Genomic DNA, 52,534 nt, shown 5'->3' with positions numbered 1-52,534 from the left:
AAAAGTACAAAAATATCGGCGGCCACTAATTTATATACACCCCAGGGTATGTCAATTGCCCATGATACAGCAATTTTTTAATAAAAAAATGCCGGTATCTGCATCTTTCAATACATACGGGGGTATGACAGTGTCCCTTTAAAATACCAGTTTTCCTCTACTACTTCTTTGTAAAAGGAAAAATCGGCGAATTTGGAAAAGAAACAAGCGGTAATCATTAAATATCAGCGAAAAGTGCAAAAAATCAGCGGCCGCATCTTTGCATCTGCTGTTCCGGGAAGGTTCACGAATTGATAATACATTCCTTCGCTAATAAAAAAGCTGCAAGGATGCAAGTCTTTCCCGCCCCCTATCCTAGACAAACACACACCGGTTAAAACAGCATACGATACAATATATCCAGTGCCGTTCGATTTTAAACATTTTCAAAAGTCTGTTTGATTGTGAATAGATGGTAAAAAATATGGCAAATATAGTGGAACAGGGGGTGGGGAATTTGAAAACAAAAACCGAACCGGAAATGTGCATAATTTGCGAACAAATGAAACCAAGCGGTATTCATCTTTATACATCTTTCATCTGCAGCGATTGCGAAAATGAAATTGTCCATACGGAGACAGGGGATCCGCGGTATTTGTACTTTATCCGGCAGTTAAAAGCAATAGGAAAACCGCAAATGTATATATAACCAAGCGACAAAAGGGGCTTGGTTATATTTTTGCCATCTATTTTGCTGTTGTCTCCTCTTGTTTCGTTTATAGTAAAATAGAGAAGTCAAAGCTGAAGGGCCGGGATTTGCCGCGGTCCCTGATAAAGACTGGGGTAATGTGCATGGACCAAACAAGAATGCCTTTATATGAAGCGCTCTGCCGGCATCACAGCAGCAGACCCATCTCATTCCATGTGCCGGGGCATAAAAATGGATTGCTGATGGAGCCGCTGTTAAAGGGCAGTGCGGTTTTTTTACAATATGATGCAACGGAATTATCCGGATTGGATGATCTGCACCATGCCGAAGGGGCAATCAAAGAGGCGCAGGATCTGCTTTCAGCGTATTATGGCAGCACAAAAAGTTATTTTCTAGTAAACGGGAGCACGGTTGGCAATTTGGCGATGATTCTTGCCATTTGCCGGCCGGGGGACCGGGTGTTGGTTGACCGGAACTGCCATAAATCCATTTTGCATGCGCTGCGTCTTGCTAACGTACAACCGGTTTTTCTTTTCCCTGAAATCGATGGAGAGCTCGAAATTGCAGCCGGATTTTCCGAAAAACTGTTTGCGCATGCTTTTCAACAGTGCCCGGAAATCAGGGCGTGCATCTTTACTTATCCGACGTACTACGGTATGACATTTGATATACAATCGATGGTCAGGATTGCCCGCAGGCATGGCGCTTATGTACTGGTGGATGAAGCGCACGGGGCCCATTTTTGTATCGGCGGCCCGTTCCCGAAATCGGCACTCGATTTGGGGGCTGATGCCGTTGTCCAGTCCGCCCATAAAATGCTGCCGGCCATGACGATGGGTTCTTTTTTGCATATCGGCAATCCCCGCTTTCCAATCGAAAAGCTCGAATATTACTTATCTGTCTTGCAATCGAGCAGCCCGTCCTATCCGATCATGATGTCGCTCGACTATGCACGGTGGTATGCGGCAAATTTTAACGATGAAGATATCCGTTATACGATGTCGGAAAGGGAACGGTTTATCCACCGACTGCGTAAAGTGTTAAAAGTACAGGAAAAAGAAGGGCAGGATCCTTTGAAATTGTTGGTGTCATTGCCGGGCGTATCCGGATTTGTACTTCAGTCCGCTTTTGAAAAGAAGAGTGTGTATCCGGAAATGGCCGATCTTGATAGGGTAGTGCTTGTGCTGCCGCTATTAAAAAAAGGAATGCCTTTTCCTTTTGAAGATGCCGCCGGGCGGATTGATAAAGCTTTGACCTGTGTAACAGCGCATGCCAAAAAAGAAAAAGCAACATTAGAATTTCCGGCTGGTTTAACGGTACTTCAAATGACCTATGCAGAAATGGAAGAAAGACAGGTGGAATGGGTGTCTTTTAAAGATGCCGCCGGCAGGATTGCAGCGAAAATGGTGGTGCCGTATCCGCCGGGCGTACCGCTCCTTATGCCGGGTGAGCGCATTACGCAGGCGCATATCGCACATATTCAACAATTGCGTTCGTATGGAGCCAAATTCCATGCGGATCCCCCATTTAACGAAAACAAACTGGCAGTTTATTGATAAAGAGAGGTAGATTCAATGAAAGGGATTTTTATAACCGCAGAAGGGCCCGAGGGTGCGGGGAAAACAACCATTATTGGGAAAATTGCAGCATATTTGCGGGAGGCCGGTTTTCCAGTTGTATTGACGAGAGAACCGGGGGGCATTAGAATTGCCGAGCAGATCCGCAGCATTATTCTGAGCCCGGAAAATACCGAAATGGACGCGAGGACGGAAGCTTTGCTTTATGCGGCAAGCCGCCGGCAGCATCTTGCGGAAAAAGTCATACCGGCCCTTGAGCGCGGTGCTATTGTTTTGTGCGACAGGTTTATCGACAGTTCGCTCGCGTACCAGGGATATGCAAGGGGGATCGGGATTGAAGAAGTTTACCGCATCAATCAGTTTGCAACAAACGGCCTGCTGCCGGATTTGACGTTATATTTTGATGTTGAAGTGGAAACGGGGCTCGGCCGGATCGCCAAAAATCAAAACCGCGAAGTAAACCGCCTTGACCTCGAGGCATTGGAATTCCACAAGAAAGTAAAAGAAGGATTCCAAATATTGTTACGGCGGTTCCCGGAGAGAATGTATGCTATTGATGCGAATAAAGATGTAGAATATATTTATGAAACAGCTTTGCAAAAAGTGTTGGATGCCGTCCGCGACCACTTTGGGAAAAATTTTTCCGGGTAAAAGGATAATCACCTCATCGGACAGAATTTCATATATAACAATGATATAATGAATGATAAATATACGTTTGGAATTTCAGGAGGGGAAGAAATTGAAACTGATTGTAGCAGTCGTGCAGGACCAGGACAGCAACCGCTTAATGAAAGCGATGATCGACCATAATTTCCGCGTGACAAAACTTGCGTCGACGGGAGGATTTTTAAAATCCGGCAACACGACTTTTCTGATCGGAACCGAAGAAATCCGCGTTAATAAAGCGCTGCAGGTCATTAAGGAAAATTGTAAATCAAGGGAACAGTTTATTACCCCTGTTTCACCGATGGGGGGCAATGCCGATTCCTACATTCCGTATCCGGTTGAGATTGAAGTGGGCGGCGCAACGGTATTTGTGCTGCCGGTAGATGAGTTTCACCAGTTTTAATGGAGGGAATTGCCCTTGAAGATCAACCAGGATTTAAGTGTAAGTTTGAACAATGTGGCCCGAGGGACGAAAAGTGCTGCTGCGGATACGTCAAATTTTGCGGAAATGGTCAAATCAAGCGGGGAAAAACTGCAAATGGACGAGCTCAACCAATTGTTGTCACAACTCGACGAGGCCGGCAGCAAACTGGCCCGTACCCGCAATTTTAAAGATTTGTTGAGATTTAAGGCGCTAGTAAAGCAGTTTGTAAAACAGGCTGTCGATTACAGCATGAAAATGAAACAGTCCCAGGACTGGAACCAGTTCGGGGAAAGCCGCAAAATGCAGATTGTCGAAACGATTGACCAAAAACTGGCGGACTTAACCGAAGAATATATTAGGAAGGAACAGCCCGCGCTGGATATTCTCGGGAAAATCGGTGAGATCAAAGGTTTATTGATCAATTTATATACCTAAGAGAGTGAAGGAAGCCATGACATGGAAAGAATTTGAAAAGGTGCAGCCCGTTGCGGCAACTTTGCTGAAAAACAGCATCAGGCGCAAGCGGATGGCGCATGCCTATTTATTCGAAGGCGGCCGCGGTACGGGGAAAAAAGAGGCCGCGCAATTATTGGCAAAAACATTATTCTGCCTGCAGCCGGCGGATGGTTTTTTTCCATGTGAACATTGCTCAAACTGCATGAGAATCAACCATGGTTCCCATCCCGATGTCCATTTGATTGAACCGGACGGGCTTTCCATCAAGAAGGAACAGATCAAACAGCTGCAGCAGGAGTTTTCGAAACGCGCGGTTGAATCCAAGCGGAAACTGTATATGATCGTTGATGCCGAAAAAATGTCCATCGGCGCTGCCAACAGCCTGTTGAAATTTTTGGAAGAGCCAAACGCCGATACAACGGCGATTTTAATGACGACTCAATTGCACCGGATCCTGCCCACCATTTTATCGCGTTGCCAAATTGTTTCATTCAAGCCGATCTCTCCTAATTTATTGAAAAAACAATTGATCGAAAACGGGGTCAGCCGCGATTTGGCCCCGCTGCTTTCCCATATGACCAACCATTTGGAAGAGGCGCTTTCCTTAAGCAAGGATGAGTGGTTTGCACAAGCCCGAAAAATAGTGTTAAAATTATATACAACCCTTACGAAATCACCTTCTTACGCAATGGTCTTTTTGCAGGAAGGATGGTTTCAGCATTTTAAAGAAAAAAATCAACTGGATCTCGGATTGGATCTGTTGATATGGATTTATAAAGATCTTCTTTCCATCCATCTGGGAAAACAGGAGGATTTGGTTTATCCCGATCAGCAAGCCCGTTTTTCTTCGGATATTCTTTCTTACTCCCCGCGTTCTCTGGCTGAAAAAATGGTAGCAATTTTAGATGCAAAAAAGAAATTGAATGCCAATGTCAATCAGCAATTGCTCATGGAACAGCTTGTTTTAAATTTGCAGGGGGGAACAGCCTTTGTTTAATGTAGTAGGGATCCGATTTAAAAAGGCCGGTAAAGTATATTACTTCGACCCGGGTGATCTTCCCGTCCAAAAAGACGACACGGTGATTGTTGAGACCGCCCGCGGCATCGAATACGGCCTTGTTGTCACAAACCGCAAAGTTGTCGGGGAACATGATGTAGTGCTGCCGCTCAAAAAAGTTATCCGCATTGCCGACCAAAAGGATCATATGGCAGTAAATGAAAATAAAACCGCGGCAAAAGAGGCATACAAGATTTGCATGAAAAAAATCGCGGAACACCAGCTGGAGATGAAGCTGGTTGATGTTGAATATACATTTGACCGGAATAAAATCATTTTTTATTTTACCGCTGACGGGCGTGTTGATTTCAGGGAGCTTGTAAAGGATTTGGCTTCCATTTTCCGGACAAGGATTGAGCTCAGGCAAATCGGGGTGCGCGATGAGGCGAAAATGCTCGGCGGTATCGGCCCGTGCGGAAGAATGCTGTGCTGCTCCACCTTCCTGGGCGATTTTGAACCGGTATCGATCAAAATGGCGAAAGACCAGAATCTTTCTTTAAATCCGACGAAAATTTCCGGGCTTTGCGGACGATTGATGTGCTGCCTGAAATATGAAAATGATGAATATGAAGCGGTGAAAGAAGCACTTCCGGATATCGGTGAAACCGTTAAAACGCCCCACGGGATTGGAAAGGTCACCGGTTTGAATATTTTGGAAAGGATATTGCAGATCGAATTGCAGGGCCAGGGACGGGTCATAGAGTATACGATGGAAGAGTTTTTAAATGAGGATGTTGTTCCAATTCAATCCACGGATTAATGAGGTGGAGAACTGATGGATAGGAAAGAAATATTCGAGGCGATACAGCAGATGGAAGTGCAGATCGGGACACTCCATGAAAAGTTAGGGGAACTGAAACAGTATTTAACGGAAGTCATCGAAGAAAACAACGTTCTGAAAATCCAAAATGAGTATTTCAGGAGGCAATTGCGGCAGGAACCCGGCGAAGAGGATGAAAATCAGCAGGAAGAACCGGCTGAAATTGTCCGCAAGATCCAGGAAAAAGGCGTTCCGCAAACGCTTTTGGATATTGGGGAAGGTTATGACAATCTTGCCCGCCTTTACCAGGAAGGCTTCCATATTTGCAATATCCATTTCGGAAGCCCGCGCAACGGGGAAGATTGTTTATTTTGCCTTTCTTTTCTCAATAAAAAGTAACCTTATGGGCGGTTCATCATAAATTTAGCCTTCCTTCTTCCGGGGAAGGCTATTTTTTAAAGAGAGCCGATTTTGCTATGCGGTTTGATGCGCTTCATGCGGCAAAAGTTTTGGAGGATACGGAATCAATGGTGAAATTATTAGGAGATGAACGATTGGATTATTTACTGGCGGAAAATTTGCGGATTGTGCAGAGCCCTTCCGTTTTTGCTTTTTCATTGGATGCGGTGCTGCTGTCAAAATTCGCTTATTTGCCGATCCAAAAAGGGAAAGTGCTCGACCTTTGCACGGGAAACGGCGTGATTCCCCTTTTGCTGAGTACGCGGACAAAAGCGGAAATTACGGGTGTTGAAATACAGGAAAGGCTGTATGATATGGCGACAAGGAGTATTGCCTATAACGGGCTGGAGGGGCAAATTAGGCTTATTCACGGCGACCTGAAAGATATGCCCGCAGTTTTGGGGTATGGCAAGTTTGATGTTGTGACGTGCAATCCGCCATATTTCCCATCGCAGACAAAGACAATCCAAAACGAAAACGAACATTTGGCGATCGCAAGGCATGAGATCTACTGCACATTGGAGGATGTTGTAAGGGTCAGCAGCCAAATGCTCAAGCAGGGGGGGAAAGCGGCATTTGTCCACCGCCCGGGCAGGCTTGTCGATTTGATTACGCTTATGAAAAAATACCGACTCGAACCAAAGCGACTCCGGCTTGTGTATCCGAAAGCGGGAAAAGAAGCAAACACAATCCTGATGGAAGGCATAAAAGACGGGAAACCGGATTTAAAAATTCTCCCCCCTTTGGTTGTGTACAAGGAGAACAACGAATATACGGAAGAAGTGGAAGAAATCCTGTATGGAAAGAAAAACTAAACCATATTTTTATGTTCTTTTGTGCTGCGACGGCAGTTTTTACGGAGGGTACACCGTGGACCTTAAAAGGCGGCTCCGTGAACATAATGAAGGGAGAGGCGCCAAATATACGAGGACGAGAACGCCGGTCCGCCTGCTGTATTACCGCGAATATGAAACAAAAAGCGATGCTATGAAAGCGGAATATGCATTTAAACAGTTGACGCGGCGGGAAAAAGAACGATTTTTGGAAAAGGCAGGTGTTGATCTTGCAGCAGCAGGCAAGTTTTCGGGATGAAGAAAAGAAAGGAATTCTCTATCTCGTCCCAACCCCGATCGGAAATTTGGAAGATATGACATTCCGGGCCGTGCGCATTTTAAAAAGCGCCGATCTCATTGCCGCGGAAGATACACGGAACAGCAAAAAACTTTGCGCCCATTTTGATATCCATACCCCGCTTGTCAGCCACCATGAACATAATAAGGAAATAAGCACGCGCGATATTCTCGTAAGGCTTTCACGCGGCGAAAAAGTCGCATTAATCAGCGATGCGGGCATGCCTTGCATTTCAGATCCCGGATATGAGCTTGTTGCCGCCTGCATCCGCGAAAATATTACCGTCGTTCCGCTTCCGGGGGCAAATGCGGCGTTGACGGCACTGATCGCTTCCGGCATTGCGCCGCAGCCGTTTTATTTTTACGGTTTTCTGCCGCGCGATAAACAGGAAAAAAGGGCGGAATTGGAGAAGCTGGGCAAGATTGCTTCGACGTTTATTATATACGAAGCGCCCCACAGGCTGAAAAGAACGCTGGAAATGATGCTGGATGTTTTAGGGGATAGAAAAATTGCGATCAGCCGCGAGCTGACAAAAAAATTCGAGGAATTTATCAGGGGGACAATTGAAGAAGCTGTTGAATGGGTACAGAATAATGAAATCCGGGGCGAGTTCTGCCTGATTGTGGAAGGCAGCCCGGAAACGCAGGAAGAAAACAGGGGGCTCTGGTGGTCCGCTTTATCCGTCAAGGAACATGTGGATGCATATATCAGCCAAAAACAGCTTCCGCCAAAAGAAGCCATTAAATTGGCGGCAAAGGACCGGAAGCTGCCAAAAAGGGAAGTTTACCAAATTTATCACGAAATATAAAGAAAAAGGGGCTGTCCCAAAAGCCCCTTCTTAAACATGAAAAATCGTTGAGAAAATAATTTTCTCGACGGTTTTTCTTATTGTCAGGATATCATCGCTGATTTGATTTACCATACATTGACAACGCGGGCTACATGGCCTTCTGGAATCATGTCACTGAAATCCATTGGAAGAATGAGTTTTCCCATGTTATAATCAATAAAGGTAGCTGAATAGTTACTCAAAAAAACCGCCTCCATTCAATGTTTGTTCGACACCTACATTATAATGGAAAAGGCGGTTTTTTTTTTGCACTTACTTCGTCTATTGCACGTTGATGATCGCGAAATTTACGAGACTCCTGCGGGAACAAGCGAGGAGGCTCGCGACGCGTGCGGAAAGCGAGTGAATTTCGCGATCATCAACAACCAACGATAATAATTTTTTCACAAAGAAAGGGGCGCCCCTTCAGCCAGATTACCGCCTTTTGGGACAGCCCCACTTGCCTATCTTGCAAGATGGAAGTTTTCTTCTATTTCTTTCATTAACAGTTCTGCGCCTTCCCGGCTTAACACGATTTTCCCGCCGGCCAGCTGGAGATTGTCGTCGGACACTTCGCCGGTGACAAGGCAGGTCATGTTCGGTTTATACTTTTTCAAAATGATTTTGTCATCGTCTACATAAATTTCGAGTGCGTCTTTTTCGGCAATCCCAAGATTACGGCGCAATTCGATCGGAATGACAACGCGGCCCAATTCATCAACTTTCCGCACAATGCCTGTAGATTTCATAACGACTCTCCTCCCTAAAAGAATATTTTTGACCCATTACATAACCCTTACAACCAACTGCTTTTTATAACTTTGCACTTCTTTATCTATCAAAAATTGACGAATACCCCTTTTTTAACATATCCTGTCTAATTGTATTATAGGAGATAAATTGGAATAAAAAAACAAATTTGTTTAAAATATTTTTCGACAAATTCCAAAAAAGATGCTGCTGCCCCCCACGCGGGTCCGGTTAAAACCGATGCGTGCGGGCTATAATGGTTATTGCCGCTTTGAATATTTTTAAAAGCCGCGCCGCGATGGAACGGAATACGGAAGATGCGCTATACTAAATATACAGTGCATTTTTGCCGGATCCTGCCTGGCCGGCTTACGGATTTTGCTTATTTTCAGGAAAAGTTTTATACTTATTCTTTAAGGAGTTCATCAATAGAGCGATGAAGCTGCAACAGGATGTCTAATCTGATCGAAAGGTGGAGGCTGCTTTGGAAGAAAAATTGAAAACTTTTTATATTACAACGCCGATCTACTACCCGAGCGGAAATTTACATATTGGCCATGCGTATACAACCGTTGCAGGGGATGCGATGGCCCGCTATAAGAGAATGCGTGGATATGATGTCATGTTTCTGACCGGAACGGATGAGCACGGGCAAAAAATCCAGCGGAAAGCGAAAGAAAAAGGCGTCACGCCGCAGCAATACGTGGATGAAATTGTGGCAGGTATCCAAGAGTTATGGAAAAAATTAGATATCTCCAACGATGATTTTATCCGCACCACCCAGGAAAGGCATAAAAAATCGGTCGAGAAAATTTTTAAAAAATTGCTCGACAAAGGGGATATTTATTTAGGGGAATATGAGGGCTGGTACTGTACGCCATGTGAATCGTTTTTCACGGAACGCCAGCTGGTGGATGGGAAATGCCCGGATTGCGGCAGGCCGGTTGAAAAAGTAAAAGAAGAATCCTATTTTTTCAGAATGGGGAAATATGTCGACAGGCTTTTGCAATATTATGAAGAAAATCCGGATTTCATCCAGCCGGAAAGCCGGAAAAATGAAATGATCAATAACTTCATTAAACCGGGGCTTGAGGATCTGGCTGTATCGCGGACGACTTTTGACTGGGGCATTAAAGTGCCGGGCGACCCGAAGCATGTCATCTATGTCTGGATTGACGCGCTGAGCAATTATATCACAGCACTCGGCTATGGCAGCGATGATGATTCGAAATACCTCAAATATTGGCCGGCGGATGTCCATCTTGTCGGAAAAGAAATCGTGCGGTTCCATACGATTTACTGGCCGATTATGCTGATGGCGCTCGATTTGCCGCTGCCGAAAAAAGTATTTGCGCACGGCTGGCTGTTGATGAAAGATGGAAAAATGTCGAAATCAAAAGGGAATGTCATTGATCCGGTGACGCTAATCGACAGGTACGGATTGGATGCGCTCCGTTATTATTTACTGCGGGAAGTGCCGTTCGGGGCGGACGGAATTTTTACGCCTGAAGGGTTTGTCGAACGGATCAACTTTGATCTCGCCAATGACCTCGGCAATCTTTTAAACCGGACCGTGGCCATGATGAACCAATATTTCGGCGGGGTGATCCCAACCTTCTCCGGATCGCATAATCCGTTTTCCATCCAGCTTGTGACGGCATATAAAGAAGCGTTGAAAAAATACGAAGAAGCCATGGAAAACATGCAGTTTTCTGTTGCATTGTCTTCTTTATGGGAATTCGTCAGCCAGACAAACAAATATATCGATGAAACGACGCCTTGGGTCCTTGCCAAAGATGAATCGAAACGCGCGGAACTCGCCGAGGTAATGGTGCATCTGGCGGAATCGCTGCGGCATATCGCCATTCTTTTACAGCCATTCTTAACGTCGGCGCCGAAGAAAATTTTCGGCCAATTGAATTTAACGGATGAAAGCTTGCATACTTGGGAAAGCCTTTCTTCATTCGGCAGCATTCCGGAAGGCACAAAAGTCGTCGAAAAAGGGGAACCGATCTTCCCACGTCTCGATATGGAAAAAGAAATTCAATTCATCAAGTCGCAAATGCAAGGCACTGCACCGAAAAAAGAAGAACCGAAGCAGGAAAAAGCAAAAGTGGACGACTCAAAAGATGAAATCACGATCGATGATTTTGCAAAAGTAGAATTGCGGGTGGCAAAAGTTACAGCCTGTGAACCGGTGAAAAAGGCAGATAAACTGTTAAAACTGAAGCTCGACCTCGGCTATGAACAACGCCAGGTTGTTTCTGGGATTGCGCAATATTATAAACCGGAAGAACTCGTCGGCCGCAAAGTCATTGTTGTTGCCAACCTGAAGCCTGTTAAACTGCGCGGTGAATTATCGCAAGGCATGATTTTGGTAGGCGAAAAAGATGGCGTATTGTCGCTGGCAACTGTTGATGAAGGCCTTCCGGTAGGTGCTGTTGTCAGATAAGGTCAAAACATCAGGATGAAAAACATAGAGATGTTTCACGTGGAACAAATTTCGACGGATCTCTCTATGTTTTTCTTATGTATGACAAGAACAATAATGGACATGTTGAGAAACAGAGGTGCAAAGTTATGTTATTTGATACGCACGTGCATTTAAATGATGAAGCGTTCCAGGATGACTTTGAAGCAGTTATCAGGCGGGCAAAGGAAGCCGGTGTTGAAAAAATGGTAGTCGTCGGCTTTGACAGGCCGACCATCCAAAAAGCCATCGAGTTGATCGGCCAATATGCATTTATGTATGCTGCGCTCGGCTGGCACCCTGTCGATGCCATCGATATGAAAGATGAGGATCTCGAGTGGATTGAATCATTGGCCGCCCATCCAAAAGTGGTGGCGATCGGGGAAATCGGGCTCGATTACCATTGGGACAAATCCCCGAAAGAGGTGCAACACGATGTGTTCAGAAGGCAGATCCGCCTCGCCAAAAAACTGTCTTTGCCGATCATTATCCATAACCGAGAAGCAACAGAAGACTGCGTGAATATTTTAAAAGAAGAAAACGCACAGGAAGTGGGCGGCATTATGCATTGCTTCAGCGGCAGCCCGGAAACGGCGAAAGAATGCATCAAGATGAATTTTTACATTTCACTTGGCGGCCCGGTCACGTTTAAAAATGCGAAAAAGCCGAAAGAAGTGGCTGCCGCGGTTCCGCTCGATAAACTGTTGATCGAGACGGACTGCCCTTATCTTGCCCCGCACCCTTACCGCGGGAAAAGGAATGAGCCGGCTTATGTGAAGCTTGTCGCGGAGCAGATTGCAGAAATAAAAGGTGTTCCTTATGAGAAAGTTGCCGAACAAACGATGTTAAACGCACAAAAATTGTTTAAAATAAAGGATAATGATTAGAAAGTGAGTTTTTCCGCATGGCAAAACTAAAAGAAATTATCGTCGTCGAGGGAAAGGACGACACGGCCGCCATCAAAAGGGCTTTAGATGCTGATACGATCGAAACAAACGGGTCGGCCATTTCCAAAAGCACGATTGAGAAAATTCGCCTTGCCCAGGAAAAAAGGGGTGTCATTATTTTTACGGATCCCGATTTTCCGGGTGAAAAGATCCGGAAAACGATCGCTGAGAAAGTGCCCGGCTGCAAACATGCTTTTCTTGCCAAACATGAGGCGCGCCCGTTATCGGATAAAGGGATCGGTGTGGAACATGCGCGGCCCGAGTCGATCCGGAAAGCATTGCGGGAAGCGCATCAAATGGAAGAGGATGTGCCGGAAATCATTACAAAAGAAGCGTTAATGGAAGCCGGCTTGGTTGCTGGCCCGATGGCGAGAAGAAGAAGGGAACGGCTGGGGGAACTGCTGAAAATCGGATATACAAACGGCAAGCAGCTCCACAAAAGGCTGATGGCTTTTCAAATCGACAAGGATACATTTCAGGAAGCACTCATGAAAGTTTTACAGGAGGAATAAATTTGCAAAAAGATATTGCCACCCCCATCCGGACAAGGGCGATCTTAAACCGTTACGGATTTTCCTTTAAGAAAAGTTTGGGACAGAATTTTTTAATCGATCCGAACGTGCTCCGGAATATTACGGAACAGGCGGAGTTGTCGGAAGAAAGCGGGGTCATTGAAATCGGCCCGGGAATAGGCGCGCTCACCGAACATCTTGCACGCCGAAGCAAGAAAGTTGTTGCCTTTGAAATTGACAGAAGGCTCGCGCCGATTCTGGAAGATACTTTATCGCCGTATCCGAATGTAAAAGTGATTTATGAAGACGTCTTAAAAGCCGATGTCCGGAAAGTGATGAAAGAGGAATTTGCCAGCATAAAAGATTTGATGGTCGTCGCAAACCTTCCGTATTATGTCACAACGCCGATTATTTTAAAATTTGTAACCGGGCATTTTCCGATCCGCGGCATGGTTGTCATGCTGCAAAAGGAAGTGGCCGACCGGGTTTCAGCGCAGCCGGGCACGAAAAACTACGGGTCGCTGTCGATTGCGATCCAGTATTATATGACGGCGGAAGTCGCAATGATTGTTCCGAAAACAGTGTTCATGCCCCAGCCGAATGTGGATTCTGCCGTGGTCAAACTGGTGAAAAGGGAAAAACCGAAAGTGGATGTAACGGATGAAGATTTCTTCTTCCAAATGACAAAAGCATCATTCGCGCAGCGGCGGAAAACATTAATGAATAATTTAACAAGCGGGATGCCGGGCGGAAAAGAAAAGAAAGAAGCCATGCTGGAGGTATTGGGGCAGCTGAGTATTGATCCGTCAAGACGGGGGGAAACGTTAAGCCTGGAAGAATTTGCGGCGTTAAGCAATGCGCTTTATCCGATTTTTCATCCGTAATGGCCAACTTATAGCGTTCGAGGGTCTCGTGATTTTTAAAACCATTACAGATTTTTCCATGAAGCCTGGAGAAAGGAAGGCATCCTTTTCTTCCGGCTTTTTCACCATTTTTGAGGCAAAGCATAGGCTATAGTGTCATGCGCTAAAGCGTGAGATGGAATGTAATGGAGTTGACAACGATGGATGTGCAAATCAATTCGATAGTTGGCAGGAAATCCTACCATTGTGATATTTTATTCCGGGTGATTGATATACAGCAGCAGGGTGGGAAAAAAGTGGCCATTCTGCACGGGGAGGATTACCGGTTGATTGCCGATGCCCCGTTTGAGGACCTCGTCCAGCCGGATCCTGCGGAAAGGTCGAAAAGGACAGCTGAGTCCCGCTCGCTGGAAGAACAGTCATATGAACTGTTTAAGCAGGATATCCAATTGCTGAAAGAAAAACGGGAATATGAATCGACCAACGGCTATAAGGAAGAACTGAGTTATTTTCAGCTGCCGGGCAGGGTGCTGCACTTAGACGGGGATCCGAACTATTTGAAAAAGTGCTTGAATTTGTACGAAAAAATCGGGGTAACGGTTTATGGCATCCATTGTTATGAAAAGGAAATGCCGTATAAAATCGGGTCGCTGCTCGACCAATACCGGCCGAATGTTCTGGTGATCACAGGGCATGATGCGTATTCAAAATCAAAAGGTAAAAAAACGGATTTAAACGCTTACCGCCATTCAAAATCTTTTGTCAGGACCGTCATTGAAGCAAGAAAAAAAGTGCCGAATCTCGACCAGCTTGTTATTTTTGCAGGGGCGTGCCAATCGCATTTTGAATCGCTGATCCAAGCGGGCGCGAATTTTGCCAGTTCGCCGCTCCGTGTCAATATCCATGCGCTGGATCCGGTCTATATTGTGGCAAAAATCTGTTACACCTCATTTATGGAACAGGTTAATGTGTGGGATGTGCTCCGCAATACATTGACGGGGCAAAAAGGATTGGGCGGCATTGAAACAAAAGGAGTGCTGAGGACCGGCATGCCTTATAAACCAATTGAAGATGAATAGAACGCGGCCCGGTCCCTGGTTTCGTGAACTGCTACCACTTAGCCAACGCTAGAAATGGTGGCTTCTCAGCTCCACGACGAAAGTAATCTTTCACCTCCCTGAGTGTTACTTCCCGCCGTTTAGCGGCAGATGTCCGGTAACTTGGAGATTTTTTTCACCTGGGATGTTTTACGCATGGAAGGAATGAGCTTGGTTTTCGCATTTGATTTCTCCATAACCCCATATATCCAGTGATCAAAGAACATGTTCTATTTTAACAATGATTTGGAAATTCCAACCAAAATCCATCTCCCCCTTATCGTTGGGTTCGTCCTGCACACGATTGAAGAGGGAGACTTCTTTCAGGAAAGGTTAAAGTTGGTCCGGCTGTACCATTTTACATAATTCGATCGCATTCGGCATATACTATGTACAGCGAAAAATTGACCCGCATTTAATTAGGAAAAATGTTGACAGATCGACTTGTTCATTGATAAAATATATGTTTTATTTGACCTAATCCACATATTGTGTTACACTAGAACTTAGTGAGGTGGAGCGAAATGCCAAAAACGTTGACTGACATTAAAAAATCCTTGGATTCAAACTTGGGAAAAAGATTAATGTTGAGGGCCAATGGCGGAAGAAGAAAAACGATTGAACGTTCTGGTGTTTTGGCAGAAACTTATCCATCAGTTTTTGTCATTGAATTAGACAAAGAGGAAAATGCATTTGAGCGGGTTTCATACAGCTATGCAGATGTATTGACAGAAACAGTGCAGTTGGTTTTTATGGATAAACAGCAGGAAGGATGAATGAAACGGCAGCAGACATATGTTTGCTGTTTTCAGTTTTTATTGAAAAAAGCGGCGGCGGGCACTAGGCCTGCCGCCGCTTTCGGTTCGCCTGGCATGGCTGCACGCTATAGGGTGAAAGTCCCGAATCGCGAAGGCAGTAGTAGCGATAGTCTAACGCAAGGGTGTCCGTAGTGATGCGGAATCTGAAGGAAGCGAGCGGCAAACCTCCGATTCTTGAGGAACACGAACCTCATACAAGGCTAGGTATCATTGGATGAGCTTGCCGAACAGAGTAAAGTCCATACTGCCAAAGGTGATACAGAGTAAATGAGGCAGATAGGTGGAGGAAAGAGTGCAGTCTTACCCAGGGAGGTCTGACTGGTACGCCGACTAAGTTGGTAACTAGCCTAGTGATAGGTTATTGAACAGTCAGAAGTCAGCAGAGGTCATAGTACAATACGGGTCGCTCCCGTTTTGGAAGGACTGAACAATCAAAGAGAAGTTTTCGTCTGGAAATTCTGTATGGCAATGACACAGACAATCCGTAGTGGACCTACTTGAGGAAAGTAGTGGTGAATTCCATGAGAGACCTCAAGAGGGTGGAGCCAGAACAGGTTTATTGAAAGAGGATACAAATGGGTCATTGAGGGGAAACTCAAGGAAAGCATATTGGCGAATTTCTAAAAGTCCAATATTACACAAAACCCTTGGTAACTCCTACTGGAATCACCAAGGACTGAAAAGCCTGTATGAAAAGTATTGTGACAAGCGTCATTTATTTGATTGAACCGCCGTATACGGAACCGTACGTACGGTGGTGTGAGAGGACGGGGGCTAGTCACCTCCTCCTACTCGATTCATATTTTGGACCGGTTCCACACATACTACAGGCAGGCATGCAGGGATTGTTTTTGAACCAAAATAAAAATGGAGAGGCGGGCTTTTTGACCCTGCTTTTTCACCAAAGGGGGAAATGTTCATCTTATGAACCGAAGAAGAGGGATTATGTCTGAACGTTTTAAAGAAGAGTTGGCGAAAGATTTGGGCTTTTATGATGTTGTCCAAAAAGAAGGATGGGGTGGCATTAAAGCCCGTGATGCCGGGAATATGGTCAAACGGGCCATTGAACTGGCGGAAGCGCATCTGGCTTCGGAAAAACAATCAGGCATTTGACCTGTCGGTACCTTTTGGACTGTTGCATGCCGGAGGGGGCTGTCCCTAAAGTCAGTAATTGACCTGGGGCGCCCCTTTTTAAATGCACAGTTCTATCGTTGGAATTTGTTAATGATCGCGAAATTACCCGCTTTCTGCAGGCAGTCCGCGAGCCTCTTCGCACGACTCCATGCTGCGGGGTCCCTTCTTGTCCTCCTTTTCCTGCAGGAGTCTCGTGAATTTCGCGATCATCAACAAAATACGTGAAACAAGAACCCTGTTTAGAAAAATTATTTTTCCGGCAGATTGATTAAGAGATTTTTGGGAAAGCCCCTCCTTGCGCCCTTCGTCCCAGCCATGGCGTCCGTTGAAGAAAACGGTAAATTTTACGCCTGTCCACAATTTCTTCTGCTTTATGATGAAATTTATTCTTTGATGTAAATATTTGTCGGGCATTATGTTAGAATAAGAAAAATGAAGCATAGGAAAGCTGCGGCTGGATTTTGGAAGTAGGTGAACGATTTGAAATTGTTGGTCAAAGCGCCGGCAAAGATTAATTTATCGCTCGATGTGCTTGGCAAGCGCGAAGATGGCTACCATGAGGTTGAAATGATTATGACAACCATTGATTTGTCCGACCATCTTGAACTCTCGGAACTCCGCGAAAATGAGATTAAAATCGTTTCGCAAAACCGCTTTGTGCCGGATGACCAAAGAAATTTGGCATATCAGGCTGCCCGGTTATTGAAAGAACGGTACGGGATTCGGCAAGGCGTAGAAATTGCAATCGACAAGGTGATTCCGGTAGCTGCCGGGCTGGCGGGCGGAAGCAGCGATGCAGCCGCGACACTCAGAGGGTTGAATAAGCTGTGGAATCTCGGCCTCTCCCTCGATGAATTGGCCGAACTCGGCGCTGAGATTGGCTCCGATGTGTCCTTTTGTGTCTATGGCGGTACCGCGCTTGCTAAAGGGAGGGGCGAAAAAATCACCAAACTGCCTGCCCCGCCGAATTGCTGGGTGATCTTGGCGAAACCGCCCATCGGGGTGTCGACGGCCGAAATTTACAAGCAGTTGGACTTGAATCAATTCGTACATCCGGATATCAACGGGATGATTGAGGCAATACGCGGACAGGATTTTCAAAAAATTTGCCGCCTTGCCGGCAATGTGCTGGAAAGCGTCACTTTAAAGGCGTATCCGCAAGTGGCGCACATTAAAACGCAGATGAAACGTTTCGGGGCGGACCTTGCTTTAATGAGCGGAAGCGGGCCTACCGTTTTCGGCCTTGTCCAGTACGATTCGAGGCTCCAGCGGATTTATAACGGCCTGAGGGGATTTTGCGGACAGGTATTTACTGTAAGGTTGATCGGGGAACGCGAACAATCATAAAATAAAATACACTATTGTACGGAATTTGATTTGCAAAAACAAAAAAATGATGTATATTTATGTTATCATATCCAGTTTTTCCGGCGCCTACACCTGCCTGAGTTTATGTGCGCCCGTTTTTGGCGTAAAGGATGCGGCGGGGCGGGCACCGCGCTTTTAATGAGATCGGATGTAACGGGGGTTTGTAGAGTGAAGTTTCGGCGAAGTGAACGACTTGTGGACATGACGCATTATTTATTGCAAAAACCGAGGATTCTCGTACCCCTCAGTTTTTTTGCCGATCGTTACAATTCCGCGAAATCTTCTATCAGCGAGGATTTAACGATTATCAAAGAAACGTTTGAAAAAAGGGGGATTGGAACGCTACAAACCGTGCCCGGCGCGGCGGGCGGCGTAAAATTTATTTCGCGCGCGGGCAGGGCGGAAGCGGATGAAGCAATCAGCGAACTTTGCACGCTCATGGAAAATCCGGACCGTCTGCTGCCGGGCGGGTACTTATATATGACGGATTTGATCGGCAACCCCCAATTGATCAGCAAGGTCGGCAAATTATTGGCTGCCGCTTTTTCCGACCGAGAGATTGACACGATTATGACCGTGGCAACAAAAGGGATCCCGATTGCGCTTGCTGCTGCCATGTATTTAAACGTTCCGGTTGTTATCGTCAGAAACGACAGCAAAGTGACGGAAGGGCCGACTGTCAGCATCAATTATGTCTCCGGCTCGCAAAAACGAATTCAGACGATGGTCCTGTCCAAAAGAAGCCTGCGGGAAGGGGCAAAAGTTTTAATTGTCGATGATTTTATGAAAGCCGGCGGGACGATTAACGGGATGATCAATTTGTTAAAAGAGTTCAATGCATCTGTGGCGGGTATCGGTGTACTGGTGGAATCCGAAGACACGAAAGAACGCCTTGTGGATGATTATGTGTCCCTCGTCAAATTGAAGGATGTGGATGTGCGCAGCCAGCAAATCAAAGTGGTGGAAGGAAACTATTTTTCGAAAGTCAGCACTTTTTTAGAGGAGGATGCAAAATGAAGACCGTATCAACAAAACAGGCGCCGCAGGCAATTGGACCATACGCGCAGGGCATCATTGCGGGCAATTTATTTTTCAGTTCAGGCCAGATCCCGCTGAAGCTGGATGGGACGCTTGTAGAAGGAGATATTGAAGCGCAAACCCATCAGGTGATGCAAAATTTAAAAGCGATTTTGGAAGAGGCAGGCGCTTCATTGGAAACAGTCATCAAAACAACGGTTTTTATTAAAGACATGAATGACTTTGCCAAAGTGAACGAAGTATACGGTTCCTATTTTACAAGCCATAAACCGGCCCGCTCCTGTGTGGAAGTGGCACGGCTCCCGAAAAATGCGGGTGTTGAAATAGAAGCGGTTGCGCTTATTCCTTAATGACCTGTTCCCTGCTTCCATTCTTTCAATCTATGAAAAATTTTAGGGTTTTTTTCTGAAAAAGAAGGAAATTTTTAAAGTACGTTGAATACTAAAAATGATCCTAAATTTTTTAAGGTGGTGAAAGAATGGAAGTAACAGATGTAAGGCTGCGCCGTGTGCACACGGAAGGCAGGATGAGAGCGATTGCATCTATTACCATGGACAACGAGTTTGTTATCCACGATATTCGCGTGATCGACGGCAACAATGGCTTGTTTGTTGCAATGCCGAGCAAAAGGACTCCGGACGGCGAGTTTAGAGATATCGCCCATCCAATCAACTCGAGTACGCGCAGTAAGATCCACGACGCGGTTTTGTCGGAATATCACCGTTTAGGGGAATTGGAACAAGTGGAATTTGAGGAAGCCGGCGCTTCCTGATAGAATATTTGCAACAAGAGCCTACTTCAACAGTAAGGCTCTTCTTTTTTGCATATTTTTACGCCGCCCGTACCGGAACAAGCACCTCCTGCATTTGTCGGACGCCGTACCCTGAACCGGCCTGTCCCCCTTTTTACAGCAAATTCTTCTATTGTAACTAAATCATCCGCAACTTTGCCACAAAAATGGTTTTCCAATAATTGTATTTCCCCGGGTTTCCTTGAAATAAACGATTATTTAAGATATATTTTTTATGGATAAAAAGGTTTATTGGGGGATCATAAATGGCAAATAGATTCGCTGTACTCCTAGCTGCAGGCCAGGGTACCCGCATGAAATCGAAATTGTATAAAGTGCTCCATCCCGTCTGCGGAAAGCCGATGGTCGAACATGTTGCAGACCAGGTTTTACAGCTTGATATGGATAAAATTGTGACGGTTGTCGGGCATGGCGCAGAACAAGTACAGGCATGCCTAAAGGGCAAAACGGATTTTGTCCTGCAAGAGGAACAGTTAGGTACCGGGCATGCCGTCCTGCAGGCTGAACCGATTTTGGGAAAAGAGGACGGTACTACTTTGGTTGTCTGTGGGGACACGCCTTTATTACAGGCGCAGACCTTAAAGGCGCTATTTGAGGAGCATGAACAGAAAAAAGCGAAAGTAACGATTTTAACCGCAAACGCATCCGACCCAACCGGATACGGGCGGGTGATCCGCAATAAAGCGGGATTGGTGGAGAAAATTGTCGAACATAAAGACGCCACACTGGAAGAACGGAATGTGAGAGAAATCAATACGGGTGTTTACTGCTTTGATAACCGGGCGCTTTTTGGAGCTTTAAAACAAGTTTCGAACGATAATGCCCAAGGCGAATATTATCTCCCTGATGTTGTGAGCATCTTAAAATCGCAAGGGGAAATCGTGGTTGCTTACCATACGGAAAGCATGGAAGAAACTTTAGGCGTAAACGACAGGGTCCAGCTCGCCGAAGCGGAAAGGATCATGAGAAAACGCATCAACGAAGGCCATATGAAAAACGGCGTGACAATCATTGATCCGCAGCAAACTTACATTGATGCGGATGTTGTGGTCGGCCAGGATACCGTCATTTACCCGGGGACGAAGCTGTCCGGAAAAACCATCATCGGGGAAGGATGCAAGATCGGGCCGAATTCGGACATTATGGATTGCATCGTCGGAAACGGAACAGAAATCCGCCAATCGGTTGCAGAAAACAGTGAAATCGGTGCCCATGTTCAAGTCGGTCCTTATGCCCATATACGGCCGGAGTCGTTGATCGCGGACGATGCAAGGATCGGCAATTTTGTTGAGGTCAAGAAATCAACCGTCGGAAAAGGCAGCAAAGCATCCCACCTGACGTATATCGGCGACGCGGAAGTGGGGGCGGGCGTCAATCTTGGTTGCGGCACGATTACAGTGAATTATGACGGTAAACATAAATTTAAAACAATCATTGAAGATGGTGCATTTATCGGCTGTAACTCCAATTTGGTTGCACCTGTAACCATCGGAAAAAATGCTTATGTTGCTGCGGGTTCGACGATTACGGATGATGTTCCGGGAGAAGCATTATCCATAGCACGCGCACGACAGGTCAACAAGGAAAATTATGCCAATAAATTAAAACATAAACAATAATTGGAGGTCCATCATGTCTAACCAGTATTTAGATCCAAATTTGAAAATTTTCACGCTGAATTCCAATCCGAAACTTGCCGAAGAAATTGCCAGAGTTGTCGGGGTGGAACTGGGAAAATGTTCCGTTTCGCAATTCAGCGACGGTGAAATTCAAATCAATATTGAAGAAAGTATCCGCGGCTGCGATGTTTATGTGATCCAATCGACAAGCGATCCCGTCAATGAACATATGATGGAACTCCTCATTATGGTCGATGCGTTAAAACGGGCTTCCGCGCGTACGATTAACCTTGTCATCCCTTACTACGGCTATGCAAGGCAGGATAGGAAAGCCCGCGCGCGCGAACCGATCACTGCAAAACTCGTAGCTAATCTTTTGGAAACGGCAGGCGCTACGAGGGTGATTACATTGGATTTGCACGCGCCGCAAATTCAAGGATTTTTCGATATTCCAATTGACCATTTGATGGGCGTCCCAATTATTGCGAAATACTTTAAAGGCAAAAAATTCCGCCAAGAAGATATTGTCGTTGTTTCCCCCGACCATGGCGGCGTGACCCGTGCCCGCAAACTGGCTGAGCGCCTCAAAGCGCCGATCGCTATTATCGATAAACGCCGACCGCGCCCGAATGTTGCCGAAGTGATGAACATTGTCGGAAATGTGGATGGGAAAATTTGCATTATCATCGATGACATTATTGATACGGCAGGAACGATTACGCTTGCGGCGAAAGCGCTGATTGAAAGCGGCGCGAAAGAAGTGTATGCGAGCTGCACCCACCCGGTATTGTCAGGGCCTGCGATTGAACGCATTAACAACTCCCCGATTAAAGAACTGGTTGTCACCAATTCCATCAATATTCCGGAAGAACGTAAAATCGAAAAGCTTGTAGAGTTGTCGGTTGCGCCGCTTTTGGGCGAAGCGATTATCCGTGTGCATGAAGACCAGTCTGTAAGCCCGCTGTTTGACATATAATTTGTCGGGAATTCCGGTATAAAGCCAAAAAAATTAAAAAAATAGGTTTATATTCTATTTGGCTGGGGTAAATATATACTTGATGCTTGCTTAAACATTAGGAGGTCATGATCATGGCAAATGTACTGGAAGCAAGAAAAAGGGTGGAAAGACACCATTCCACCAGCCGCCAGCTTAGGAGAAAAGGCTACATACCGGGCGTTGTTTATGGTTATCAAACTGAAAATACACCGATTTACGTTAGCGGCGCCGAATTTGAAAAGTTATTGCGCGAAGAAGGAAGAAATGCTGTGTTTTCCCTTGATGTGGAAGGGATGCAGCGAAACGTTATGCTTCATGAGGTTCAAACGGATCATCTGAAAAATAAAGTCATCCATGTTGATTTTCTGGCAGTAAATATGTCGCAGGATGTCGATGCGGAAGTGCGCGTCGTCCTTTCGGAAGAATGCGCCGGGGTGAAGGACGGCGGTGTGCTGCAGCAGGCATTGCATGAATTGTCCATTACCGCAAAACCAAATGAAATCCCTGATGCGATCACGGTGGATGTTTCTAATTTACAAGTCGGCGAAAATATCTCTGTCGGGGATATTCGCGGGCAATACGGTTTTACGATTAACCATGATGATACGGAAACGATTTGTTCCGTGCTGCCGCCTCGCCAGGAAGAAGAAATCAGCACTGGCGAACAGCAGGAATCGGGAACGCCTAAAAATCTTGAAGGGCGGGAAACAAACGAAGCGGCAGATCCGAGCTGACGGAAAAAGGCGTATGAAAGTACGCCTTTTTTGGTGCGCCTGGCATGGTTGCACTCTATAGGGTGAAAGTCCCGAATCGCGAAGGCAGTAGTAGCGATAGCCTAACGCAAGGGTGTCCGTAGTGATGCGGAATCTGAAGGAAGCGAGCGGCAAACCTCCGATTCTCGAGGAACACGAACCTCATACAAGGCTAGGTATCATTGGATGAGCTTGCCGAACAAAGTAAAGTCCATACTGCCAAAGGTGATACAGAGTAAATGAGGCAGATAGGTGGAGGAAAGAGTGCAGTCTTACCCAGGGAGGTCTGACTGGTACGCCGACTAAGTTGGTAACTAGCCTAGTGATAGGTTATTGAACAGTCAGAAGTCAGCAGAGGTCATAGTACAATACGGGTCGCTCCCGTTTTGGAAGGACTGAACAATCAAAGAGAAGTTTTCGTCTGGAAATTCTGTATGGCAATGACACAGACAATCCGTAGTGGACTTACTTGAGGAAAGTAGTGGTGAATTCCATGAGAGACCTCAAGAGGGTGGAGCCAGAACAGGTTTATTGAAAGAGGATACAAATGGGTCATTGAGGGGAAACTCAAGGAAAGCATATTGGCGAATTTCTAAAAGTCCAATATTACACAAAACCCTTGGTAACTCCTACTGGAATCACCAAGGACTGAAAAGCCTGTATGAAAAGTATTGTGACAAGCGTCATTTATTTGATTGAACCGCCGTATACGGAACCGTACGTACGGTGGTGTGAGAGGACGGGGGCTAGTCACCTCCTCCTACTCGATCGGGAATCAGCCTGTTGATTTTTGCCTGGTTGTGTAAATTTTTGCTGTGGCCGGCCTGCTTGCACTTTTTCCTTTCTTCATGGATAATTGAAATAGAACCTCCATGGCATTAGACTATCGAAAATACCAGGACGAAGGAGCTTTTCAAAACGAACAATCTCTTCTGCATGTAAATTCCTATCATCGCATATTTTCATAACAGACTTTTAAATAAAGCGTGTACGATTAATGGAGCGCCATGCAGCGCAGTCTATCATAAAATGATTCAGCAATGTATCAACTAATTGAGGTGTGGGTATGAAATGTATTGTCGGGCTCGGAAATCCAGGGTCCCAGTATGAACGGACAAGACATAATATCGGTTTTGAGGTGGTTAACCTGCTTTCGGAAAGGCTCCAATCCCCTTTTAAACAATCCAAATTTAAGGGGCTTTGTGCAGAAGCAACCGTAAGCGGTGAAAAAGTGCTGCTTTTAAAACCGATGACATATATGAATTTATCCGGTGAGTCCATCAAAGCTGTAATGGATTATTATCGTCTATCCTTCGGGGACTTGCTCGTGGTGTACGATGACCTCGATTTGCCGATGGGAAAGATCCGCCTCCGGCAGAAGGGCAGCGCGGGAGGCCATAACGGGATTAAGTCAACGATCCGGCATCTCGGCACACAGGAATTTAATCGCATCCGCATCGGAATCGGGCGGCCGGATAAAAATGTGTACATTCCCGATTACGTATTGGGCTGTTTTTCCAAAGAAGAATGGGCCACTATGCAAATGGCGGTCGAAAAAAGCGCTGATGCGTGTGAAGCCTGGATCACTAGGCCGTTCCCGGAAGTAATGAATGTGTATAATTAAAGCCTGCCCCAGCATTTTCAGGCGCGAATTTTGCGGCAGTTTTTAAGATCTTTTTTCAAAAAATGAATAACCCCTTTTGAAGGCGCCCATACTATATAAGGACAATGTTGAAAAAAAGGGGGCCGGGGCATGGCAATCCATTACTATTGCCGGCATTGCGGCAAGAAAATCGGTACAATCAGGGAAAATATTGAAGCGGACCGGATGGGGCTGTTCTTTTTAACAGAAGAGGAACGGAAGGAAATGGTTGTGCCCCAGGGAGATGGAAGCGTCCGTATCCAGTCGATTTGCGAAGACTGCCAGGATTTATTTGAACGCGAATCGAAATTTCACGAATACGGTTATTTAATCCAGTAATGCGCTTTGGAAAAAAGTCCAAAGCATTTTTCTGTTTGCTGCGGGCAAAATGCCTGTCCGCTGCAGTGCCTTTTTTCATTTTGATTTTACAAAACAGTTTGAATAATAGAGAAAAGGGAATCTCAGTGAAGAGAGGAGTTGGCAATTTTTGAACGGGATACAACAAATCATACTGGAACACGACGAAATTGACTCAGTGGTCAATGGCATAAAAGCCAGGCTGAAGGAACAGCTCGTTTCCGGTTTGTCCGGTTCGGCAAGGAGCGTGTTCATTGCTTCCATGTACCAAAAAACGGGGCAGCCGGTCATTGTGTTGACTTATAATCTATTACAAGCGCAAAAATTATACGACGACCTTTCGCAATTTGTGGATGAAAATGCATTATTCCTCTATCCTGCCAATGAGCTGATTGCAGCGGAAATGGGTGTAGCGAGCCCTGAACTGAGGGCGCAGCGGATCGAAGTTTTAAATGCGCTTCTTTCGAAAAAAAACTGCCTTGTCGTCGTCCCGATGGCCGGGTTGAGAAAAATTTTGCCACCCAAACCAGTATGGGAAAAGTACCAGCTGTACTTTGAGGTTGGAAAAGAAATACAGCTCGATCATGTTTTGGAAATGCTGGCGGAGATGGGATACAACCGGTCGGATATGGTTGATGCGCCGGGGGATTTCAGCCTGCGCGGCGGGATTCTCGACATTTACCCGCTTACGGAAGAAGATCCAATCCGCATTGAACTGTTTGATACAGAAGTGGACTCGATTCGGACGTTTTCCGCAGATGACCAGCGTTCAAGGAAAAAGCTTTCCGCTGCATCCATCGGCCCCGCCACCGAGTTTTTGGCCGGCCGCGGGATGCTGCAAAAAGCCGCGGCAGCCGTACAAGATGGTTTATCTAAAACGCTTTCAAAAATAAAAGATGAAAAGGTCAAACAAAATCTTGCCCAAAATATCGGTTTTGATATTGAAAAGCTTAAAAACGGGGAAAAGCCCGAACAAATTTTCAAATATTTATCCATTCTTTATGGCCGTCCTGCCAGTTTACTAGATTATGTTGATGAATCCGGCATCTTGTTTCTGGATGAATTCAGCCGCGTGAAGGAAATCCAGGAGCGGCTGGAAAGGGAAGAAGCCGAATGGTATACGGCCATGGTGGAAGATGGGGAAATGATCTATGATCTGTCCGTTTCCCATTCTCTGGACAACCTGCTTGCAGAAAAAAAATTAAAGAAAATCTATTTATCACTGTTTTTGCGGCATATTCAAAACACGAACCCGCAAAACATCGTCAATATCGCCTGTAAGCCAATGCAGACGTTCCATGGGCAGATGCATGTGCTGAAAGCCGAAATCGAGCGCTGGAAAAAAGGGAATTTTACAGTTATTTTTCTTGGTGCAGATGAGGAACGGGCCGAAAAACTGCGGAGTGTGCTGGAAGATTATGAAGTGGAGGCGGCAGTTGTCAGTGCGGGGCAGTCGTTGATCCCCCACCGCATCCAAGTGGCCGAGGGGAGCCTGAACACCGGTTTTGAACTGCCAATGTTTAAGCTTGCGGTCATTACCGAAGAAGAACTTTTTAACAAAAAAGCGAAGAAAAGAGCACGGCGCCAAAAATTGTCCAATGCCGAGCGGATCAAAAATTACTCGGAATTGAATGTCGGCGATTATGTTGTCCATGTCAACCACGGGATCGGAAAATATTTGGGCATCGTCACGCTTGAGATTAACGGTGTCCATAAAGATTACCTGCATATTAAATACCAGGGTTCAGATAAGCTGTATGTGCCGGTCGACCAGATAGACCTCGTCCAAAAATATGTAGGATCGGAAGGCAAAGAACCGAAGATCTATAAATTGGGCGGCAGCGAATGGAAACGGGTGAAAAGAAAAGTCCAGTCTTCCATTCAGGATATTGCGGACGATTTGATCAAGTTGTATGCGGAAAGGGAAGCATCAACAGGATTTGCCTTTTCGCCTGACGGGGATATGCAGCGGGAATTTGAGGCTGCTTTCCCGTACAAAGAAACGGAAGACCAGTTGAGATCCATCCAGGAAATCAAGCGTGACATGGAAAAAAGCAAACCGATGGACCGCCTGCTGTGCGGGGATGTCGGCTACGGCAAAACGGAAGTCGCGATCCGTGCCGCTTTTAAAGCGATTATGGACGGCAAACAAGTGGCTATGCTAGTTCCGACGACCATCCTTGCCCAGCAACATTATGAAACGGTTACGGAAAGGTTCCAGGACTATCCGATCAAAGTCGGGATGTTGAGCCGTTTCCGGACGCGGAAAGAGCAGAATGAAACGATCAAGGGACTGCGCAACGGAACGATTGATATGGTGATCGGCACCCACCGCCTCCTTTCTAAAGATATCCAATTTCATGATTTGGGCCTTTTGATTATTGACGAGGAGCAGCGTTTCGGGGTCAGCCATAAAGAAAAAATCAAGAAACTGAAAACAAATGTCGACGTGTTGACGTTAACCGCGACGCCGATCCCGAGGACACTGCATATGTCCATGCTCGGCGTGCGGGATTTGTCGATCATCGAAACGCCGCCTGAGAACCGTTTTCCTGTCCAGACGTATGTATTGGAGTACAATAATAACATTGTCCGCGAGGCGATCGAACGCGAACTCGCACGGGACGGGCAAGTTTACTTTTTGTATAACCGCATCGAGGATATCGAACGGAAGGCGGAAGAAATCTCCATGCTTGTTCCTGATGCCCGGGTGGCCTACGCGCACGGCCAGATGACCGAAGCGCAGCTCGAAACGGTCATTTTCGGATTTCTGGAGGGCGAATTCGATGTTCTTGTAACGACAACGATTATTGAAACAGGCGTTGATATCCCAAATGTCAATACATTAATTGTGTGCGACGCGGACCGGATGGGGCTTTCACAACTGTACCAGCTGCGCGGGCGTGTCGGGCGTTCCAACCGTGTTGCCTATGCGTATTTTACGTACAAAAAAGACAAAGTCCTTGCGGAAGCGTCGGAAAAAAGGCTGCAGGCGATCAAAGAATTCACGGAACTCGGCTCCGGGTTTAAAATTGCGATGCGCGACCTCGCCATCCGCGGCGCCGGGAACCTTTTGGGCGCACAGCAGCACGGGTTTATCGATTCAGTCGGCTTTGATTTGTATTCGCAAATGCTGAAAGAAGCGATTGAAGCGCGCAAGGGGACGGATGGCGAGGCAGAAAAACTTCCGCCGTTTGAAGTCGAACTGGATATCGATGCATACATTCCGGATGCGTATATCAAAGACGGATACCAAAAAATTGAAATGTATAAGCGGTTCAGGGGCATTGAAACGATGGAAGACATTGAAGAATTAAAAGGAGAGATGATTGACCGGTTCGGCGATTATCCGCAGCAGGTCAGCGACTTGTTTACAATTGCGGAAATGAAAGTATACGCAAAAGATGCGATGCTGTCATCCATTAAACAGAACAAGCAGCTCATTACCATTTTAATGTCCGAAGCCGGCACGAAAATCGTGAACGGCCCGAAAGTGGTGGACATTGTAAAAAAATACGGGCGTTCGGTCGGCTTCGGCATGGACGGCAGCCAGCTGAAAATCACGCTCGATATTAAAAACAGCAAAGATAACCAGTGGCTGTACACGTGCACGGAGATGATCAGGGAACTGCGCGATGCGTTTGAAAAGTCCAAGGAAACGAGCGCTTCGAGATAAGCTCATGTGAAAAAGCATGGAACAAGCTATTTTTGCTTTGCTTCATGCTTTTTTCGTTTGGCCTGCGTTTGGCAGGGGAAAATAGTGGGAAAATAAAGTTAAGAAGTGGTAACACATACATTTACTAGCGGTTGTGCGAAAAAACGATATAGTATGATGTATAGAACTTGCCAAAAGAAAGATACTAATGTCAACGCAGGTAAAGGATTCAAGAGCCATCTGAAGAATGGTTACCAATCATCTGATGAAAGCGAGGCAACTTAAGATGAAAGCAACTGGAATTGTTCGTCGTATTGATGATTTAGGCAGAGTTGTCATCCCGAAAGAGATACGAAGAACGCTTCGTATCCGTGAAGGGGATCCTTTGGAAATTTTTGTGGATCGTGACGGGGAAGTCATTCTGAAAAAATATTCGCCGATCAGTGAATTAAGCGATTTCGCCAAAGAATATGTCGAGGCACTGTATGACAGTTTAACAAGCCCGGTACTCATCTGTGACCGGGACGTGGTCATTGCAGTCAGCGGCGGATCAAAGAAAGACTACTTAAACAAGAACAACGGGGAAGTCATTGAAAAGGCGATGGAGAACAGGACGCCGGTTTTATCAAAAGAAAAAGGGAAAGTGGCATTGGTGGACGGATTTGAAGATGAGATAGCTTCCTACACGATTGCCCCGATTGTGGCAAGCGGCGACCCGATCGGCGCGGTAGTGATTTTTTCAAAAGACCGCACGATTGGGGAAGTCGAACAGAAATCGGCGGAAACGGCTGCCGGTTTTCTCGCGCGCCAAATGGAACAATAAGGTTTTTGCCCAGCCGATTGATTTCCGGAATTTTTCACATCAGTTTGTTGTACGGCTGCACAACCAAAAGGGGATGCCCGGCACAGGGGCTCCTTTTTTGTGTTGATGCCCCGCGAATTTCCGCCAACAAAGCGTGGGGCAGCCCCTTTTAAAGGATCTTCCCCCTTCTTTTGCCTGATATGGTATAATACATAAGATTTCATCATCAGAACGGTGCGATCTATAGTCAGGCGCCAAGTTGAAAGGCAGAAAAGAAGTGCGGCAGGATAAGGATTCGAGAAAGTTTTTTCAAGGCATCATCATTTTAACGGTTTCGTCTATCATGACAAAAATACTCAGTGCGGTTTACCGCGTGCCGTTTCAAAATATTGTCGGCGATGTCGGTTTTTATATTTACCAGCAGGTTTATCCCATTTACGGCATTGTCATTGCCCTGTCGGCATCGGGTTTTCCCGTTGCCATTTCAAAGATGGTGGCGGAAAGGGAAGCAGCCGGGGAAAGTGTCCACCGATCGTTTTTGGCTATGGTGTTTGTTGTGCTGGGCTTATCCGGTTTCGGTTTGTTTCTGGCTGTTTTTTCCACGGCGCCGCAAATGGCTGCCTGGATGGGAGATGAAAAACTTGCCCCGCTCATTCAAACGGTTTCATTCTCCTTTTTATTGATGCCGCTTATTTCGGCCATCAGGGGCCTCTTCCAGGGGCAGGGCAACATGATCCCAACCGCCCTCAGCCAGGTGCTGGAACAGGCCGTGCGGGTCGCGGCTATTCTCCTATTCTCCTTTTGGCTCGTGCACAGCGGCTTTTCCTTGTATGCGGCCGGGCAGGGCGCCGTGTTCGGGTCTGTGCTGGGCGGCGCGGTTTCAACAGCTGTCCTGATAGTTTTATATATAAAGTACGGCAAACGGGAAAAGGGAACAGAATCTTTTCAATGGAGCGGGATCAAAACGGTTGCACGGATGCTGTTATGTGAAGGGGTCGCAGTCTGCATCAGCGGGCTGCTGCTCGTTTTGTTCCAATTTGTCGATTCGCTCCATATTTATGCGTTGCTGAGAGATGCCGGCGTGGGGATGGAAAAAGCGAAAAAGCTGAAGGGGATTTACGACCGCGGTCAGCCGTTTTTGCAGCTTGGAACGGTCGTCGCTTCTTCACTTGCGCTCAATCTTGTTCCCTTGATTACGCTTGAATATCAAAAAGGCCGCCGGCACAATCTTGTTAAGCAGGTGTATTCGGCTTTAAAAATCAGTACAATCATCGGGGCGGGGGCTGCGGCAGGACTGGTGAACATTATGGTATTCGCCAATACGATGTTGTTTGAGAACAGCGAAGGCACCGCCGTTTTGTCTGTGTTTTCCGTGTCCATTTTATTCAGTACATGGATTTTAACGCTGGCCGGAATCCTCCAGGGAATAGGCCGGGTCTATGCCCCTGCCGTTTACATTACAGCCGGTGTCCTTTTGAAATACGCTTTGAACGAATGGTGGGTTCCGCATTTCGGCACAATGGGCGCTGCAGCTGCGACGGTTGTATCTATGCTGTTCATTTCGCTATTATTTATGATAAGATTGGCAAAAGAAAACTTTCCAATGCTGCCGGCCGTGTTTTACGGAAAGCTCTGCCTTTCGCTTTTGGCCATGACCGCCTGCCTACAAATCTGGCTTTTCCTTTTTCACCATTACGGTCTGTCGGGCAGGACGGCAAGCATTCCGGGCGCATTGGGCGGAACGGCAATCGGTGCGGCGGTTTATGTAATGAGTGTGATTGCGTTAAACTTGCTCTCTGAAGAAGAATGGGGGCTTGTGCCTTTCGGAGATAAATTAGCCGGACTCAAACGAAAGAATTGGAGTGGAAAACATGAGCCATAAGATCACGGTCGTCGGGCTTGGAGCGGGGGACATCGGCCAGCTCCCGCTCGGGGTGTATAAGCAGTTGACAGGCGGCCAAACCATTTTTTTACGGACAAAAGAGCATCCTGCTGTTATGGAACTGGAACGGGAAGGGATGGTGTATACCGCCTTCGATGATGTGTATGAACAGCACGGGCGGTTTGAAGAAGTATACGAAGAAATTGCCGCAATTCTTTTCCGGGAAGCGGAACAGCAGGATATACTTTACGCGGTTCCCGGCCATCCGCTAGTTGCGGAACGGACGGTGCAGCTTCTGCTCGAACAAGGCCCGGCAAAACAAACGGAAGTAAAAATCGGCGGCGGGCAGAGCTTTATTGATGCGCTGTTTACAGCCGTCAAAGTGGATCCGATTGAAGGCTTCCAGCTGCTGGACGGCACCGATTTAAAACGGAAAGACATCCGGACGGGCCGGCACCTGATCATCGGGCAGGTGTACGATGCCTTTATTGCTTCTGATGTGAAGCTGACTTTAATGGAAAAGTATCCGGATGAACACACGGTGGCGGTTGTCCGTGCTGCCGGAAGCAAGGACGAAAAAGTTACCTGGCTCCCGCTTTATGAACTGGACCGGCAGTTCGAACTGGATAACTTAACAAGCGTCTATGTTCCGCCTTTACAGGGCAGGGATTTAAAGGATTTTTCCGAACTGCGGCAGATCATCGCGGATTTGCGCGGCCCTGAAGGCTGTCCGTGGGATAAGGAACAAACCCATCTTTCGCTGAAAAAATATTTGATCGAGGAGTGCTATGAAGTGTTGGAGGCGATTGATGAAGAAGACGAAGACCATCTCGTTGAAGAACTCGGCGATGTCCTGTTGCAGGTGATGCTGCATGCGCAAATCGGCGAAGATGAAGGCATGTTCGCGATAGAAGATGTGATGGAGGCGCTCGCTTCCAAAATGATCCGCCGCCACCCGCATGTGTTCGGCGATGCGGAGGTGACGGATGCGGAAGAAGTAACCAAAAACTGGGAACGCATTAAAGCCGCCGAGAAACCGGGAACGGGGCGCGAATCGCTGCTGAACGGCGTTGCAAAAGGGATGCCGGCGCTGATCCGTGCATACGAAATCCAGAAAAAAGCAGCCAAGGTTGGATTTGATTGGGAGCATGCTGCCGAAGCACTGGAAAAAGTGAGGGAAGAACTGCGGGAATTTGCGGCTGAAATAGAAAGCGGGCAGCGCGAGAATGAAATAGCGGAATTTGGCGATTTACTGTTTGCAATGATTAATGTGGCACGGTTTTTGCGCATCCATCCGGAAGAAGCGCTAGAACAAACAAACCAAAAATTTATCCGCCGCTTCCATTTCATCGAGCAGCAAGTGAAAAAAAGCGGAAGGGATTTCAGCGATTTTTCATTGGAAGAGCTCAATGCATTTTGGAATTTGGCAAAAAAGGAAGAACGAAAATGAGGTGAAAAAATGGAAACTGCATCCATGCGCCTGGATAAATTTTTAAAAGTTTCGCGATTGATCAAACGGAGGACGCTCGCGAAAGAAGTTGCCGACCAGGGCAGAATCCAGATTAACGGCGTACAGGCGAAAGCAAGTTCAAACGTAAAAGTGGGTGATGAACTGACGATCCGCTTCGGGCAGAAAGTGGTTACGGCGAAAGTGGAAAGTTTAAAGGAATCGACAAGAAAAGAAGATGCCGCACAAATGTACACAATCATCAGCGAAACGCGGGTGAATGAATAAGAAAGCCCGGCCGGTATGGAAACATGCCGGCTTTTCGTTTATTGTCGGCCCTATGGAAAGCAGCGAATTTAGGATGATAGGCAAAAATCCGAGCCTGTTAGAGCGGCTGCCGGAAGAATGCGCGAATACCAGATTTCCAGGGGGACCGGAAGTGTGTCTTGTTTTCGGTCTTTTTTCCGGTTGCCTGGCATAGTATAGTACAAAGTTTGGACAAGGAAAGTGGGGATCAGGATGAGTGATTTTTATAATACGCCGTCCAACAGCAAGCCGGTTCTCCAGGAACATGATGTCATTATGCGCGGCCGCAAGCTGCTGGACATTACCGGGGTTAAACAGGTGGAAAGTTTTGATAATGAGGAATTTTTACTGGAAACGGTTATGGGTTTTTTGGCAATCCGCGGGCAAAATCTGCAAATGAAAAACCTGGATGTGGATAAAGGGGTCGTCTCCATTAAAGGGAGAGTGTTTGACTTGGTTTATTTGGATGATCACAACGGGGAGAAAGCTAAGGGCCTCTTTAGCAAGCTGTTTAGATGAGCCTGACAACGCAATTTTATACGATGCTTGCCATGCTTGCCATGGGAAGCTTTTTTGGCGGCGCCCTTGATACGTATAACCGTTTTTTGCAAAGGGGAAAAAGAAAACGCTGGATTGTCTTTATCCATGATGTTCTTTTTTGGCTGTGCCAAAGCCTGCTGCTCTTTTATGTATTGTTTCTTGTGAATTCCGGGGAAGTCCGATTCTATATTTTTCTTGCCTTGTTGTGCGGATTTGCAGCTTACCAGGCATTGTTCAAGCGCGTGTACATGCATATCCTTGAATGGTGTATCCAAACGGCTGTCCGTACTGCCTGGTTTGCGGCCGGCATGTTCCGGCTGCTCCTATTCCGCCCGGCCAAGTGGTTTGTGCTTTTTCTGTTTGCTCTGTTAGTGGGGGCGGGACGGGCCTTTTATGCTATTGTAAAAATGATGGCAAAAATGGTAATATGGATACTAAAGGCAGCCTTTAAACCATTTTCCGCAATCGCCGGCCTTTTATGGCAGGTAAATCCGCTGAAAAGATATTTTGAAAGTTTCTTTGGGCTTACGGCAGGATTATGGAAAACGATCAAGAATAAGTTAGTAAAAATGAAAAACCGGATCGGCAGGTTTCTTAAAAAATAGCACGCTTCATCATATATTCCATTTTTGCCTGCTGCTGGCGGATAGGAGGTAAAGGTTTGGAACGTAACATTGCTTCAATGGACAATGCCTATATCAAACAGCAATCCGCGAAAGAAAAAATCATGGTAAAGAGGCGCAAACTGCTTTTCCGCCGGTTGGCGCTGTTTACCGTCGTGGCCGTTCTCATTTCCAGTGTGATGATTTCAACCCTTGTCTCACGGAAGGCGCAGCTGGCAGCCAAAAAAGAACAGAAAGTAAAATTGGAACAAAAAGTAAAAGAAATCGACAAACAGCAGACAATGTTGAAAAGCGAGATTGCCAAACTGAAAGATGACGATTATATTGCAAAGCTGGCAAGAAGCGAGTATTTTCTTTCTAAAAAAGGGGAAATTATCTTTAATCTTCCTGATTCCAAAAAGAATACCCAAGAAGAAGACGTGTCTTATTGACACTCTTTTTTCATGTTCGTTATAATATGTAAAAGCTTGATTTTTTAACTTTTAAGGAGGAAAAATTTTTTTATGTCAATCGAAGTAGGCAGCAAGTTACAAGGAAAAGTAACAGGCATCACTCATTTTGGGGCTTTCGTCGAATTGCCGGACGGCTCTACGGGACTTGTCCATATCAGCGAGGTTGCTGATAACTATGTAAAAGATATTCACGACCATTTAAATATCGGCGATATGGTTGAAGTGAAAGTCCTGAATGTCGAAAAGGACGGAAAAATCGGGCTGTCCATCCGCAAAGCGAAAGACCAGGCGCAGCAGTCCCACCGGCCGCAAAGGCACAACCGGGCAAACAACCGCGCAAAAGAAGATTTCGAAGCAAAGATGGCGCGCTTTCTGAAAGACAGTGAAGACCGCTTATCTTCGCTCAAGAGAAACACAGAGTCGAAACGCGGCGGACGCGGCGCCAGAAGAGGCTAACTTGCTGTCTAGTTGACACATAAATTGATACAGGATGCTTTGTGCATAGGAAACAGGTAAGCGAATCCGAAACAAGCAGATCGGTTTGTCGGATCCGCTTTTTTCTTTTGCCGTTTCGGACAAGATTCGCTGTGCTGCACGAAAAAAACCGACCCGTTTCAGGCCGGTTTTTTTATCCTTTGAATAGCGGCGGAGGGGATCGAACCCCCGACCTCACGGGTATGAACCGTACGCTCTAGCCAGCTGAGCTACGCCGCCGTCGCTTCTAACGAAAAGCACATTTTCTATGATACAGGCATAGAGGTTGTTTGTCAACTTATTCTTTTGAAGAAAATTGTAAAATGTTTTTCGGCTTCCCAAAGAAAAAGTCGAACTTTTCTTTTTATTTACAACGGAATTTTGACAAACTTTTGAGCAACGCTCCCTTATAATTGCATTTAACAAAACGAAATGGGGGGGTCGTTGTGAATATGGGAAAAATTGAGCGGGGTATTATCGAACAAGGGAGCAATGTGGATTTCGAGGAGACGAAAATGGAGTTTGCAAAAGGGTGGAAACGGCTCCAAGAAAAATTTGAATCCGTTTTTGTCCAAAAAGGGCTCAGCCTGCTTGTTATCGGGTTTTTGCTGGGAAGGGCACTCATTTTATCTCATTTTACACCGTTTGCGCTGCCGTTTTTTGCGGCTGTTTATGCAATGAAAAGGGACAAGGCGCCGATCGCTTTGCTCGGCCTCACCGCGGGCAGCTTAACAGTTTCTGTTGCGAACGGCGTTTATACGTTGGCATCCACCATCCTCTTTGTGCTTGTTTTCAGGCTGTTCGGCAAATACCATAAGGAAGAAATGCGGGTGCTGCCGTATTACATTCTTGCCATATCCTTCATCTCAAAATGCGTTTATTTCTATCTTCAGCAGCAATTCCAGCTCGCGCCTTATGACAGCCTCTTGGCGGGCGTGGAAGCATGCTTAACGTTTATCCTCACCATGATATTTATGCAAAGCATTCCGATATTATCACAAACAAGGCGGAAAAAAACATTAAAAACGGAGGAAGTCGTCAGTTTAATCATCATGCTGGCCTCCGTCCTGACCGGCACGATCGGCTGGTCAATAAACGGTCTGTCGGTTGAGCATATATTATCGCGTTATCTCGTCCTCCTGTTTGCTTTTGTTGGGGGCGCCACCGTCGGATCGACCGTCGGGGTTGTCACCGGGCTCATTTTCAGCCTCGCCAACGTGTCAAGTTTTTACCAAATGAGCCTGCTTGCATTCGCCGGGCTGCTGTGCGGTTTATTAAAGGAAGGAAAGCGCGGCGGGGCGTCGGCCGGCCTGCTGATTGCCACACTTTTAATCGGCATGTACGGCGAAACCAGCACGCCTTTAAGCGAGACGCTGTATGAATCATGCATCAGCATCGTCCTCTTGTTTTTGACGCCGCGCTCGTTTACCAGAAAAATGGCCAGGCATATCCCGGGGACAGCCGAGTATGCAAAAGAACAGCAGCAATATTTGCGGAAAGTGCGTGATGCCACCGTCCACCGCGTCGAACAGTTTTCGTCCGTTTTTCATGCGCTTTCCACAAGCTTCTCGCAGTATGACCAGGCAAAAGAAGAAGAGGATCAAGAACGGGAACTCGATTATTTTTTCAGCAACATCACGGAGCGGACGTGCCAGACCTGCTTTAAAAAAGAACAGTGCTGGGCAAAAAACTTTGACCGGACATATGACTTGCTGAAGATGACAATGAAAGACCTGGATGAAGGGGACGGGACCGTTTCCCGCCGGGTCCACCGCGAGCTTGAAAAACATTGCGTAAAGGCGAAAAAAGTGGAAGATGCAATCCTCCAGGAATTGTCTTTCTATCAGGCGAATCAAAAATTGAAACAAATGATTAAAGAAAGCAGAAAAATTGTGGCGGAACAGCTTCAGGGTGTTTCGGAAGTAATGGGCGATTTTGCGAAAGAGATCCAGCGGGAACGTGAAAACCACCAACGGCAGGAAGAAATGATTCTGGAGGCGCTGCAGGATTTCGGGCTCGACATTGACCAGGTTGAGATTTACAGCCTTGAAGCGGGCAATATTGATATCGATATTACGCTGCCGCAGTACAGCGGTTACGGGGAGTGCGAAAAAATTATCGCCCCGATGCTTTCGGATATTTTAGGGGAAACGATTGTTGTCCAAAAAGAAGATTTCAGTTCGCATGCCGGCGGGCTTGGCTATGTGACATTCCGGTCGGCCAAGGCGTATGTGGTGGAAACAGGCGTGGCGCATGCCGCGAAAGGGGGCGGATTTATTTCCGGGGACAGTTATTCCATGATCGAGCTCGGGTCGAGGAAATATGCGATCGCGATCAGCGACGGGATGGGAAACGGCGAGCGCGCCCACCATGAAAGCAGTGAAACGCTCAGGCTGCTCCGGCAGATTTTGCAGTCCGGGATCGAGGAAAAAATCGCGATCAAATCGGTGAATTCGATCCTGGCGCTCAGGACACAGGAAGAAGTGTTTTCCACGCTCGATCTCGCCATGATTGATCTGCAGGATGCGAGCGGCAAATTTTTGAAAATCGGATCGACACCGAGTTTTATAAAGCGCGGCGATAAAGTCATCAAAATCGAATCGGGGAATTTGCCGATGGGGATGATCCAGGAATTTGATGTCGATGTGGTTTCCCGGCAATTGAAAGCCGGTGATATTTTGATCATGATGAGTGACGGGATTTTTGAAGGGCCGAAATATGTGGAAAACTCAGAACTTTGGATGAAGCGGAAGATCAGAGAAATCGAAACGGAAGATCCCCAGGAAATTGCCGATCTCCTTTTGGAAGAAGTGATCCGTTCCAGATCCGGGCTGATCGAAGACGATATGACCGTTGTTGTGGCAAAAGTCAAGCACAATATCCCGAAATGGGCCGCCATTCCGGTCAGCAAAGGGAAAAAGTTGATTTCATAGAAAAGCGGAGGACATACAGGTGTGAAAGGGGGCAGATTGTATATATTTTCTCCCGATTGTCGATGATGGTAAAAACGGCATTACAGCCATCAACGGACGAGGAGGAGAAGAAAGATGAATGCAGGCACATTAAAACAAATTTTACTCATTACGGACGGTTGTTCAAACCAGGGTGGCGATCCGGCGGCGGCCGCTGCTTTGGCCAGGGAAGAAGGTATTACCGTCAATGTGATTGGGGTGATGGAACGCGATATTATCGATGAAAAAGGCGCAAAAGAAATTCAAGATATCGCCATGTCGGGAGGTGGCGTCAGCCAAATCGTTTATACAAGGAATTTATCGCAAACGGTGCAGATGGTCACAAGAAGGGCAATGACGCAAACGATCCAGGGGGTTGTCAACAGGGAGTTAAAGCAGATTTTAGGGGATTCGGCATCGATAGAAGCGCTGCCCCCGGAAAAGCGCGGAGACGTGTTGGAGGTGGTCGATGAGCTGGGCGAAACGGTGGATTTGGAAATTTTAATTTTGGTCGATACAAGCGCAAGCATGAAACCAAAACTCCCGACAGTAAAAGAAGCTTTGCTCGATTTATCGTTAAGCTTGAATGCGCGGATGGGAAATAATCAATTTTCAGTTTTTGTATTTCCTGGGAAAAGGACCGAAGTGGAGAAATTACTTGACTGGACGCCGAAACTGGAATCTTTAACAAGTATTTTTCCAAAACTGCAGGTGGGCGGCATTACTCCGACGGGACCTGCGATACATGAAGCGATCCACTACTTCGGGCGAAAAAGGCAGTTAAGGGGATTGTTACCGCATGATGACGAACGATACTTTGAAGAGTCGATCTAATTATCCTTCGGGCACGGTCATAACGGGAAAGTGGCATAAAAAACAATACAGGATCCGAAAAAAACTGGGGGTGGGTGCAAACGGCGCTGTTTACCTAGCGGAATCGGAAGCGGGCCCTGTCGCGTTGAAAATAGGCGCCAGCACCGCTTCAATGGCTTCCGAGGCCAATGTATTAAAATCATTTGCCAAGGCCCAAGGGCACTCCCTCGGGCCTTCTTTGCTGGACGCGGATGATTGGGAACCCGGGGCGGAACCGATCCCGTTTTATGCCATGGAATATATCCATGGGCCGGACCTGCTTTCTTTCGTTTCCGAAAAAGGTTTTGCCTGGGCGGGAGTACTGGTCGTGCAGCTCCTTTCAGATGTGCATCATTTGCATGAGCAAGGATGGATCTTTGGAGACTTGAAGCCTGAAAATTTATTGGTGGAGGTGCCGTCCAACCGCATCCGCTGCATCGATCCGGGCGGAATGACAAAGATCGGGCGTTCTGTGAAAGAATTTACGGAGTTTTTTGACAGGGGTTATTGGGGCCTCGGCCCGCGGAAAGCCGATCCAGGCTACGATCTGTTTTCCGTTGCCATGGTCATGATCAATCTTGCTTACCAGCGCCGGTTCACGAAAAAGAATAATAACGGCCTGTTGCAGCTTATGGCAGCAGTAAAGCAGCATCCAGGGCTGAAAAAGTTCGAGCCGGTCCTCCGCAAAGCATTGCGTGGCACATATCGTTCGGCTTCCGAAATGAGGCGGGAATTGCTCGGGCTTTTAACGCAAGAAAAAACCGCGGATAAGCGGGGATATTCCGGGAAAGGGGAGCCCCAAAAACAAAAGGTCCGGATGTCGAGGGTGAAAAAACGCAAGTTCCGAAAATTAAAAAAGATTTTTGCCGGGATTGCCATCATTGTGATTGTGTCTATGTTATACTGGATATATAGCTTTTACATCGTTTGAATATGTTTAGAAATTTATGGGTGCCCATGTTAAAATGGATGTAACAAAAACTCGCAAAAGGAAAGGTTTTATATGCTGCCGTTTGAGGAAGAGGTATCCAATTTTATCAAAAAACACCGGCTGATTGAAAAGGGCGACCACCTTCTTGTGGCGGTTTCCGGCGGGCCGGATTCGCTTGCGCTGCTCCACTTTCTGGCGACAAGAAGCGAACGCTTCCATGCCAAGATTACTGCCGCCCATATTGACCATATGATCAGGGGGGAAGCGTCATACAACGACCTCTTATTTGTGGAAAGTTTTTGTAAAACATTACAAATTGGATGCGAAACTGCGAGAATTCCGATCCTGGAAAAAATGAAGGAGGAGGGTCTCGGCCTCGAGGAAACGGCCAGAAAATACCGTTACGGTTTTTTGGCGGAAACGATGGGGAAAATAAAGGCAAATAAAGTCGTATTCGGCCACCACGGCGATGACCAGATTGAAACGGTATTGATGCGTCTCACAAGGGGAACAGGCGGAAAAGGGAGGGCCGGGATCCCTTTCAGGCGGCCGTTTGCAAAAGGCGAGATCATCCGCCCCCTTTTAGGCACGACAAAAAAAGAAATTGAATCCTACTGTCTCCATTACCGCCTCAAGCCCCGTACTGACGCGAGCAACGAATCGCCCGCTTATACGAGAAACCGGTTCCGCTCCGTTGTCCTGCCATTTTTAAAAGAAGAAAATCCGCAGGTCCACGCGCATTTCCAAAGATTCAGCGAAGAACTGCTGGAAGATGAGGCTTTTCTTTACGGGCTGGCGCAGGAAAAAATACAGGAAGCACTTGCGGTGGAAGGCCGGTCCTGCACGCTTGATATCCCAAAGTTCAAACGGATGCCTTTACCTTTACAAAGGAGGGGGATTCATCTAATATTAAAATATCTTTACAATAGTGATTTGAAAAACATCACAGCCATACATACTGATGCTATTATAAAATTGGCCGGCAGCCCGCACCCGTCCGGAAGAGTTGACCTGCCCGGGGGGGTAAAAGCGGTGAGGGACTACGGGAGATGCATTTTTGCTTTCCGGGAACCTGCCGCCGGCATTACTACATACCAATACGATTTAGACGAAGGGATGGAAATTGATCTGCCGAACGGATATACGATAAGGCTTGAAAAACAGGAAATTTCATATTCATACCTTCCGAAGAATATGCTATTATTACACGTAAACGATATTTCTCTCCCCTTGATCGTCCGCACCCGGAAACCAGGGGATAGAATTGAAGTAAAAGGATTAGACGGCTCAAAAAAGGTAAAAGATATATTTATTGACGAAAAAATTTCAAAGCCGGAAAGAGACATATGGCCGGTTGTAACCGATTCAAACGGAACCATTTTATGGCTTCCGAATCTAAAAAAATCAAGATTTGAACCAAATCATGTTTTACCTCATGAAACCTACTATATTGTGCATTACTGTAAGCAAACAACTTCTAGGGGGCAATCACGAGATGAACCAGGATATTGAAAAAATATTAATTACAGAAGAGGAAGTCCAGCAAAAAGTAAAGGAATTGGGCGAGCAGCTGACGAAAGAATATGATGGTAGGTTTCCGCTTGCAATCGGGGTATTGAAAGGGGCCATGCTGTTTATGGCCGATCTTGTCAAGCATATTGATACATATTTGGAAATGGATTTTATGGATGTATCCAGTTATGGTAATTCAACTGTTTCATCCGGGGAAGTCAAAATTATAAAAGATTTGGACACGTCGGTTGAAGGCCGCGACATCCTCATCATAGAAGATATCATTGACAGCGGGATGACGCTCAGCTATCTTGTTGAATTGTTCCGTTACCGGAAAGCGAAATCCATTAAAATTGTGACATTGCTCGACAAACCATCCGGACGTAAAGCAGATATCCAGGCGGATTACGTCGGCTTTAACGTTCCGGACGAATTCGTCGTCGGTTACGGCCTCGATTACGCGGAAAAGTACCGCAACCTTCCTTACATCGGCGTCCTGAAGCCTTCCGTTTATACCCATCAGGAAGAGTAATCTTTTCCCAAAAAAACCGGACGAAAACGGAAGATTAAGGCTATATGTATGGAAAGCGAAAAAGAAAACGGTCGTTGATAAAAATATGAAAACAGGTGCAAAAGGTTGTTAAATTAAAAATTACTATAGTACTATTGAATATAGTTTTTTAAGACCGTGGGAGGAGGTAAGGAATGAATCGGATCTTTAGAAATACAATCTTCTATGTATTATTATTTCTCGTCCTGATTGGGATCGTAAGTTATTTCAATAATAGCAGCGAAACGACGGAAACCATTTCATATGATCAATTTGTTTCTTATTTGGATAATGGCAGTGTAAAGAGCTTTACCACGCAGCCTTCAAGGGGCGTTTATGAGGTCCGGGGCCAGCTGGATAATAATAAACAGTTTGTCACTTATGTTATGGATGACCAGGCCATGCTCAACCGGATCGATAAAGCGGCGGCGGACAAAAATGTTAAAGTGGATGTCCTGCCGGCAAAAGAAACGAATGGGTGGGTATCATTCCTGACATCCATTATCCCGTTCGTGATCATCTTTATTCTATTCTTCTTCCTGATGAACCAGGCACAGGGCGGCGGGGGCCGTGTCATGAATTTCGGGAAGAGCAAAGCAAGGCTTTACTCTGATGATAAAAAGAAAGTCCGTTTCCGCGACGTCGCCGGGGCGGACGAAGAAAAGCAGGAACTTGTCGAAGTGGTCGAGTTCTTAAAAGATCCCCGCAAGTTCTCGGAATTGGGCGCCCGCATCCCGAAAGGCGTACTGCTCGTCGGGCCTCCGGGTACCGGTAAAACATTGCTGGCAAGGGCAGTTGCCGGTGAAGCAGGAGTTCCTTTCTTCTCCATCAGCGGTTCTGATTTTGTCGAAATGTTTGTCGGTGTTGGTGCAAGCCGTGTCCGTGATTTGTTTGAAAATGCGAAAAAGAACGCGCCTTGTATCATCTTTATTGATGAAATCGACGCAGTCGGTCGTCAGCGCGGAGCCGGACTTGGCGGCGGCCATGATGAACGCGAACAAACGTTAAACCAATTGCTCGTTGAAATGGACGGTTTCAGCGCCAATGAAGGGATTATCATTATTGCGGCAACGAACCGTCCGGATATTCTCGACCCTGCGTTGCTGCGGCCGGGCCGTTTTGACAGACAGATTACCGTCGACCGCCCGGATGTCAACGGCCGGGAAGCAGTGCTCCGCGTCCATGCGCGCAATAAGCCGCTCGACCCTTCTGTCGATTTAAAAGCCATTGCCCAACGAACGCCGGGCTTCTCGGGAGCCGACTTGGAGAACTTGCTCAATGAAGCGGCGCTGATTGCAGCGCGGGCTTCCAAGAAAAAAATTGACATGCATGATATCGATGAAGCGACAGACCGTGTCATTGCCGGACCGGCTAAAAAAAGCCGCGTCATTTCCGAAAAAGAACGCAATATTGTTGCATACCATGAAAGCGGGCATACGATTATCGGGCTTGTGCTGGATGAAGCAGAAATCGTCCAGAAGGTTACGATCGTTCCGCGCGGCCAGGCCGGCGGATATGCGATGATGGTTCCGAAAGAAGACCGTTACTTTATGACAAAGCCGGAACTGCTCGATAAGATTACCGGGTTGCTTGGCGGCCGCGTTTCCGAAGAGATTACGTTCGGCGAAGTGTCGACAGGAGCTTCCAATGACTTTGAACGCGCCACTAATATTGCCAGGCGGATGGTAACGGAATTCGGGATGAGCGAAAAACTCGGGCCGATGCAGTTCGGTTCATCGCAAGGCCAGGTATTTTTGGGCAGAGACATCAATAACGACCAAAATTATTCCGATAAAATCGCATATGAAATTGATATCGAAATTCAAAATATCATGAAATTGTGCTATGAACGTGCAAAGCAAATTTTACTGGAGCACCGGGATAAGCTGGAATTGATCGCAAAAACACTGTTGGAAGTTGAAACGCTGGATGCAAAACAAATCAAACATTTGTTTGAGCACGGCACATTGCCGGATAAACCTGTCTCCAACCAGGATCCGACTGAAATCGGGGGGACAGAGCCGCGTGTCAAACTGCAGCCGAAGCAGGATAGGGTGAACGAAGTCGACCCGGACGCCGGAAGCAACCTTGATTCCGGAATGCCGCTCGAAAGGCGACCTGAAAAGTTCGGGCCAACAAAACCAACAGATGATGAAGATCAAGTGTGATCCATGAAGCGCAAAAAAGCACCGTCTAAAAAATTGGCGGTGCTTTTTTTGAAGGATTGTTAAAATTTTTGTTGAATTCCGGCATGCGCCACTATTTCTGGGTTCCTGTTCTGCAGGAAACCTTCCAATTTGACATGACTCATCAAAGAAGCATTTAGGGCGCAAATTCTCTGTTTTTTCGGTAATGGGCTGTTTCTTTCGTACATCTTTTTTGGGGTCGGGCTTTCCAACATGGCCATGAAAGCATTCTCTGTAGAACAAAGATTATGGTATGATGGTTGCGTAATCGAATATAGATAAATAAAGTGGTGAGCATATGTTACTTGTGATCGATGTCGGGAATACAAACATTGTACTAGGTGTATATGATAAAGACGAATTAAAATACCATTGGCGCATTCAAACGGTACGTGACAAAACGGATGATGAATACGGCATGTCGCTGAAAGCATTATTTAACCATGTCGGCATTGATTTCAAAGATATCACCGGGATCATCATTTCATCCGTTGTGCCGCCGATCATGTATGCATTGGAAAGAATGTGCAGCAAATATTTTCACGTGTCTCCGCTTATTGTTGGTCCGGGGATTAAAACGGGGCTCGACATTAAGTACGACAATCCGCGTGAAGTCGGCGCAGACCGGATTGTCAATGCGGTGGCGGGCATCCATGAGTACGGAAGCCCGTTGATTATTGTGGATTTCGGGACCGCAACCACTTATTGTTATATTAATGAGGACAAGCAGTACATGGGGGGAGCGATTGCGCCCGGCATCGGCATTTCCGCGGAGGCGCTGTATTCCAGGGCTGCCAAATTGCCGCGGATTGAAATTGCGAGCCCGGATGATATTATCGGCCGTAACACCGTCTCAGCCATGCAGGCGGGGATTGTTTTCGGCTATGTGGGACAGGTTGAAGGTATCGTCTCCCGGATGAAAGCAAAAAGTAAGAAAGACCCGATTGTAATTGCAACCGGCGGGCATGCGCCCCTGATTGCAAAAGAATCGAATAGCATCGATATTGTAGACCAGTTTTTAACTTTAAAAGGTCTATACCTGATCTACAAACGGAACGTGCAGTATTAAAGGAGGATTTTCTGTTGACGGATTACTTAATCAAAGCTTTGGCATATGACGGGCAAGTGCGCGCATACGCAGCGGATACGACACAAACGGTTGGCGAGGCGCAACGCAGGCATTATACGTGGCCGACGGCATCGGCCGCATTGGGAAGGACATTGACGGCAGGCGCCATGATGGGGGCAATGCTCAAAGGCGACGAGAAAATTACAATTAAGGTGGAAGGCGGCGGCCCGATCGGTGTAATCCTCGTGGATGCAAATGCGCACGGTGAAGTCCGCGGGTATGTCACGAATCCGCAAACCCATTTTGATGTAAATGAAAAAGGAAAGCTCGATGTCCGGCGCGCGGTCGGAACGGACGGAACCCTGACGGTTGTAAAAGACCTCGGGTTGCGTGAACATTTCTCTGGCCAGGTTCCGCTTGTTTCCGGAGAGCTTGGCGAAGATTTTACCTACTACTTTGCCGCTTCGGAGCAAGTGCCTTCCGCGGTTGGCGTGGGGGTGCTTGTCAATCCGGACAACACGATTTTGGCGTCGGGCGGTTTTATCATTCAGCTTATGCCGGGAACAGGGGAGGAAATCATTACGGCCATTGAAAACAAGATTGCCAATACAGCCCCGATTTCCGAGCTGATCCGGAAGGGATTAACACCGGAAGAAATTTTAGAAAGCCTCCTCGGCAAAGGAAATGTACAGGTATTGGACAAAATGCCGGTCCGTTTTGAATGCACCTGCTCAAAAGAAAAATTTGCATCCGCCATGATCAGCCTCGGGAAAAAAGAAATCCGGGAAATGATTGAAGAAGACGGGCAGGCTGAAGCCGTCTGCCATTTCTGTCGGGAAAAATACCACTTCACCCGCGAAGATTTGGAAAAACTGCTGGAAGAAGCAAAGGGGTAATAAGAAAAGTGGAAACACTTTGCCCAAGGGCGGCCCATCCTTTTTAGGAATTTTGTCATAGAGAAGCAAGGCATTCCAGTTGACAACCTGGCAAAATGATGTTATTTTTTAAATATTAAACCAATAAAAATACTCGGAATATGAGGTGGATGTCTTGGCACATTTTGCAAATTCGGTTGCCGAATTGGTCGGCAAAACACCGGTCGTAAAAGTAAACCGCTTAACAGACGAAAATTCTGCAGAAGTGTATTTAAAATTGGAGTATTTCAATCCCGCCAGCAGCGTAAAAGACCGTATTGCGCTTGCCATGATTGAAGATGCAGAGAAAAAAGGCCGCTTAAAACCGGGCGATACGATTGTCGAGCCGACAAGCGGAAACACAGGGATTGGGCTTGCAATGATTGCGGCTGCAAAGGGGTACAAAGCTGTCATTGTCATGCCTGAAACGATGAGCCTCGAACGCCGCAGCCTGCTTCGCGCATACGGGGCAAAACTTGTATTGACCCCTGGTTCAGAAGGCATTAAAGGCGCTGTCAATAAAGCCGAACAGCTTGTAAAAGAAAATGGCTACTTCATGCCGCAGCAATTCCAAAACCCGGCCAACCCGGAAATCCACCGTTTGACAACGGGGAAAGAAATCATCGAACAAATGGGAGACCAGCTTGACGCATTTGTTGCCGGCGTCGGTACCGGCGGAACGATTACAGGTGCTGGCCAGGCATTGCGTGAAGCTTACCCGGATATCAAAATTTATGCGGTAGAACCGGACGATTCACCGCTCCTGTCCGAAGGCAAACCGGGTCCGCATAAAATCCAGGGCATCGGCACCAACTTTGTCCCTGAGACGCTGGATAAAAACATTTATGATGAAATCATCCGCGTCAAAACAGAAGAAGCTTTTGAAGCTGCAAGAAAAGCGGCAAAAGAAGAAGGCGTGCTTGGCGGCATTTCATCCGGTGCGGCCATTTTCGCGGCCCTCGAGGTTGCGAAAAAACTCGGAAAAGGCAAGAAAGTGCTTGCCGTTGTTCCGGATACCGGCGAACGTTACCTGAGCACACCGCTTTACCAGTTTGAAGATTAAGCAGCGGATCCAAACCCCGTGGAGGAAAATTCTCTGCGGGTTTTCTTTTTTACCTGTAAAAATACGGATGTTTTATACGTGGAACGGAATTATGATAGACTATATTTATTGAAATGAAAGAAAAAGGGGAGAATAAAAATTGAAGTGTGGCCGGTTCGAGCTCGATTTTTCGAAAAAAACATATGTGATGGGCATTTTAAATGTCACGCCGGACTCTTTTTCCGACGGGGGGAATTTTTTTCATACAGACGAGGCAGTAAAACATGCATACCAAATGGTGGAAGACGGTGCCGATCTGCTCGATATCGGCGGCGAATCGACAAGGCCGGGGCATAAACCCATTTCCGCAGAAGAAGAACTGGAAAGGATTTTGCCGGTGATTCAGGCGGTCTCGGGAAACATACAAGTTCCGATTTCCGTAGATACGTATAAAGCGAAAACGGCAGATGAAGCGGTTCAAGCAGGGGCGCATATCATCAACGATGTATGGGGCGCAAAGCGGGATCCGGAAATCGCAGCTGTTGCTGCAAAGCATCGCGTTCCGATCATTTTAATGCATAACCGGGAAAATGCGTATTACGAAAATTTTATGCGCGACTGCCTGTATGATCTTTATGAAAGCATTAATATTGCAAAAAAAGCCGGTGTGGAAGATGACCAAATTATCTTGGATCCGGGTATTGGTTTTGCAAAAGGGTTTATGGAAGACCTCGAAATGATGCAAAACTTGGATAAGCTTGTTGCCCTCGGTTACCCGGTTTTGCTTGCCGCATCGAGAAAGCGGATGATCGGCCATGTGCTCGGACTGCCGGTCGATGAGAGAATGGAGGGCACGGGGGCGGTTTGCTGCTATGGGATTACAAAAGGCTGCCATATGGTGCGCGTCCATGACGTAAAGCCGGTCAGCAGAATGGTGAAAATAATGGATGCGCTTGTTGGAAAGGGGAAACCGGATGGACAAGATTCTTATTAATGAAATGGAGTTTTACGGCTATCACGGTGTGTTTCCGGAAGAGGCAAAACTGGGCCAGCGTTTCCGCGTATCGCTGACCCTTTATTTGGATTTAAAGCAGGCGGGATTGACAGACCGGTTGGAAGAAACGGTCAGTTATGCGGATGTATACAATCTGGCTAAAACGATCGTAGAAGGGCGCCCTTACCGTTTGCTTGAGGCCGTAGCGGAAAAATTGGCCGGGTCAATCCTTGCTTCATTTGATAAAATCTTGGAAGTAACGGTAAAAGTGACCAAACCGGATCCCCCTATCCCCGGCCATTACCAATCTGTTGCGGTAGAAATTACGAGGAGAAGAGACAATGGATAATTTTGCTTATTTGGCACTCGGGTCCAATATTGAGCCGCGCTTTTCCTATTTGCTTGATGCGGTCAAAGCGCTTGAAAACAACCTGGAAATTAAGGTTTGCAAAGTTTCATCGATTTATGAAACCGATCCGGTCGGCTACACGGATCAAGGAAAATTTTTGAATATGGCGGTAAAAATCAACACCGGTTTATCGCCTTTCGAACTGCTTGATGCATGCCTCCGGATTGAAAAAGCTTTGGGAAGAAAAAGGGAAATCCGATGGGGACCGCGGACGATCGATCTTGACATTTTGCTGTATAATCATGAAAATATGGAAACAGAGACACTTGTACTCCCACACCCGAGAATGCATGAAAGGGCATTTGTTTTAGTTCCACTCACAGAATTGGACAACTCGCTCATACATCCTGTTACAAAAATCCCTTTTGCAAAATTGCTTGAAGCATGTATAGACAGAGAAGGGATCCGGCTATGGAAACAGATAAGCGGGGAAGGCGTATCCGCGCTTTCCGGAAATTAAAAGGATTTACACAGGAAAGTTTTGCGAGGAAGATGGGTGTTTCTGTGTCTGTGCTCGGGGAAGTGGAAAGCAGAACGGAATGGCCCTCGGAAGCACTGTTGGAAAAAATTTCATCCGTTTTTTGATATACCGATAGATGAAATCATCCGCGATGAAAAAGGAGGTTTATGAATGTTAAAAATCCGCGATATTGAAATGAAAAACCCTGTCGTTTTAGCGCCTATGGCCGGCGTCTGCAATTCCGCCTTCCGCCTGACCGTCAAAGAGTTCGGCGCAGGACTTGTTTGCGCCGAAATGATCAGCGATAAAGGGATCCTTTACAAAAATGAAAAAACGCTAAACATGCTGTATATTGACGAACGGGAAAAACCGATGAGCCTGCAGATTTTCGGCGGGGAAAAAGAGTCACTTGTCGAAGCAGCCAAATTTGTCGATAAAAATACGAATGCCGACATCATTGATATCAACATGGGCTGCCCGGTCAATAAAGTCATTAAGTGTGAAGCGGGCGCGAAATGGCTGCTTGACCCGAACAAAATTTACGAAATGGTGGCAGCGGTTGTCGATGCCGTTGAAAAGCCGGTCACGGTTAAAATGCGGATGGGCTGGGATGACAAGCATATTTATGCGGTGGAAAATGCCCGGGCTGTGGAACGCGCAGGCGGATCTGCCGTTTCACTGCACGGCCGAACCCGTGAGCAGATGTATGAAGGGCATGCGAACTGGGACATTATCCGTGAAGTGAAACAAGCGGTAAATATCCCTGTGATCGGAAACGGCGATGTGAAAACACCGCAGGATGCAAAACGGATGCTCGATGAAACCGGGGTGGACGGGGTCATGATCGGGCGCGCCGCACTCGGCAACCCGTGGATGATCTACCGGACGGTGAAATACCTGGAAACCGGCGAATTAATCGGAGAGCCTTCCATCCGCGAAAAAATCGATGTCTGCATCTTGCACCTCGACCGCCTGATCGCGTTGAAAAACGAAGAAATCGCAGTCCGCGAAATGAGAAAGCATGCTGCATGGTATTTAAAAGGCCTGCGAGGCAATGCCAAAGTGCGGAACGGCATTAATGCGTGCGAAACAAGGGAGGATCTTGTCACCCTCCTACGCAATTATGTGGAAGAGCAGGAAGCAAAACAAAAACAAGCAGTGTAAGGATGATAACTGCCAGTGGAATCACTGGCAGTTATCATGTTCGCTCTTGTACATAAAGAAAAACCTTTTTAATGATGTCTGAACGGAAAAGATTGTGTACAATAATAGAGGTATACGGCTATAATGGCTAATGTTGAACGGCGGACCATTCAAGCATTGATTGGCAGAATACAAGGAAGGGCAGCTTTCCTTTTTCGTAAGTTTGAGCAAATATTGGCCGGTGTATTTTTAACGATTGGAGGAAAATGTTTAGATGAGTGGCGAAAATATAAATGAACAGTATCTCGTCCGGAAAGAAAAAATGGAGGCGCTTCGGGAAAAAGGCATCGATCCGTTCGGCAAACGCTTTGATCGGACGGCAAACACCGAGGAATTAAAGCAAAAATATGGCGAATGGACGGAAGAAGAACTGGAAGAAAAAGAGATTCCCGTTGCCATTGCCGGGAGGATCATGACAAAACGGCGGAAAGGGAAAGCAGGTTTCGCCCATATCCAGGATCTAAAGGGGCAAATCCAATTTTATATTCGCCAGGACGCTGTCGGGGAAGAACAGTACGAGTTGTTTAAAAACGCCGACCTTGGGGATATCGTCGGCCTCAAAGGAACAGTTTTCCGCACGAAAGTAGGGGAGCTGTCCGTAAAGGTCAAAGAGTTTATTCTGTTAACGAAAGCGCTGCGCCCGCTGCCGGATAAATTCCACGGCCTGCGCGACATTGAACAGCGCTACCGCCAGCGTTATCTGGACCTGATCATGAACGAAGAAAGCAAAAATACGTTCATCGCAAGAAGCCGGATTGTCCAATCAATCCGCAATTATTTGGACAAAAGCGGCTACCTTGAAGTCGAAACGCCAATGATGCATACCATTGCCGGGGGAGCGGCTGCACACCCGTTTATTACGCACCATAATGCATTGGATATGGACCTGTACATGCGGATCGCGATTGAACTCCATCTAAAACGCCTGATTGTCGGCGGTTTAGAAAAAGTATATGAAATCGGGCGCGTATTCCGCAACGAAGGCATTGACACCCGTCACAACCCTGAGTTCACTATGCTCGAACTATATGAAGCATATGCGGATTTTAATGATATTATGCGACTGACCGAAAACTTGATTGCCCACACGGCGAAAGAAGTACTGGGCAAAACCACCATCCAATACGGAGAACATGAAGTGAACCTCGAGCCGGAATGGCGCCGCCTGCATATGGTGGATGCTATTAAAGAATATACGGGCGTCGATTTCTGGAATGTCACGAGCACAGAAGAAGCGAGGGCGCTTGCGAAAGAACACAATATTGAGATTACGGAGCATATGGAATACGGGCATATCGTGAACGAATTTTTTGAGCAAAGGGTGGAAGACAAACTCATCCAGCCGACATTCATTTACGGCCATCCGGTGGAAATCTCCCCGCTGGCCAGGAAAAATGAAAAAGACCCGCGGTTTACAGACCGATTTGAGCTGTTTATCGTAGGGCGTGAACATGCCAATGCGTTCACGGAGCTCAATGACCCGATCGACCAGCGCGAACGTTTCCTTAACCAGTTAAAAGAACGGGAACAAGGAAATGATGAAGCACACCAAATGGATGAAGACTTCCTGGAAGCTTTGGAATACGGCATGCCGCCAACAGGTGGGCTCGGCATCGGCATCGACCGACTCGTGATGCTGTTAACGAATTCCCCATCCATCCGCGATGTGCTGCTCTTCCCTTTGATGAAAAGCAGAGGTTAAAAAACGGCTTTGGCCCTGCTTAAGTTTGTAGGCTTTAACGCGCGTGCATGAATAGATGAATGAAAAGGCGGTTGGAGGCATTTTTGCCCGGCTCTTATGACAAAAGCCGAGATTTCAAATAGACGAAAAAGCAGCGGGAACTGTTTGCCGGGTTCCGCTGCTTTTTTTGGGTGCGCCTGGCATGGCTGCACTCTATAGGGTGAAAGTCCCGAATCGCGAAGGCAGTAGTAGCGATAGCCTAACGCAAGGGTGTCCGTAGTGATGCGGAATCTGAAGGAAGCGAGCGGCAAAACCTCCGATTCTTGAGGAACACGAACCTCATACAAGGCTAGGTATCATTGGATGAGCTTGCC

At 46.7% G+C, this 52,534-nt stretch carries 52 protein-coding genes, 1 tRNA gene and 3 pseudogenes; 53 read left to right on the top strand and 3 right to left on the bottom strand.

Features of this window, described 5'->3' with window-relative positions:
• The first annotated feature begins 496 nt into the window (after positions 1–496).
• The 11 genes from BpJC4_RS10675 to rsmI all read left to right on the top strand — a co-directional run bounded on the left by BpJC4_RS10675 (position 497) and on the right by rsmI (position 8,029).
• The gene (locus BpJC4_RS10675) at positions 497–688 is read left to right on the top strand and encodes a sigma factor G inhibitor Gin (protein WP_371862196.1); all 192 of its coding nucleotides are present in this window, start codon (positions 497–499) and stop codon (positions 686–688) included.
• Positions 689–831: 143 nt separating this feature from the next.
• Positions 832–2,244 carry an aminotransferase class I/II-fold pyridoxal phosphate-dependent enzyme gene (locus BpJC4_RS16905; RefSeq protein WP_151681827.1) on the top strand — a complete coding sequence of 471 codons (1,413 nt, stop codon included), beginning with the start codon at positions 832–834 and terminating at the stop codon, positions 2,242–2,244.
• Between the two features lie 18 nt (positions 2,245–2,262).
• Entirely contained in the window at positions 2,263–2,916 is a 654-nt protein-coding gene (tmk, locus tag BpJC4_RS10665; protein ID WP_151681828.1) for a dTMP kinase, read from the top strand.
• Positions 2,917–3,007: 91 nt separating this feature from the next.
• On the top strand, positions 3,008–3,337 hold the full coding sequence (gene darA / locus BpJC4_RS10660; protein WP_151681829.1) for a cyclic di-AMP receptor DarA: 330 nt from the start codon (positions 3,008–3,010) through the stop codon (positions 3,335–3,337).
• Positions 3,338–3,352: 15 nt separating this feature from the next.
• Positions 3,353–3,793 carry a YaaR family protein gene (locus BpJC4_RS10655; protein ID WP_151697883.1) on the top strand — a complete coding sequence of 147 codons (441 nt, stop codon included), beginning with the start codon at positions 3,353–3,355 and terminating at the stop codon, positions 3,791–3,793.
• Positions 3,794–3,809: 16 nt separating this feature from the next.
• The gene (gene holB, locus BpJC4_RS10650; RefSeq protein ID WP_151697882.1) at positions 3,810–4,811 is read left to right on the top strand and encodes a DNA polymerase III subunit delta'; all 1,002 of its coding nucleotides are present in this window, start codon (positions 3,810–3,812) and stop codon (positions 4,809–4,811) included.
• Positions 4,804–5,631, top strand: coding sequence for a PSP1 domain-containing protein (locus tag BpJC4_RS10645; protein ID WP_151681832.1), 828 nt, complete (start codon positions 4,804–4,806; stop codon positions 5,629–5,631). Before holB ends, BpJC4_RS10645 begins: the two co-directional genes overlap by 8 nt.
• 15 nt (positions 5,632–5,646) lie before the next feature.
• Complete coding sequence (gene yabA, locus BpJC4_RS10640; protein WP_151681833.1) at positions 5,647–6,030, top strand: DNA replication initiation control protein YabA; 384 nt, start codon at positions 5,647–5,649, stop codon at positions 6,028–6,030.
• 128 nt (positions 6,031–6,158) lie between these two features.
• Positions 6,159–6,905, top strand: coding sequence for a tRNA1(Val) (adenine(37)-N6)-methyltransferase (locus BpJC4_RS10635; RefSeq protein ID WP_151697881.1), 747 nt, complete (start codon positions 6,159–6,161; stop codon positions 6,903–6,905).
• On the top strand, positions 6,889–7,182 hold the full coding sequence (locus BpJC4_RS10630; protein WP_151681835.1) for a GIY-YIG nuclease family protein: 294 nt from the start codon (positions 6,889–6,891) through the stop codon (positions 7,180–7,182). The genes BpJC4_RS10635 and BpJC4_RS10630 overlap by 17 nt, the downstream gene beginning before the upstream one ends.
• Complete coding sequence (gene rsmI, locus BpJC4_RS10625; protein WP_172968360.1) at positions 7,154–8,029, top strand: 16S rRNA (cytidine(1402)-2'-O)-methyltransferase; 876 nt, start codon at positions 7,154–7,156, stop codon at positions 8,027–8,029. The genes BpJC4_RS10630 and rsmI overlap by 29 nt, the downstream gene beginning before the upstream one ends.
• Before the next feature lie 485 nt (positions 8,030–8,514).
• On the opposite strand, the gene abrB is transcribed toward rsmI, so the two are convergent.
• Positions 8,515–8,799, bottom strand: coding sequence for a transition state genes transcriptional regulator AbrB (gene abrB / locus BpJC4_RS10620; protein WP_151681837.1), 285 nt, complete (start codon positions 8,797–8,799; stop codon positions 8,515–8,517).
• A gap of 485 nt (positions 8,800–9,284) precedes the next feature.
• Here abrB and metG point away from each other — a divergent pair, with 485 nt between their 5' ends.
• The 8 genes and pseudogenes from metG (at position 9,285) to BpJC4_RS10580 (ending at position 16,620) form a co-directional block, all read left to right on the top strand.
• Positions 9,285–11,252: a methionine--tRNA ligase gene (gene metG, locus BpJC4_RS10615; protein WP_151697879.1), complete on the top strand. Its 1,968-nt coding sequence runs from the start codon at positions 9,285–9,287 to the stop codon at positions 11,250–11,252.
• Positions 11,253–11,380: 128 nt separating this feature from the next.
• On the top strand, positions 11,381–12,157 hold the full coding sequence (locus tag BpJC4_RS10610) for a TatD family hydrolase (RefSeq protein ID WP_151681839.1): 777 nt from the start codon (positions 11,381–11,383) through the stop codon (positions 12,155–12,157).
• A 17-nt stretch (positions 12,158–12,174) separates the two neighbouring features.
• Positions 12,175–12,729 (top strand): ribonuclease M5, encoded by a 555-nt coding sequence (gene rnmV / locus BpJC4_RS10605; protein ID WP_151681840.1) that lies wholly within the window; start codon positions 12,175–12,177, stop codon positions 12,727–12,729.
• 2 nt (positions 12,730–12,731) lie between these two features.
• Positions 12,732–13,613, top strand: coding sequence for a 16S rRNA (adenine(1518)-N(6)/adenine(1519)-N(6))-dimethyltransferase RsmA (gene rsmA / locus BpJC4_RS10600; RefSeq protein ID WP_151681841.1), 882 nt, complete (start codon positions 12,732–12,734; stop codon positions 13,611–13,613).
• Positions 13,614–13,777: 164 nt separating this feature from the next.
• Positions 13,778–14,671 carry a sporulation peptidase YabG gene (gene yabG / locus BpJC4_RS10595; protein ID WP_371862263.1) on the top strand — a complete coding sequence of 298 codons (894 nt, stop codon included), beginning with the start codon at positions 13,778–13,780 and terminating at the stop codon, positions 14,669–14,671.
• Between the two features lie 542 nt (positions 14,672–15,213).
• Positions 15,214–15,465: a biofilm formation stimulator Veg gene (veg, locus tag BpJC4_RS10590; RefSeq protein WP_151681842.1), complete on the top strand. Its 252-nt coding sequence runs from the start codon at positions 15,214–15,216 to the stop codon at positions 15,463–15,465.
• Between the two features lie 631 nt (positions 15,466–16,096).
• Positions 16,097–16,234: pseudogene (locus BpJC4_RS16590) on the top strand (group II intron reverse transcriptase/maturase); the annotation flags it as partial.
• Between the two features lie 197 nt (positions 16,235–16,431).
• Positions 16,432–16,620 (top strand): small, acid-soluble spore protein, alpha/beta type, encoded by a 189-nt coding sequence (locus tag BpJC4_RS10580; RefSeq protein ID WP_151681960.1) that lies wholly within the window; start codon positions 16,432–16,434, stop codon positions 16,618–16,620.
• A 123-nt stretch (positions 16,621–16,743) separates the two neighbouring features.
• On the opposite strand, the gene BpJC4_RS16375 is transcribed toward BpJC4_RS10580, so the two are convergent.
• Positions 16,744–17,001, bottom strand: coding sequence for a hypothetical protein (locus BpJC4_RS16375; protein ID WP_216643727.1), 258 nt, complete (start codon positions 16,999–17,001; stop codon positions 16,744–16,746).
• Positions 17,002–17,121: 120 nt separating this feature from the next.
• On the opposite strand from BpJC4_RS16375, the gene ispE reads away from it, so the two are divergent.
• The 19 genes and pseudogenes from ispE (at position 17,122) to BpJC4_RS10485 (ending at position 35,388) form a co-directional block, all read left to right on the top strand.
• Entirely contained in the window at positions 17,122–17,988 is an 867-nt protein-coding gene (gene ispE / locus BpJC4_RS10575; RefSeq protein ID WP_151697878.1) for a 4-(cytidine 5'-diphospho)-2-C-methyl-D-erythritol kinase, read from the top strand.
• Between the two features lie 189 nt (positions 17,989–18,177).
• A complete protein-coding gene (gene purR / locus BpJC4_RS10570; protein ID WP_172967578.1) occupies positions 18,178–19,026 on the top strand; it encodes a pur operon repressor in 849 nt (282 codons plus the stop codon).
• A complete protein-coding gene (locus tag BpJC4_RS10565) occupies positions 19,023–19,397 on the top strand; it encodes a RidA family protein (protein ID WP_151697877.1) in 375 nt (124 codons plus the stop codon). Before purR ends, BpJC4_RS10565 begins: the two co-directional genes overlap by 4 nt.
• Positions 19,398–19,525: 128 nt before the next feature.
• Complete coding sequence (gene spoVG / locus BpJC4_RS10560; protein WP_061566021.1) at positions 19,526–19,819, top strand: septation regulator SpoVG; 294 nt, start codon at positions 19,526–19,528, stop codon at positions 19,817–19,819.
• Between the two features lie 284 nt (positions 19,820–20,103).
• Positions 20,104–21,477: a bifunctional UDP-N-acetylglucosamine diphosphorylase/glucosamine-1-phosphate N-acetyltransferase GlmU gene (glmU, locus tag BpJC4_RS10555; RefSeq protein WP_151681955.1), complete on the top strand. Its 1,374-nt coding sequence runs from the start codon at positions 20,104–20,106 to the stop codon at positions 21,475–21,477.
• 13 nt (positions 21,478–21,490) lie between these two features.
• Positions 21,491–22,453, top strand: a complete 963-nt coding sequence (locus BpJC4_RS10550; RefSeq protein ID WP_151681954.1) for a ribose-phosphate diphosphokinase — start codon at positions 21,491–21,493, stop codon at positions 22,451–22,453.
• Between the two features lie 113 nt (positions 22,454–22,566).
• Positions 22,567–23,208, top strand: a complete 642-nt coding sequence (locus BpJC4_RS10545; protein ID WP_151681953.1) for a 50S ribosomal protein L25/general stress protein Ctc — start codon at positions 22,567–22,569, stop codon at positions 23,206–23,208.
• Positions 23,209–23,787: 579 nt separating this feature from the next.
• Positions 23,788–23,925, top strand: a pseudogene (locus tag BpJC4_RS16585) (group II intron reverse transcriptase/maturase); the annotation flags it as partial.
• A 367-nt stretch (positions 23,926–24,292) separates the two neighbouring features.
• The gene (pth, locus tag BpJC4_RS10535; protein WP_151681550.1) at positions 24,293–24,850 is read left to right on the top strand and encodes an aminoacyl-tRNA hydrolase; all 558 of its coding nucleotides are present in this window, start codon (positions 24,293–24,295) and stop codon (positions 24,848–24,850) included.
• A 129-nt stretch (positions 24,851–24,979) separates the two neighbouring features.
• Complete coding sequence (locus BpJC4_RS10530; RefSeq protein WP_151681549.1) at positions 24,980–25,207, top strand: anti-sigma-F factor Fin family protein; 228 nt, start codon at positions 24,980–24,982, stop codon at positions 25,205–25,207.
• A gap of 148 nt (positions 25,208–25,355) precedes the next feature.
• The gene (gene mfd, locus BpJC4_RS10525; protein ID WP_151681548.1) at positions 25,356–28,901 is read left to right on the top strand and encodes a transcription-repair coupling factor; all 3,546 of its coding nucleotides are present in this window, start codon (positions 25,356–25,358) and stop codon (positions 28,899–28,901) included.
• Between the two features lie 265 nt (positions 28,902–29,166).
• A complete protein-coding gene (gene spoVT, locus BpJC4_RS10520; RefSeq protein WP_151681547.1) occupies positions 29,167–29,703 on the top strand; it encodes a stage V sporulation protein T in 537 nt (178 codons plus the stop codon).
• Positions 29,704–29,941: 238 nt separating this feature from the next.
• On the top strand, positions 29,942–31,564 hold the full coding sequence (locus tag BpJC4_RS10515; protein ID WP_151681546.1) for a putative polysaccharide biosynthesis protein: 1,623 nt from the start codon (positions 29,942–29,944) through the stop codon (positions 31,562–31,564).
• On the top strand, positions 31,554–33,014 hold the full coding sequence (gene yabN / locus BpJC4_RS10510) for a bifunctional methyltransferase/pyrophosphohydrolase YabN (protein ID WP_151697876.1): 1,461 nt from the start codon (positions 31,554–31,556) through the stop codon (positions 33,012–33,014). The genes BpJC4_RS10515 and yabN overlap by 11 nt, the downstream gene beginning before the upstream one ends.
• Positions 33,015–33,038: 24 nt before the next feature.
• On the top strand, positions 33,039–33,299 hold the full coding sequence (locus BpJC4_RS10505) for an RNA-binding S4 domain-containing protein (protein WP_172967541.1): 261 nt from the start codon (positions 33,039–33,041) through the stop codon (positions 33,297–33,299).
• 231 nt (positions 33,300–33,530) lie between these two features.
• Positions 33,531–33,836 carry a sporulation protein YabP gene (gene yabP, locus BpJC4_RS10500; RefSeq protein ID WP_151681543.1) on the top strand — a complete coding sequence of 102 codons (306 nt, stop codon included), beginning with the start codon at positions 33,531–33,533 and terminating at the stop codon, positions 33,834–33,836.
• Positions 33,833–34,462, top strand: a complete 630-nt coding sequence (gene yabQ / locus BpJC4_RS10495) for a spore cortex biosynthesis protein YabQ (RefSeq protein ID WP_151681542.1) — start codon at positions 33,833–33,835, stop codon at positions 34,460–34,462. The genes yabP and yabQ overlap by 4 nt, the downstream gene beginning before the upstream one ends.
• 56 nt (positions 34,463–34,518) lie before the next feature.
• On the top strand, positions 34,519–34,911 hold the full coding sequence (locus BpJC4_RS10490; RefSeq protein WP_253693903.1) for an FtsB family cell division protein: 393 nt from the start codon (positions 34,519–34,521) through the stop codon (positions 34,909–34,911).
• Between the two features lie 72 nt (positions 34,912–34,983).
• Positions 34,984–35,388 (top strand): S1 domain-containing RNA-binding protein, encoded by a 405-nt coding sequence (locus BpJC4_RS10485; RefSeq protein ID WP_151681541.1) that lies wholly within the window; start codon positions 34,984–34,986, stop codon positions 35,386–35,388.
• A 184-nt stretch (positions 35,389–35,572) separates the two neighbouring features.
• Here BpJC4_RS10485 and BpJC4_RS10480 read toward each other — a convergent pair.
• Positions 35,573–35,646 (bottom strand) — tRNA-Met (locus tag BpJC4_RS10480).
• Positions 35,647–35,858: 212 nt separating this feature from the next.
• Between BpJC4_RS10480 and spoIIE the strand changes: the two genes are divergently transcribed.
• From spoIIE to lysS, 15 genes and pseudogenes are all read left to right on the top strand, one after another.
• Positions 35,859–38,339 carry a stage II sporulation protein E gene (gene spoIIE / locus BpJC4_RS10470; RefSeq protein ID WP_172967540.1) on the top strand — a complete coding sequence of 827 codons (2,481 nt, stop codon included), beginning with the start codon at positions 35,859–35,861 and terminating at the stop codon, positions 38,337–38,339.
• Between the two features lie 114 nt (positions 38,340–38,453).
• A complete protein-coding gene (locus BpJC4_RS10465) occupies positions 38,454–39,191 on the top strand; it encodes a vWA domain-containing protein (protein ID WP_151681539.1) in 738 nt (245 codons plus the stop codon).
• Positions 39,157–40,140, top strand: a complete 984-nt coding sequence (gene prkT / locus BpJC4_RS10460) for a serine/threonine protein kinase PrkT (protein WP_151681538.1) — start codon at positions 39,157–39,159, stop codon at positions 40,138–40,140. Before BpJC4_RS10465 ends, prkT begins: the two co-directional genes overlap by 35 nt.
• 72 nt (positions 40,141–40,212) lie before the next feature.
• Complete coding sequence (tilS, locus tag BpJC4_RS10455; RefSeq protein WP_151681537.1) at positions 40,213–41,652, top strand: tRNA lysidine(34) synthetase TilS; 1,440 nt, start codon at positions 40,213–40,215, stop codon at positions 41,650–41,652.
• Positions 41,636–42,184, top strand: a complete 549-nt coding sequence (gene hpt, locus BpJC4_RS10450; protein WP_151681536.1) for a hypoxanthine phosphoribosyltransferase — start codon at positions 41,636–41,638, stop codon at positions 42,182–42,184. Before tilS ends, hpt begins: the two co-directional genes overlap by 17 nt.
• A 173-nt stretch (positions 42,185–42,357) precedes the next feature.
• The gene (gene ftsH, locus BpJC4_RS10445) at positions 42,358–44,370 is read left to right on the top strand and encodes an ATP-dependent zinc metalloprotease FtsH (protein WP_151681535.1); all 2,013 of its coding nucleotides are present in this window, start codon (positions 42,358–42,360) and stop codon (positions 44,368–44,370) included.
• 316 nt (positions 44,371–44,686) lie between these two features.
• Positions 44,687–45,457: a type III pantothenate kinase gene (locus BpJC4_RS10440; protein WP_151681534.1), complete on the top strand. Its 771-nt coding sequence runs from the start codon at positions 44,687–44,689 to the stop codon at positions 45,455–45,457.
• Between the two features lie 14 nt (positions 45,458–45,471).
• The gene (hslO, locus tag BpJC4_RS10435; protein ID WP_151681533.1) at positions 45,472–46,353 is read left to right on the top strand and encodes an Hsp33 family molecular chaperone HslO; all 882 of its coding nucleotides are present in this window, start codon (positions 45,472–45,474) and stop codon (positions 46,351–46,353) included.
• Positions 46,354–46,507: 154 nt separating this feature from the next.
• Positions 46,508–47,434 carry a cysteine synthase A gene (gene cysK / locus BpJC4_RS10430; protein WP_151681532.1) on the top strand — a complete coding sequence of 309 codons (927 nt, stop codon included), beginning with the start codon at positions 46,508–46,510 and terminating at the stop codon, positions 47,432–47,434.
• A 139-nt stretch (positions 47,435–47,573) separates the two neighbouring features.
• Complete coding sequence (gene folP / locus BpJC4_RS10425) at positions 47,574–48,407, top strand: dihydropteroate synthase (protein WP_151681531.1); 834 nt, start codon at positions 47,574–47,576, stop codon at positions 48,405–48,407.
• Positions 48,388–48,756 (top strand): dihydroneopterin aldolase, encoded by a 369-nt coding sequence (gene folB / locus BpJC4_RS10420; RefSeq protein WP_151681530.1) that lies wholly within the window; start codon positions 48,388–48,390, stop codon positions 48,754–48,756. Before folP ends, folB begins: the two co-directional genes overlap by 20 nt.
• Entirely contained in the window at positions 48,749–49,276 is a 528-nt protein-coding gene (gene folK / locus BpJC4_RS10415; protein WP_151681529.1) for a 2-amino-4-hydroxy-6-hydroxymethyldihydropteridine diphosphokinase, read from the top strand. The genes folB and folK overlap by 8 nt, the downstream gene beginning before the upstream one ends.
• Positions 49,228–49,447 (top strand): annotated as a pseudogene (locus tag BpJC4_RS10410) (helix-turn-helix domain-containing protein). The gene folK and the pseudogene BpJC4_RS10410 overlap by 49 nt, the downstream one beginning before the upstream one ends.
• The gene (dusB, locus tag BpJC4_RS10405) at positions 49,448–50,440 is read left to right on the top strand and encodes a tRNA dihydrouridine synthase DusB (protein ID WP_151681527.1); all 993 of its coding nucleotides are present in this window, start codon (positions 49,448–49,450) and stop codon (positions 50,438–50,440) included.
• A gap of 253 nt (positions 50,441–50,693) precedes the next feature.
• Positions 50,694–52,181, top strand: a complete 1,488-nt coding sequence (lysS, locus tag BpJC4_RS10400) for a lysine--tRNA ligase (protein ID WP_151697875.1) — start codon at positions 50,694–50,696, stop codon at positions 52,179–52,181.
• Positions 52,182–52,534: the final 353 nt, after the last annotated feature.

The sequence above is a fragment of the Weizmannia acidilactici genome (assembly GCF_008974185.1).
GTDB classification, from domain to species: Bacteria; Bacillota; Bacilli; order Bacillales; family Bacillaceae_C; genus Weizmannia; species Weizmannia acidilactici.
The sequence above is the reverse complement of the archived record's forward strand: the minus strand, read 5'-3'. Positions and strand labels throughout refer to the sequence as shown.

Coding starts and splice junctions, on each gene's coding strand:
- BpJC4_RS10635 (WP_151697881.1), top strand. CDS start 6,159: ATGGTGAAATTATTAGGAGATGAACGATTGGATTATTTACTGGCGGAA.
- tilS (WP_151681537.1), top strand. CDS start 40,213: ATGCTGCCGTTTGAGGAAGAGGTATCCAATTTTATCAAAAAACACCGG.
- yabA (WP_151681833.1), top strand. CDS start 5,647: ATGGATAGGAAAGAAATATTCGAGGCGATACAGCAGATGGAAGTGCAG.
- BpJC4_RS10550 (WP_151681954.1), top strand. CDS start 21,491: ATGTCTAACCAGTATTTAGATCCAAATTTGAAAATTTTCACGCTGAAT.
- yabP (WP_151681543.1), top strand. CDS start 33,531: ATGAGTGATTTTTATAATACGCCGTCCAACAGCAAGCCGGTTCTCCAG.
- spoVG (WP_061566021.1), top strand. CDS start 19,526: ATGGAAGTAACAGATGTAAGGCTGCGCCGTGTGCACACGGAAGGCAGG.
- abrB (WP_151681837.1), bottom strand. CDS start 8,799: ATGAAATCTACAGGCATTGTGCGGAAAGTTGATGAATTGGGCCGCGTT.
- spoIIE (WP_172967540.1), top strand. CDS start 35,859: ATGGGAAAAATTGAGCGGGGTATTATCGAACAAGGGAGCAATGTGGAT.
- yabN (WP_151697876.1), top strand. CDS start 31,554: ATGAGCCATAAGATCACGGTCGTCGGGCTTGGAGCGGGGGACATCGGC.
- lysS (WP_151697875.1), top strand. CDS start 50,694: ATGAGTGGCGAAAATATAAATGAACAGTATCTCGTCCGGAAAGAAAAA.
- BpJC4_RS10545 (WP_151681953.1), top strand. CDS start 22,567: ATGGCAAATGTACTGGAAGCAAGAAAAAGGGTGGAAAGACACCATTCC.
- BpJC4_RS10485 (WP_151681541.1), top strand. CDS start 34,984: ATGTCAATCGAAGTAGGCAGCAAGTTACAAGGAAAAGTAACAGGCATC.
- BpJC4_RS10610 (WP_151681839.1), top strand. CDS start 11,381: ATGTTATTTGATACGCACGTGCATTTAAATGATGAAGCGTTCCAGGAT.
- BpJC4_RS10630 (WP_151681835.1), top strand. CDS start 6,889: ATGGAAAGAAAAACTAAACCATATTTTTATGTTCTTTTGTGCTGCGAC.
- dusB (WP_151681527.1), top strand. CDS start 49,448: ATGTTAAAAATCCGCGATATTGAAATGAAAAACCCTGTCGTTTTAGCG.
- BpJC4_RS10505 (WP_172967541.1), top strand. CDS start 33,039: ATGCGCCTGGATAAATTTTTAAAAGTTTCGCGATTGATCAAACGGAGG.
- yabQ (WP_151681542.1), top strand. CDS start 33,833: ATGAGCCTGACAACGCAATTTTATACGATGCTTGCCATGCTTGCCATG.
- BpJC4_RS10565 (WP_151697877.1), top strand. CDS start 19,023: ATGAAGACCGTATCAACAAAACAGGCGCCGCAGGCAATTGGACCATAC.
- folB (WP_151681530.1), top strand. CDS start 48,388: ATGGACAAGATTCTTATTAATGAAATGGAGTTTTACGGCTATCACGGT.
- yabG (WP_371862263.1), top strand. CDS start 13,778: ATGGAGTTGACAACGATGGATGTGCAAATCAATTCGATAGTTGGCAGG.
- BpJC4_RS10465 (WP_151681539.1), top strand. CDS start 38,454: ATGAATGCAGGCACATTAAAACAAATTTTACTCATTACGGACGGTTGT.
- folK (WP_151681529.1), top strand. CDS start 48,749: ATGGATAATTTTGCTTATTTGGCACTCGGGTCCAATATTGAGCCGCGC.
- pth (WP_151681550.1), top strand. CDS start 24,293: ATGAAATGTATTGTCGGGCTCGGAAATCCAGGGTCCCAGTATGAACGG.
- BpJC4_RS16905 (WP_151681827.1), top strand. CDS start 832: ATGGACCAAACAAGAATGCCTTTATATGAAGCGCTCTGCCGGCATCAC.
- rnmV (WP_151681840.1), top strand. CDS start 12,175: ATGGCAAAACTAAAAGAAATTATCGTCGTCGAGGGAAAGGACGACACG.
- BpJC4_RS10530 (WP_151681549.1), top strand. CDS start 24,980: ATGGCAATCCATTACTATTGCCGGCATTGCGGCAAGAAAATCGGTACA.
- veg (WP_151681842.1), top strand. CDS start 15,214: ATGCCAAAAACGTTGACTGACATTAAAAAATCCTTGGATTCAAACTTG.
- glmU (WP_151681955.1), top strand. CDS start 20,104: ATGGCAAATAGATTCGCTGTACTCCTAGCTGCAGGCCAGGGTACCCGC.
- tmk (WP_151681828.1), top strand. CDS start 2,263: ATGAAAGGGATTTTTATAACCGCAGAAGGGCCCGAGGGTGCGGGGAAA.
- BpJC4_RS10580 (WP_151681960.1), top strand. CDS start 16,432: ATGAACCGAAGAAGAGGGATTATGTCTGAACGTTTTAAAGAAGAGTTG.
- BpJC4_RS10440 (WP_151681534.1), top strand. CDS start 44,687: ATGTTACTTGTGATCGATGTCGGGAATACAAACATTGTACTAGGTGTA.
- prkT (WP_151681538.1), top strand. CDS start 39,157: ATGATGACGAACGATACTTTGAAGAGTCGATCTAATTATCCTTCGGGC.
- spoVT (WP_151681547.1), top strand. CDS start 29,167: ATGAAAGCAACTGGAATTGTTCGTCGTATTGATGATTTAGGCAGAGTT.
- hpt (WP_151681536.1), top strand. CDS start 41,636: ATGAACCAGGATATTGAAAAAATATTAATTACAGAAGAGGAAGTCCAG.
- ftsH (WP_151681535.1), top strand. CDS start 42,358: ATGAATCGGATCTTTAGAAATACAATCTTCTATGTATTATTATTTCTC.
- holB (WP_151697882.1), top strand. CDS start 3,810: ATGACATGGAAAGAATTTGAAAAGGTGCAGCCCGTTGCGGCAACTTTG.